Origin of the sequence: Frigoribacterium sp. PhB24, assembly GCF_003755185.1 — a bacterium.
In the GTDB taxonomy this organism is placed as follows: Bacteria; Actinomycetota; Actinomycetes; order Actinomycetales; family Microbacteriaceae; genus Frigoribacterium.
This window is the reverse complement of the sequence record NZ_RKIC01000011.1, coordinates 1-56475: the sequence shown is the minus strand read 5'-3', so window position 1 is coordinate 56475 and position 56475 is coordinate 1. Positions and strand designations below refer to the sequence as shown.

55 protein-coding genes, 1 tRNA gene and 1 riboswitch (1 of these 57 only partly in view) are annotated in these 56475 nt (G+C 71.1%); of the genes, 28 read left to right on the top strand and 28 right to left on the bottom strand.

Annotation, left to right across the window (positions count from 1 at the left end; genetic code table 11):
• Positions 1-630: the 3' portion of an NAD(P)-dependent alcohol dehydrogenase gene (locus tag EDF50_RS07985; protein WP_123519051.1), read on the top strand. 414 nt of this gene lie to the left of the window's left edge; only the last 630 of its 1044 coding nucleotides appear in the window; its start codon lies off the left edge, out of view; the stop codon is at positions 628-630.
• 69 nt (positions 631-699) lie between these two features.
• Here EDF50_RS07985 and EDF50_RS07980 read toward each other — a convergent pair whose 3' ends face one another.
• From EDF50_RS07980 to EDF50_RS07965, 4 genes are all read right to left on the bottom strand, one after another.
• Complete coding sequence (locus tag EDF50_RS07980; protein ID WP_123519050.1) at positions 700-1059, bottom strand: hypothetical protein; 360 nt, start codon at positions 1057-1059, stop codon at positions 700-702.
• A 199-nt stretch (positions 1060-1258) separates the two neighbouring features.
• Positions 1259-1807 carry a MarR family winged helix-turn-helix transcriptional regulator gene (locus EDF50_RS07975; RefSeq protein ID WP_123519049.1) on the bottom strand — a complete coding sequence of 183 codons (549 nt, stop codon included), beginning with the start codon at positions 1805-1807 and terminating at the stop codon, positions 1259-1261.
• Complete coding sequence (locus tag EDF50_RS07970) at positions 1788-3719, bottom strand: MDR family MFS transporter (RefSeq protein WP_123519356.1); 1932 nt, start codon at positions 3717-3719, stop codon at positions 1788-1790. The genes EDF50_RS07975 and EDF50_RS07970 overlap by 20 nt, the downstream gene beginning before the upstream one ends.
• Positions 3720-4027: 308 nt before the next feature.
• Positions 4028-5161: an AI-2E family transporter gene (locus EDF50_RS07965; RefSeq protein WP_123519048.1), complete on the bottom strand. Its 1134-nt coding sequence runs from the start codon at positions 5159-5161 to the stop codon at positions 4028-4030.
• A 194-nt stretch (positions 5162-5355) separates the two neighbouring features.
• On the opposite strand from EDF50_RS07965, the gene EDF50_RS07960 reads away from it, so the two are divergent.
• A complete protein-coding gene (locus EDF50_RS07960) occupies positions 5356-5907 on the top strand; it encodes a metallophosphoesterase (protein ID WP_123519047.1) in 552 nt (183 codons plus the stop codon).
• Here EDF50_RS07960 and EDF50_RS07955 read toward each other — a convergent pair.
• Positions 5904-6851 (bottom strand): thioredoxin domain-containing protein, encoded by a 948-nt coding sequence (locus EDF50_RS07955; RefSeq protein WP_123519046.1) that lies wholly within the window; start codon positions 6849-6851, stop codon positions 5904-5906. The two genes, EDF50_RS07960 and EDF50_RS07955, sit on opposite strands and share 4 nt — an antisense overlap.
• A gap of 273 nt (positions 6852-7124) precedes the next feature.
• Between EDF50_RS07955 and EDF50_RS07950 the strand changes: the two genes are divergently transcribed.
• Both EDF50_RS07950 and EDF50_RS07945 read left to right on the top strand, forming a co-directional pair.
• A complete protein-coding gene (locus EDF50_RS07950; RefSeq protein ID WP_043597318.1) occupies positions 7125-8225 on the top strand; it encodes an ABC transporter ATP-binding protein in 1101 nt (366 codons plus the stop codon).
• Positions 8226-8367: 142 nt separating this feature from the next.
• Positions 8368-9669 (top strand): DUF4032 domain-containing protein, encoded by a 1302-nt coding sequence (locus tag EDF50_RS07945; RefSeq protein WP_123519045.1) that lies wholly within the window; start codon positions 8368-8370, stop codon positions 9667-9669.
• Positions 9670-10023: 354 nt separating this feature from the next.
• Here the strand turns inward: EDF50_RS07945 and rlmB are convergent, their stop codons facing one another.
• Genes rlmB through EDF50_RS07925 form a run of 4 tightly spaced genes read right to left on the bottom strand, consistent with a single transcriptional unit; the run spans position 10024 to position 14264 of the window.
• Entirely contained in the window at positions 10024-11070 is a 1047-nt protein-coding gene (gene rlmB, locus EDF50_RS07940; protein WP_123519044.1) for a 23S rRNA (guanosine(2251)-2'-O)-methyltransferase RlmB, read from the bottom strand.
• Positions 11067-12485: a cysteine--tRNA ligase gene (gene cysS, locus EDF50_RS07935; RefSeq protein ID WP_123519043.1), complete on the bottom strand. Its 1419-nt coding sequence runs from the start codon at positions 12483-12485 to the stop codon at positions 11067-11069. Before cysS ends, rlmB begins: the two co-directional genes overlap by 4 nt.
• Positions 12482-13792, bottom strand: coding sequence for a 2-C-methyl-D-erythritol 4-phosphate cytidylyltransferase (ispD, locus tag EDF50_RS07930; RefSeq protein ID WP_123519042.1), 1311 nt, complete (start codon positions 13790-13792; stop codon positions 12482-12484). The genes cysS and ispD overlap by 4 nt, the downstream gene beginning before the upstream one ends.
• Complete coding sequence (locus EDF50_RS07925) at positions 13782-14264, bottom strand: CarD family transcriptional regulator (protein ID WP_043597211.1); 483 nt, start codon at positions 14262-14264, stop codon at positions 13782-13784. Before EDF50_RS07925 ends, ispD begins: the two co-directional genes overlap by 11 nt.
• Positions 14265-14400: 136 nt before the next feature.
• On the opposite strand from EDF50_RS07925, the gene EDF50_RS07920 reads away from it, so the two are divergent.
• Positions 14401-14997, top strand: a complete 597-nt coding sequence (locus tag EDF50_RS07920; protein WP_158612664.1) for a DNA modification methylase — start codon at positions 14401-14403, stop codon at positions 14995-14997.
• 123 nt (positions 14998-15120) lie between these two features.
• Here EDF50_RS07920 and EDF50_RS07915 read toward each other — a convergent pair whose 3' ends face one another.
• Positions 15121-15801 carry a response regulator transcription factor gene (locus EDF50_RS07915; RefSeq protein WP_123519040.1) on the bottom strand — a complete coding sequence of 227 codons (681 nt, stop codon included), beginning with the start codon at positions 15799-15801 and terminating at the stop codon, positions 15121-15123.
• A gap of 30 nt (positions 15802-15831) precedes the next feature.
• Positions 15832-17025, bottom strand: a complete 1194-nt coding sequence (locus EDF50_RS07910) for a cell wall metabolism sensor histidine kinase WalK (RefSeq protein ID WP_123519039.1) — start codon at positions 17023-17025, stop codon at positions 15832-15834.
• A 239-nt stretch (positions 17026-17264) separates the two neighbouring features.
• Between EDF50_RS07910 and phoU the strand changes: the two genes are divergently transcribed.
• Both phoU and EDF50_RS07900 read left to right on the top strand, forming a co-directional pair.
• Positions 17265-17918, top strand: a complete 654-nt coding sequence (gene phoU / locus EDF50_RS07905; protein ID WP_123519038.1) for a phosphate signaling complex protein PhoU — start codon at positions 17265-17267, stop codon at positions 17916-17918.
• A gap of 95 nt (positions 17919-18013) precedes the next feature.
• Positions 18014-18547: an AAA family ATPase gene (locus EDF50_RS07900; protein ID WP_123519037.1), complete on the top strand. Its 534-nt coding sequence runs from the start codon at positions 18014-18016 to the stop codon at positions 18545-18547.
• Positions 18548-18583: 36 nt separating this feature from the next.
• Here EDF50_RS07900 and EDF50_RS07895 read toward each other — a convergent pair whose 3' ends face one another.
• Positions 18584-19327, bottom strand: coding sequence for a phosphoglyceromutase (locus tag EDF50_RS07895; protein ID WP_123519036.1), 744 nt, complete (start codon positions 19325-19327; stop codon positions 18584-18586).
• 41 nt (positions 19328-19368) lie between these two features.
• Here EDF50_RS07895 and EDF50_RS07890 point away from each other — a divergent pair, with 41 nt between their 5' ends.
• Positions 19369-20145, top strand: coding sequence for a class I SAM-dependent methyltransferase (locus EDF50_RS07890; protein ID WP_123519035.1), 777 nt, complete (start codon positions 19369-19371; stop codon positions 20143-20145).
• A gap of 41 nt (positions 20146-20186) precedes the next feature.
• Here the strand turns inward: EDF50_RS07890 and EDF50_RS07885 are convergent, their stop codons facing one another.
• The 4 genes from EDF50_RS07885 to EDF50_RS07870 form a co-directional block, all read right to left on the bottom strand.
• Positions 20187-21302, bottom strand: coding sequence for an aromatic acid exporter family protein (locus tag EDF50_RS07885; protein ID WP_123519034.1), 1116 nt, complete (start codon positions 21300-21302; stop codon positions 20187-20189).
• A gap of 33 nt (positions 21303-21335) precedes the next feature.
• Positions 21336-22583 carry a folate-binding protein YgfZ gene (locus EDF50_RS07880; protein WP_123519033.1) on the bottom strand — a complete coding sequence of 416 codons (1248 nt, stop codon included), beginning with the start codon at positions 22581-22583 and terminating at the stop codon, positions 21336-21338.
• Positions 22576-23199, bottom strand: a complete 624-nt coding sequence (locus EDF50_RS07875; protein ID WP_123519032.1) for an FABP family protein — start codon at positions 23197-23199, stop codon at positions 22576-22578. Before EDF50_RS07875 ends, EDF50_RS07880 begins: the two co-directional genes overlap by 8 nt.
• 178 nt (positions 23200-23377) lie before the next feature.
• Positions 23378-23668: a hypothetical protein gene (locus EDF50_RS07870; protein WP_123519031.1), complete on the bottom strand. Its 291-nt coding sequence runs from the start codon at positions 23666-23668 to the stop codon at positions 23378-23380.
• 113 nt (positions 23669-23781) lie between these two features.
• Between EDF50_RS07870 and EDF50_RS07865 the strand changes: the two genes are divergently transcribed.
• The 9 genes from EDF50_RS07865 to pstB all read left to right on the top strand — a co-directional run bounded on the left by EDF50_RS07865 (position 23782) and on the right by pstB (position 33273).
• On the top strand, positions 23782-24462 hold the full coding sequence (locus EDF50_RS07865) for a winged helix-turn-helix domain-containing protein (protein ID WP_043597237.1): 681 nt from the start codon (positions 23782-23784) through the stop codon (positions 24460-24462).
• Between the two features lie 13 nt (positions 24463-24475).
• On the top strand, positions 24476-25297 hold the full coding sequence (gene mshD, locus EDF50_RS07860; protein ID WP_123519030.1) for a mycothiol synthase: 822 nt from the start codon (positions 24476-24478) through the stop codon (positions 25295-25297).
• Positions 25298-25439: 142 nt separating this feature from the next.
• Positions 25440-25658, top strand: coding sequence for a hypothetical protein (locus tag EDF50_RS07855; RefSeq protein ID WP_054146872.1), 219 nt, complete (start codon positions 25440-25442; stop codon positions 25656-25658).
• A 155-nt stretch (positions 25659-25813) separates the two neighbouring features.
• Complete coding sequence (locus tag EDF50_RS07850) at positions 25814-27985, top strand: RNA degradosome polyphosphate kinase (RefSeq protein WP_123519029.1); 2172 nt, start codon at positions 25814-25816, stop codon at positions 27983-27985.
• Positions 27982-28923 (top strand): NUDIX hydrolase, encoded by a 942-nt coding sequence (locus EDF50_RS07845; protein ID WP_123519028.1) that lies wholly within the window; start codon positions 27982-27984, stop codon positions 28921-28923. The genes EDF50_RS07850 and EDF50_RS07845 overlap by 4 nt, the downstream gene beginning before the upstream one ends.
• Before the next feature lie 227 nt (positions 28924-29150).
• Positions 29151-30251 carry a phosphate ABC transporter substrate-binding protein PstS gene (locus EDF50_RS07840; RefSeq protein WP_370453982.1) on the top strand — a complete coding sequence of 367 codons (1101 nt, stop codon included), beginning with the start codon at positions 29151-29153 and terminating at the stop codon, positions 30249-30251.
• A gap of 121 nt (positions 30252-30372) precedes the next feature.
• Entirely contained in the window at positions 30373-31335 is a 963-nt protein-coding gene (pstC, locus tag EDF50_RS07835) for a phosphate ABC transporter permease subunit PstC (protein WP_123519027.1), read from the top strand.
• On the top strand, positions 31335-32429 hold the full coding sequence (pstA, locus tag EDF50_RS07830) for a phosphate ABC transporter permease PstA (RefSeq protein WP_123519026.1): 1095 nt from the start codon (positions 31335-31337) through the stop codon (positions 32427-32429). Before pstC ends, pstA begins: the two co-directional genes overlap by 1 nt.
• A gap of 64 nt (positions 32430-32493) precedes the next feature.
• Positions 32494-33273, top strand: a complete 780-nt coding sequence (pstB, locus tag EDF50_RS07825) for a phosphate ABC transporter ATP-binding protein PstB (protein WP_054146880.1) — start codon at positions 32494-32496, stop codon at positions 33271-33273.
• Between the two features lie 140 nt (positions 33274-33413).
• Here the strand turns inward: pstB and EDF50_RS07820 are convergent, their stop codons facing one another.
• The 3 genes from EDF50_RS07820 to EDF50_RS07810 form a co-directional block, all read right to left on the bottom strand.
• Positions 33414-34337 (bottom strand): anti-sigma factor domain-containing protein, encoded by a 924-nt coding sequence (locus EDF50_RS07820; protein WP_158612663.1) that lies wholly within the window; start codon positions 34335-34337, stop codon positions 33414-33416.
• A complete protein-coding gene (locus EDF50_RS07815) occupies positions 34334-34930 on the bottom strand; it encodes a sigma-70 family RNA polymerase sigma factor (RefSeq protein ID WP_123519024.1) in 597 nt (198 codons plus the stop codon). Before EDF50_RS07815 ends, EDF50_RS07820 begins: the two co-directional genes overlap by 4 nt.
• Positions 34931-35703: 773 nt before the next feature.
• The gene (locus EDF50_RS07810; RefSeq protein WP_055977451.1) at positions 35704-36333 is read right to left on the bottom strand and encodes a hypothetical protein; all 630 of its coding nucleotides are present in this window, start codon (positions 36331-36333) and stop codon (positions 35704-35706) included.
• Positions 36334-36492: 159 nt separating this feature from the next.
• Here EDF50_RS07810 and EDF50_RS07805 point away from each other — a divergent pair.
• A tRNA-Lys gene (locus tag EDF50_RS07805) sits at positions 36493-36565 on the top strand.
• Between the two features lie 459 nt (positions 36566-37024).
• Here EDF50_RS07805 and EDF50_RS07800 read toward each other — a convergent pair.
• Together EDF50_RS07800 and EDF50_RS07795 are read right to left on the bottom strand one after the other, a co-directional pair.
• On the bottom strand, positions 37025-37966 hold the full coding sequence (locus EDF50_RS07800) for an aldose 1-epimerase family protein (RefSeq protein ID WP_123519023.1): 942 nt from the start codon (positions 37964-37966) through the stop codon (positions 37025-37027).
• A gap of 73 nt (positions 37967-38039) precedes the next feature.
• Complete coding sequence (locus EDF50_RS07795) at positions 38040-38906, bottom strand: DeoR/GlpR family DNA-binding transcription regulator (protein ID WP_233570449.1); 867 nt, start codon at positions 38904-38906, stop codon at positions 38040-38042.
• A 79-nt stretch (positions 38907-38985) separates the two neighbouring features.
• Here EDF50_RS07795 and galT point away from each other — a divergent pair, with 79 nt between their 5' ends.
• Positions 38986-40089, top strand: coding sequence for a galactose-1-phosphate uridylyltransferase (galT, locus tag EDF50_RS07790; RefSeq protein WP_123519022.1), 1104 nt, complete (start codon positions 38986-38988; stop codon positions 40087-40089).
• Positions 40086-41291, top strand: coding sequence for a galactokinase (gene galK / locus EDF50_RS07785; protein WP_123519021.1), 1206 nt, complete (start codon positions 40086-40088; stop codon positions 41289-41291). Before galT ends, galK begins: the two co-directional genes overlap by 4 nt.
• A 364-nt stretch (positions 41292-41655) precedes the next feature.
• Here the strand turns inward: galK and EDF50_RS07780 are convergent, their stop codons facing one another.
• Entirely contained in the window at positions 41656-42573 is a 918-nt protein-coding gene (locus tag EDF50_RS07780; RefSeq protein ID WP_123519353.1) for a bifunctional methylenetetrahydrofolate dehydrogenase/methenyltetrahydrofolate cyclohydrolase, read from the bottom strand.
• Positions 42574-42653: 80 nt separating this feature from the next.
• Positions 42654-43973, bottom strand: a complete 1320-nt coding sequence (gene glyA, locus EDF50_RS07775) for a serine hydroxymethyltransferase (RefSeq protein WP_123519352.1) — start codon at positions 43971-43973, stop codon at positions 42654-42656.
• A 44-nt stretch (positions 43974-44017) separates the two neighbouring features.
• Positions 44018-44101, bottom strand: a riboswitch (ZMP/ZTP riboswitch).
• Positions 44102-44150: 49 nt separating this feature from the next.
• On the opposite strand from glyA, the gene clpS reads away from it, so the two are divergent.
• Both clpS and EDF50_RS07765 read left to right on the top strand, forming a co-directional pair.
• A complete protein-coding gene (gene clpS, locus EDF50_RS07770) occupies positions 44151-44456 on the top strand; it encodes an ATP-dependent Clp protease adapter ClpS (RefSeq protein WP_123519020.1) in 306 nt (101 codons plus the stop codon).
• Positions 44453-44929, top strand: a complete 477-nt coding sequence (locus EDF50_RS07765) for a DUF2017 domain-containing protein (protein WP_158612662.1) — start codon at positions 44453-44455, stop codon at positions 44927-44929. The genes clpS and EDF50_RS07765 overlap by 4 nt, the downstream gene beginning before the upstream one ends.
• A 28-nt stretch (positions 44930-44957) precedes the next feature.
• Here the strand turns inward: EDF50_RS07765 and EDF50_RS07760 are convergent, their stop codons facing one another.
• Positions 44958-45143, bottom strand: coding sequence for a PspC domain-containing protein (locus tag EDF50_RS07760; RefSeq protein ID WP_054147120.1), 186 nt, complete (start codon positions 45141-45143; stop codon positions 44958-44960).
• Between the two features lie 130 nt (positions 45144-45273).
• Between EDF50_RS07760 and EDF50_RS07755 the strand changes: the two genes are divergently transcribed.
• Entirely contained in the window at positions 45274-46965 is a 1692-nt protein-coding gene (locus tag EDF50_RS07755) for an ABC-F family ATP-binding cassette domain-containing protein (protein ID WP_123519019.1), read from the top strand.
• Positions 46966-47023: 58 nt separating this feature from the next.
• Positions 47024-48193 carry an SGNH/GDSL hydrolase family protein gene (locus EDF50_RS07750; RefSeq protein ID WP_123519018.1) on the top strand — a complete coding sequence of 390 codons (1170 nt, stop codon included), beginning with the start codon at positions 47024-47026 and terminating at the stop codon, positions 48191-48193.
• A gap of 193 nt (positions 48194-48386) precedes the next feature.
• Here the strand turns inward: EDF50_RS07750 and EDF50_RS07745 are convergent, their stop codons facing one another.
• Together EDF50_RS07745 and EDF50_RS07740 are read right to left on the bottom strand one after the other, a co-directional pair.
• Complete coding sequence (locus EDF50_RS07745) at positions 48387-49007, bottom strand: hypothetical protein (RefSeq protein WP_123519017.1); 621 nt, start codon at positions 49005-49007, stop codon at positions 48387-48389.
• Between the two features lie 173 nt (positions 49008-49180).
• A complete protein-coding gene (locus EDF50_RS07740) occupies positions 49181-50749 on the bottom strand; it encodes a cryptochrome/photolyase family protein (RefSeq protein WP_123519016.1) in 1569 nt (522 codons plus the stop codon).
• A 262-nt stretch (positions 50750-51011) separates the two neighbouring features.
• On the opposite strand from EDF50_RS07740, the gene EDF50_RS07735 reads away from it, so the two are divergent.
• Positions 51012-51500 (top strand): Asp23/Gls24 family envelope stress response protein, encoded by a 489-nt coding sequence (locus EDF50_RS07735; protein WP_123519015.1) that lies wholly within the window; start codon positions 51012-51014, stop codon positions 51498-51500.
• Positions 51501-51647: 147 nt separating this feature from the next.
• On the top strand, positions 51648-51773 hold the full coding sequence (locus EDF50_RS17025; protein ID WP_255410057.1) for a hypothetical protein: 126 nt from the start codon (positions 51648-51650) through the stop codon (positions 51771-51773).
• A gap of 96 nt (positions 51774-51869) precedes the next feature.
• On the opposite strand, the gene EDF50_RS07725 is transcribed toward EDF50_RS17025, so the two are convergent.
• Positions 51870-53168: an MFS transporter gene (locus EDF50_RS07725; RefSeq protein WP_123519013.1), complete on the bottom strand. Its 1299-nt coding sequence runs from the start codon at positions 53166-53168 to the stop codon at positions 51870-51872.
• Between the two features lie 416 nt (positions 53169-53584).
• On the opposite strand from EDF50_RS07725, the gene EDF50_RS07720 reads away from it, so the two are divergent.
• Positions 53585-53974 carry a DUF2256 and DUF3253 domain-containing protein gene (locus tag EDF50_RS07720; protein ID WP_123519012.1) on the top strand — a complete coding sequence of 130 codons (390 nt, stop codon included), beginning with the start codon at positions 53585-53587 and terminating at the stop codon, positions 53972-53974.
• Entirely contained in the window at positions 53971-55410 is a 1440-nt protein-coding gene (locus tag EDF50_RS07715) for an MFS transporter (RefSeq protein WP_123519011.1), read from the top strand. Before EDF50_RS07720 ends, EDF50_RS07715 begins: the two co-directional genes overlap by 4 nt.
• A 174-nt stretch (positions 55411-55584) precedes the next feature.
• Here the strand turns inward: EDF50_RS07715 and EDF50_RS07710 are convergent, their stop codons facing one another.
• A complete protein-coding gene (locus EDF50_RS07710) occupies positions 55585-56088 on the bottom strand; it encodes a hypothetical protein (protein ID WP_123519010.1) in 504 nt (167 codons plus the stop codon).
• Between the last annotated feature and the right edge of the window lie 387 nt (positions 56089-56475).

Below are 56475 nucleotides of genomic sequence, written 5' to 3'. Positions count from 1 at the left end.
GAGAACTACGTGCTGTCGATCCCCGAAGGCATCTCGCTCGACGAGGCCGCGCCGCTGCTCTGCGCCGGCATCACCACCTACTCGCCGCTCAAGCACTGGGGTGCCGGCCCCGGCAAGAAGGTCGCCGTCGTCGGCATGGGCGGGCTCGGCCACATGGCCGTGAAGATCGCGCACGCCCTGGGTGCCGAGGTGACCGTCATCAGCCAGACGCTGTCCAAGCGAGAGGACGGCCTGAAGCTCGGTGCCGACCACTACTACGCCTCGAGCGACCCCGAGACGTTCAAGAAGCTCCGCAGCTCGTTCGACCTGATCATCAACACGATCTCGGCCGACATGGACATCGACGCCTACGCCCGCACGCTGCGCCTCAACGGCACCATGGTGTTCGTCGGTCTGCCCGAGAACCCGCAGTCGTTCGGCGCCGGGTCGCTGATCGGCGGCCGTCGCAGCCTCGCCGGCTCGAACATCGGCGGCATCCCCGAGACGCAAGAGATGCTCGACTTCTGCGCCGAGCACCACATCGGCGCCGAGATCGAGACGATCGGCGCGGACGAGGTCGACGAGGCCTACGAGCGCGTCGTCGCCAGCAAGGTCCGCTACCGCTTCGTGATCGACACCGCGACGATCTAGCACCTGCCCGAACGCACGAAGGCCCCCTCCCGTCACGGGAGGGGGCCTTCGCCGTCGGACGCGGGCCGCTCAGCCGACCCAGAACGTCTGGTTCGACGCCGTGGGCCTGATGGTCACCGGCAGATACCGGTACCCCACCTGACGATTGCCCACGTAGCACTCGAGGTTCAGGGTGAGCGTGTTCGCCGTCCCCAACCGGACCTGCGGGTACACGATGTCGTCGCCACGGTCCCAGTTCAACGACCATCCGATGGTGGCGTTCTGCACCTGGATGCCCTTGACGGTGGTGGCGGTCGAACCGCACGCGGTGCCGCGCACGACGACGTAGACGTATCCGTTCGAGGCGGCGTTGGCCGGCAGGGCGACACCGCCGACCGTGAGCGCGAGGCCGGCGGTCGCGATGGCGGCCAGGCGGGTGAGTTTCTTCATGATGCTCCTTCGTCTGTCGGGTAGAACAAAGGTCGCGACGCGAGGTCGCGGTCCGCCTCCGGCTTCGGGGGTCGAAGAGGGACGTCATCGTGGGGCGGATGCCCGAGTGATGGTCAGCGCGCTCACAGTAGCGCTCCGAGGTCGTCGCGCGGAAGACCCGCAGCATCGGCCACCACGACCCACCCGGGGCTGGCCGGGCCTACCCGGCGGGGGTGTTGAACCGGCGCAGCCAGCCGGCGAACTCGGCGAGCTCGTCGTCGGTCCAGCCCTCGACGTGCGTACGGAACACGGCGCGGTTCTCGTGCCTCACCTCGAGCATGCGGCTCTCGGCGCGCTCGGTGCTGTGGAGCGTCATGACGCGTCCGTCGGCGGTGTCGGGCACCATGTCGACGAAACCGGCCTCGCGCAGCAGGGTGACCTGCCGGCTGACCGCGCTCTTGTCCATGGCCATCGCCTTCACGATGTCGCCGGCGCTGCACGGCTGGTGCTTCATCACGTACCGCAGCACGTAGAACGCCGTCGGGGGCACGTCCGGGTCGAAGCGCGACGCCGCCGCGGCGATCGTGCGCTTGGCCTCGACCATCATCGACCCGATCTCGTCGACGACGCCGGCCATCAGCCCCTCGCGGCCTTCGTCGTCGGCCCCCGGGAGGCGCGGTGCGGCCCGGCCGGGAGCGGCGACTCCCGCAGGGCGCGGCGCGTCGAGCACCGCGCCCTCGGGCTGGCCGTCAACGGTCGGCTGCGACATCTTTCTCCTCGACCAGGGACGAGAACACCGGGCTCTCGGCCAGTTCGTCGGCGGGCACCGGGTGACCCGCCACCTCGGCAGCACCCGTCGCGATGATCGTGTCGATGGTACCGGTGGCGGTCGTCGTGTGGTTGTGGTGACGGCGCTGCACGTCGGCGGCGGCGTCGCCTTCGTCGATGGGCGAGACCGGGGCCGGCGAACCCGACAGGCCCGTCGCCGCGACCGGGGCGGGCGTGGACTCCGTCGCCGGAGCGCTCGACACCGCGGGGGCCAGCCCGGCCGTGGCCGCGACTCCCTTGGCGGCCGGGGACGCGGCATTGGCGTCGACCGGAGCCGCGCCTCCTTCGCTGTCGTCCGAGCCCGTCGCCGCCGACGAACCGGCCGCGGGGCCGTCCGTCGTCGCCGCGGCACGCTGGATGCCGGTCTTGGTACCGAGCTCGACGTTCGGCAGCAGGCAGACGAACACGATGGTGATGATCGCGAGCGGGGCCGCGATCAGGAAGACGTCGGCGACGCCCTGCCCGTAGGCCGACTCGATGATGGTGCGGATCGGGCCGGGCACGGCACTGAGGTCGGGGATGCTCGTCGAGCCACCGCTGCCGAGCGCGCTGGGGTCGACCCCGGCGTCGGTGAGGCCGTCGGTGATGTAGCCCGAGACCTTGGTGCCGAGGACGGCGCCCATGACCGAGACGCCGATGGTGCCACCCAGGCTGCGGAAGAACGCGACGCTCGACGAGGCGGCACCCACGACGCTGACGTCGACCGAGTTCTGCACGACGAGCACGAGGTTCTGCATCACCATGCCGATGCCGAGACCCATCATGGCCATGAAGACCGAGACGATGAAGAAGTTCGTGTCGTACTCGATGGTCGACATGAGGAAGAGGCCGGCGGCGAGCAGGATCGACCCGACGATCATGTAGGGCTTCCACTTGCCGTACTTCGAGATGAGCGCGCCGGCCACCATCGACGAGATGAGCAGGCCGAGCACCATCGGCAGGGTCAGGATGCCCGCCATGGTGGGCGACTGGCCGCGAGCCAGCTGCATGTACTGGCCGAGGAACACGCTGGTGCCGAACATCGCGACACCGACGCTGAGCGAGGCGATCACCGCGAAGGTGAAGGTGCGGTTCGTGAACAGCGTCAAGGGGATGATCGGCTCCTTCGAGCGGAACTCCACGACGACGGCCAGCGCGAGCAGCACGGCCGCGCCCACACCCATCAGCCAACTGGTGGTCGAGGCCCATTCGAACTGCTTGCCGCCGAGTGACACCCAGACGAGCAGCAGCGAGACGCCGCCGGCGATCAGCCCGGCGCCCCAGTAGTCGACGACGACGGCCTTCTTGGGCTTGGGGGGCAGGTGCAGCGTGCGCTGGATGACGATGAGCGCCGCGACGCCGACGGGCACGCCGACGAAGAAGTTCCAGCGCCAGCCGATCGAGTCGGTGAGGACGCCGCCGAGCAGCGGGCCGCCGATGGTGCCGACGCTCATCACGGCGCCGAGGTAGCCCATGTACCGGCCACGCTCACGCGGGCTGATGATGTCGCTCATGACGACCTGCACCAAGGCGGTGAGACCGCCGGCGCCGAGCCCCTGGAAGACGCGGAACGTGATCAGCGTCGCGGTGTTCTGCGAGAAACCGGCCGCGACCGACGCGAGGACGAACAGCACGAGCGCCACCTGCAGCAGCACCTTGCGGTTCGTCAGGTCGCTGAACTTGCCCCACAGAGGGGTGCTGACCGTGGTGGCCAGCAGCGTGGCGGTGATGACCCAGGTGTACGAGGTCTGGCTGCCGTTGAGGTCGCTGACGATGCGCGGCAGCGAGGTCGACACGACGGTCGACGACAGGATCGCCACGAGCATGCCCATCAGCAGACCCGACAGGGCCGTGAGGACCTCACGGTGGCTCATGCCGGGCGCCTCGCCCGGTTCGTGGGGTGCCGCGGGCTTCGTGCCCGCGGCGGTCGTGGTCTGCGACAAGGTGCGCTCCGGTGGTTCGAGATGGTGAGGGACCGAACGCCGTTGGCCGTGCCCGATGGTTGCAGAACGTCAACCATACGCTTTCGTTGACGAAATGCAACCATTTGCCTGCAGTCGCTGCATCTTTTTCTCACGACCGCGGCCACGGGCCCGGTCACGGACCCGGAGAACGCAGGAGGCGCGGTGCGAGAAGTCCCCGCACCGCGCCTCCTGAAGGCCCTCCGTCTGACTCCGGAAGGTCAGCGGACCTCTTCTGGTCGCTTCTGCCGGAACATCTCGGCCGGCTCGTGGTCGCCGTTCCAGACCTGGGTGATGCCCCACACGACGGCCATGAGCGGCACGGCGATGACCGCGCCGACGACTCCGCCGAGGATCGTGCCGGCGGTCAGGGCGACGAGGATCACGAGGCCGTGCAGCTGCAACGTGCGCCCCATGAGCACCGGCTGCAGGAGGTTGCCCTCGAGCTGGTTGACGAGCACCACGATGCCGACGACGATCAGCGCCTGCACCGGACCGAGCGCGACGAGTGCCACCAGGGCGGCCAGGATGCCCGCCGCCGTGGCGCCCACGAGGGGGATGAACGCCGTCAGGAAGACGATGACGGCGAGCGGGAGCGCGAGCGGGACTCCGACGATCCAGAGGCCGACGCCGATGCCGATGGCGTCGACGGCGGCGACCGTCGCGGTGCCGCGGACGTAGCCGCCGAGGGTGGTGACCGTCTTGTCGCCGATGCGGCGGGCCCGGGCGTAGTTCTCGCCCTTGAACGGACGCAGCAGGAACTCCCAGATGGCCGGGCCGTCCTTGAGGAAGAAGAACAGCACGACGATCATCAGGACGAGGCCGGTGGCGAAGCTGCCGACGGCCGAGGCCCCGGCGAGAGCACCCGAGCCGAACTGCGAGCTCGTCACGAAGTCGACGGCTGCGTTGCGGACGTCGTCGATCTGCTGGTCGCTGATCGAGAACGGCAGGGTCGTGATCCAGTCCTGCAGCTTGTTGAAGCCCGAGGTGGCCGAGTCGACCAGCGAGCTGGCCTGGTTCTCGACGGCCCAGACGATCAGCCAAGCGACCAGGCCCAGGATGATCAGCACGGCGAAGAGGCAGATCAGGGTCGCGAGCACCGAGGGCACCTTGTGGCGACGCAGGAACGCCACGACCGGCAGCATGGCCGACGCGAAGATCAGCGCGAGCAGCACCGGCAGGGTGACCAGGCTCAGGCTGAGGAAGACGTAGATGACGCCGATGGCGACGATCAGCACGGCGATGATCTGCACGGCACGCGTCGCGAGCGTGCCGAAGGCGTCGGCCCAGAGGGAGTGCCGGACGGCGGCGTCCTCGCGGGCCACCTCGGATTCTTGGCTGCGGAAGAGTCCCACGGTGTCGTCCTCGTTTCTGGTGGTGCGGGGGTCGAGAGGGGTGCCGGGCGAGGCGCGGTCGGATGCGGCCGGTTGCCGGTGGGCTGGCAGAAGTGTCGGGGGTGATCGGCCCGACTAGGACAGCCAACCCCGTCACGAGAATATCGGGCCGGATCGGTGCCCCGGTGGCTCGACGCGCGCCTAGCGTGGGAGCCATGCCGACCTCCGTCCTCGTCGTGTCCGACACCCACGTCCCACAGAAGGCCAAGGCCGTGCCGGGGGTCGTGTGGGCCGCGGTCGAGCGGGCCGACGTGGTCGTCCACGCGGGCGACTGGACCGGCGAACCCCTGCTGGACGAGTTCGAGGACCGTGCGCGCCTCCTGGTCGGGGTCTGGGGCAACAACGACGGCGACGGGCTGCGCGCCCGCCTGCCCGAAGTGGCCCGCACGACGATCGACGGCGTGCGTCTCGCCGTGGTGCACGAGACCGGGGGCAAGGAGGCGCGCGAGCGTCGCATGGACCGCCTCTTCCCCGAGACGGACCTGCTGCTCTTCGGGCACAGCCACATCCCGTGGGACACGACGACGCCCGCGGGCCTCCGGCTGCTGAACCCGGGGTCGCCCACGGACCGGCGGCGCCAGCCGCACGCCACCTACCTCACGCTGACGCTCGACGCGGGCGAGGTGCGCGACGTGGTGCTGCACGAACTGCCCGTCGCCGCCCGCGACCGCACGGGGGTGCTGCCACACCCCCGCAGGACGACCTAGCCGGCGGGCGTCTCGGCCGGGGCCGACTCGGTGGGCGTCGGCGACGGACTGGCCGTGCCCGACTCGGTGTAGGTGTTGCCGGCAGCCGTGACCACGAAGCTGCGGAACTCCTGCACGGTGAACGGTCGGCTGCCGTCGTACTGCTGGCCGTTCACGAGCACCGTCGGGGTGCCCGTGAGGGCGTCGAGGCCGCTGTTCGGCAGGGGACCGTCGATGGCCCGCTGCGTCGACGCCGTCACCCACGAGCCGAACTCGTCGTCGTCGATGCATCTGGTGATGTCGCTCGCCTTGGTCACCCCGTCGATGCCGGTGGCGATGTCGGAGAGCTGGGAATCGTCGAGACCGCGGGTACCCTCGTCGGGTTGTTGGTCGAAGAGGGCGGTGTTGAAGTCGAAGAACGAGTTCGGCGAGTAGTTCGCGACGCAGGCCGCCGCGTTGGCCGCGCGGTTGCTGTACTTCGTGCCGAGGGACTGGTTCGTCAGGATGGCCACCGGGTGGTACTCGACCGTCGCCGCCCCCGACTCGACGAGTCCGCTGATGTAGGCGTTGTTGGCCTGCTCGAACTCACCGCAGATCGGGCAGAGGTAGTCGAGGTAGATCACGATGTCGACCGTGTCGCTCGACGCCGTGGTGGCCGAGGCCGTCGGCTCGTCGTCGGGGCCGAGGGCCCCGGTCTGCACGGCTTCGAAGCCCTGACCGATCTTGATGCCGTCGCTCGCCATGTTGGCGGGGCCGGGGCCGGCCGGACGGATGCTGTTCGTGATGACCAGGACGACGCCGACGACGATGGCGATCACCACGAGGGCGAGGCCGCCCTGCAGCGCCCACTTGCCGGCGCGCTGGCGCCGCTTCTGCTTCTGGCGGGCGAGCTGCGCCTTCTGGCGGGCCGCCGCGCGCCGCTGGTTCTTGGTCAACGACGGGTCGTCGGGGTTCAGGTCAGTCATGGGGCTCCGGTGCGCGACGGCCTCGCATGGTCGCGTCGAGCGGGTGGTGGGGACGGTCGCCACGAGTCGTGGCCACGAAACATGGTACGAGGCGAGCCTGGCAGAAGTCCGCAGGCGCGGGCGGTGCGGGGGTGGAGAAGGGGGGTGCCCGTGGCGATCCGAGGGATTTTCATGGCATGCTGAGCGGTGGTGGTCACCGCGGACCTCTGAGGTTGATCACCGTCCATTCACAACGGATCGTCCGGCACGTACCTGCCGGTGAAGGAGAAGATCATGGCGTCAGTCACGTTCAGCAAGGCAACTCGTCTCTACCCCGGCTCCACGCGCGCCGCGGTCGACGGCATCGACCTCGAGGTCGCCGACGGCGAGTTCCTCGTGCTCGTCGGCCCCTCGGGTTGCGGCAAGTCGACCACCCTGCGCATGCTCGCGGGCCTCGAAGAGGTCAACTCGGGCGACATCTACATCGGCGACCGCAACGTCACCGACGTCCCGCCGAAGGACCGCGACATCGCGATGGTGTTCCAGAACTACGCGCTGTACCCGCACATGACGGTGGCCGAGAACATGGGCTTCGCCCTGAAGATCGCCGGTGTCGGCAAAGAGGAGCGCGCCACCCGCGTCCTCGAGGCCGCCAAGCTGCTCGACCTCGAGCCCTACCTCTCGCGCAAGCCCAAGGCCCTCTCCGGTGGCCAGCGTCAGCGCGTCGCCATGGGCCGCGCCATCGTGCGCCAGCCCCAGGTGTTCCTCATGGACGAGCCGCTGTCCAACCTCGACGCCAAGCTGCGCGTGCAGACGCGTACGCAGATCGCCTCGCTGCAGCGCCGCCTGGGCGTCACCACGGTCTACGTGACGCACGACCAGACCGAGGCCCTCACCATGGGTGACCGCATCGCCGTGCTGAAGGACGGCGTCCTGCAGCAGGTCGGCACGCCGCGCGACCTGTACGAGAAGCCGCAGAACGTCTTCGTCGCCGGCTTCATCGGCTCGCCCGCCATGAACCTGCTGCCCGCCGACGTGGTCGACGGCGGCATCCAGTTCGGCACCGCCGTGACCGCCGTCGACCGCGACACCGTCGGCCAGGCCAACGGCAAGAGCGTCACCGTGGGCGTGCGCCCCGAGGACGTCGTGGTCAACACGACCGGCGAGGGCCTCGCGGTCACCGTCGACGTCGTCGAAGAGCTCGGCGCCGACGGGTACCTCTACGGCCACACCGAGGTCGACGGCAACCGCGTCGACGTCGTCGTCCGCGTCGACGGCCGCAACCACCCCAAGCTGGGCGAGACGATCTACGTCACCCCGCAGGCGCACCACGTGCACGTCTTCGACACCGAGAGCGGCGAGCGCCTCGGTGACAAGGCCGTCGTCAGCGCGTAGCACCCCCTCGCGTCGGCCCGTCGAGTCCGCTCGGAGCACTCCTCCGATCGACCCGGCGGGCCGTCCCGCGTTCCGGCCCCGCGCCTCCTGACCTCCCCCGCCGCCTCGCCTCAGGCGTCGCATCACCGCACGAGAGGCCCCCATGCCCGACTCCCTCAACATCACCTCGGCCACCGCCGACCCCGCCCTGCTCGACCTGCCGTGGTCGCTGCCGCTCGACGAGTGGCCCGACGAGGCCATCGCGACGCTGCCGAAGGGCATCTCGCGGCACCTCGTGCGGTTCGCGCACCTCAGCGGTTTCGTCATCGCGATCAAGGAGACGTCGGGCGAGATGGCCCGGGGCGAGTACGAGATGCTCCGGACGCTGCAGCGCATGGACATCCCGTGCGTCGACCCGCTGGCCGTCATCACGAACCGCAACGATGCGGACGGGTCGCCGCTCAACCCGGTGCTCGTGACGCGGCACCTGAAGTTCTCGCTCCCCTACCGCGCGCTCTACTCGCAGACGCTGCGCCCCGACACGGCCCGTCGCCTGGTCGACGCCCTGGCCCTGCTACTGGTTCGGTTGCACATCATCGGGTTCTACTGGGGCGACGTCTCGCTCTCGAACACGCTCTTCCGTCGTGACGCCGGCGCCTTCGCCGCGTACCTGGTCGATGCCGAGACCGGCAAGCTCTACCCCGGCGGCCTCTCGAACGGGCAACGCGAGAACGACCTCGAGGTGGCCCGCGTCAACATCGCCGGAGAACTGCTCGACCTTGAGGCCGGCGGTCGCCTCGACGACAACCTCGACCCGGTCGACGTGAGCAACGGCATCGTCGCGAAGTACCGCAGCCTCTGGACCGAGCTGACCGGTGCCGAGACCTTCGACAGTTCGGAGCGCTGGCGCATCAACGATCGCGTCGAGCGTCTCAACGACCTCGGCTTCGACATCGAAGAGCTGGCGATCAAGACGGCCGAAGGCGGCAGCCAGGTCAAGATCCAGCCCAAGGTCGTCGACGCCGGCCACCACTCACGCCGTCTGCTGCGCCTGACCGGCCTCGACGTCGAGGAGAACCAGGCCCGGCGCCTGCTCAACGACCTCGACGCGTACCGCATGCGCACCGACCAGTCCGACGTCGACGAGGAGATGATCGCGCACGAGTGGGCCTCACGCGTCTTCGAACCCGTCGTGCGCTCGATCCCCCGCGACCTGCGCGGTCGACTCGAACCGGCCGAGGTGTTCCACCAGCTGCTCGAGCACCGCTGGTACCAGTCGCAGGCCGAGAACCGCGACGTGCCCATCGCCGAGGCGCTGACCTCGTACATCAACGACGTGCTGCGCCACCGCCGCGACGAGCAGATGGTGATCGAGCCCGCGACCGAGTCGATCACGCTGCCCGAGGCCGCCCTGCTCGAGGCCGACGAGGCCGACGCCGACGAGGACTGGCGCTCGAAGGTCTGACCGCAGGTCCGGCACCGCGCCGCCCCGCCGCCGATCGCCGCTCCACCCTCCGCGGGCCCTGTTCCGCTCCCTCGCCACCCGCGAACCCGGTTTCGAACCATGAACCCCGTTCTTTCTGGGTTCATGGTTCGAACCCGGGTTCATCGGTGATCCGGTACGTACCGGATCACGCCCGCGGCGCGGTCGGCCGGCCTCCTCACCGGTGATCCGGTACGTGCCGGATCAATCCCTTGGCGAGACCGCCCTGCCTCGCGCGCCGCGAACCGCGCACGACGCACGACGCACAGGAGGCGCGGGTCGGCAACCAGCCGACCCGCGCCTCCTCGACGCCCGCCCCTCGCGAGGGGCCGTGACCTACCTCTTCTTGCGCTCGGCTCGCAGCTTCGAGATCTCGTAGAGCGTGACCGACGCGGCGATCCCGGCGTTGAGCGATTCGACGGCACCGGTGATCGGCACCGACACGATGGCGTCGCAGGTCTCGGCGACGATGCGCGAGAGCCCCTTGCCCTCGCTGCCGACGACGACCACGATCGGGCGGTCGGCGAGCTCGAGACCGGGCAGCATGACGTCGCCGTCACCGTCGAGGCCCACGACGAACACGCCCTGCTCTTTGAACGACTTGAGGGTCTGCGTCAGGTTCGAGGCCATGGCGACCGGGATGCGCGCCGCGGCCCCGGCCGAGGTCTTCCAGGCCGATGCCGTCAGGCCGACCGATCGACGCTGCGGGACGATGACGCCCTGTCCGCCGAACGCGGCGACCGACCGGATGATCGCGCCGAGGTTGCGCGGGTCGGTGATGCCGTCGAGCGCGACGAAGAGCGGCTTCTGCTGACGCTTGACCGCGGCCTCGAGCATGTCGACGGGGTGCGCGTACTCGTACGGCGGCACCTTGAGGGCGACGCCCTGGTGCACGGAGTCGTGGCCGGTGATGCGATCGAGCTCGGGACGCATGACCTCGAGGATCGGCAGGCCCCGACGGGTGGCGAGCTGCAGGATCTCTTTGGTGCGCTCGTCCATCTCGATGCGTGCGGCGATGTAGAGGGTCGTCGCGGGGATGCGCGTCCGGAGGGCCTCGACGACCGAGTTGCGACCGGTGACCATCTCGTGGTCGTCGGCCGACTTCGGGCGGCGTCGGGGTGCGTCCGGCCCACCGCGGCCGGCGATCGGTGACCCGGCTCGAGGGCCGGCCCCGCCACGACCACGCGCGGCCTCGAGCCGCTCGCGTGCCGCCTTGGCCTTGCCCGCGGGGTGGTAAGGGCGGTCCTCGGCCGCGGGAGTGGGCTTCTTGCCCTCGAGCGCCTGGCGCCCCTGCCCGCCGCTGCCGACCTGCTTGCCCTTGCTGCCCTGACGCACGGCACTGCTGCCGGGACGGCCCTTGCGTGCTCCGCTGGTGTTCTTCACTGTTCGAGGCTCCAATGCGACCCGCTGGGGGTGTCTTCGATGGTGATGCCGGCGCCCGTCAGGACGCCTCTGATCTCGTCGGCCCGCGAGAAGTCGCGATCGGCCCGGGCTTGCTGGCGTTCGGCCAAGAGTACGTCGACCACCGTGCCGAGCGCGCGGTGCGCGTCACCTTCGTCGCCGGCCCGCCACTCGGGCGCCGACGGGTCGATGCCGAGGACGGCCACCATGGCGGCCACGTGCTGCCAGGCGTGCGCGGCGGTGTCGAGGTCGCCGTCGTCGAGGGCGACGTTGCCGGCTCGCACGGTGTCGTGCAGCACGGCCATCGCCTGGGGGACGTTGAGGTCGTCGTCCATCGCCTCGGCGAACTCGTCGGGCACGACCCGCGCACCCACCGCGGCGAAGCGGGTGTCGGCGAGGCGTCGCTGCGCCCGCCCGAGGAACGTCTCGATGCGGTCGAGGGCGGCTTCGGCCTCGAGCAACGCGCCCTCGTGGTAATCGATGGTCGAGCGGTAGTGGGCGGCGCTGAAGAAGTACCGCACGACGACGGGGCGGGCCTGAGCCAGGAAGTCGGCGGCGAAGATCGAGTTGCCGAGGGACTTCGACATCTTCTGGCCCTCGACGGCGACGAGGCCGTTGTGCATCCAGTACGAGGCGAACCCCATGCCGGCCGCGGTCGACTGGGCCAACTCGTTCTCGTGGTGGGGGAACCGCAGGTCGAGCCCGCCGCCGTGGATGTCGAACGCCTCGCCGAGGTACCGCGCCGACATCGCCGAGCACTCGATGTGCCAGCCGGGCCGACCCTCGCCCCAGGGCGAGGCCCACGAGGCGGACTCGGGCTCGTCGGCCTTGTGACCCTTCCACAGGGCGAAGTCGCGGGGGTCGCGTTTGCCCCGTGGGTCGGCGTCGGTGGCGGGTGCCATGTCGTCGGTCGACTGGTTGGTCAGGGCACCGTAGGTCGACCAGCTCGCGGTGTCGAAGTAGACGTCGCCCGATCCGTCGGGGGCGGCGTAGGCGTGCCCCTTCTCGATCAGCGTCGTGATGATCTGTTGCATCTCGCTGACACTGGCGGTCGCCCGGGGTTCGTAGGTCGGCGGCAGGATGCCCAGGGCCTGGTAGCCGGCGGTGAACTCGAGCTCGTAGCGATAGGCGCGCGCCCACCATTCTTCGGTCGTGTCGGCCGCCAGCGCGAGGATCTTGTCGTCGATGTCGGTGACGTTGCGCACGAGCGTGACGTCGAGTCCGCGATAGGTGAACCACCGGCGCCAGAGGTCGTAGACCAGGGCCGAGCGCAGGTGCCCGATGTGGGGCGACGACTGCACGGTGGGCCCGCAGAGGTAGAGCCCGACCTGGCCGGGAACGAGCGGGACGAAGTCGACGAGCGCCTGCTGACGGGAGTCGTAGAGCCTGATGGTCACGTGATCAGCCTATTTGACGCAGCTTCCGCGGCGTGGCCCGCGGAGGACTCGTCGCGCGTGACGAGTGCCGTCGCGATCACGGCGACGCCCTCGCCCCGGCCGGTGAACCCCAGCCCGTCGGTCGTCGTGGCCGAGACGCTGACCGGAGCGCCGACCACGCGGGTCAACCCGTCCTGCATCTCGACGCGGCGGGACGACAACCGGGGACGGTTGCCGATCACCTGGACGGCGACGTTGGCGGGCGCGGCCCCCGCCGCCGCGAGCAACTCGAGGGTCGCGGTGAGGAAGACGTCGCCGGACGCCCCGGCGAAGCGGGGGTCGTCGGTGCCGAAGCTCGACCCGATGTCGCCGAGGCCCGCCGCCGAGAGCAACGCGTCGACGATCGCGTGCGCGACCGCGTCGCCGTCGCTGTGGCCCGCGAGGCCCGCCTCGCCGGGGAAGTGCAGCAGCCCGAGGTGCATCGGCTGGGTCGCGTCCACCGCGTGGACGTCGGTGCCGACCCCGGTCAGGAGGCGCGGGCCCGGTCGACCGGCGCGGTCGCGCCCCGGCCCGGTCGCCTCGCTCTCGGCGACGATCGTCTCGGCTCGACGCAAGTCCCACGGGGTGGTGATCTTGAAGGCCACGGGGTCACCTGCCACGACGCGGACGCGGTGGCCGGCGGCGGCGAACAGCGCGGCGTCGTCGGTGTGCTCGACGGAGGCCTCGGCGTAGGCGAGGTCGAGGGCCGCGCGGGGGAAGCCCTGGGGCGTCTGCATGGCGACGAGCTCGCTGCGGTCGACAGTGTCGACGACGAAGACGGCGTCGGCGTCGACGCGCTTGATCGTGTCGGTCACCGGCAGCCCGGGCACGACGCCGTCGCCGGTCGCCTCGACCTGACCGGCGACCAGGTCGAACTGGGCGGTGGGGGTGAACGGCCGGGCGCAGTCATGGACGAGCACGGTCTCGACGTCCGGGCCGAGGGCCGTCAGACCGACCGCGACGGACTGTTGACGCGTGGCGCCGCCCGCGACGACGGACGCGTAGCCCCGGGCCGGTCCGGCGATTGCGGCGACGAGGGAGCGGGACTCGTCGACGAGGGGCCCGGGCACGACGACGACGACCTGCGTCGGCACGGCCGAGGCGAAGACGGCGTCGAGCGACCGCTCGAGGATGCTGCGCCCCGCGACCTCGACGAACGCCTTGGGCCGGCCGAGCGCGAGGCGCGTGCCGCTGCCGGCCGCAACGACGACGACCGCCCGACCGGCGCCGGACGGGGTGTGGACCCCACCGTCGTCGACCGAGCGGTCGTCGGGAGTGCTAGGACGCAAGGACCTCGTCGAGGACGCTCGACGCCTTCTCTTCGTCGGTCTTCTCGGCGAGCGCGAGCTCGCTGATCAGGATCTGACGAGCCTTGGCGAGCATTCGCTTCTCACCGGCCGAGAGGCCGCGGTCCTGGTCGCGACGCCAGAGGTCGCGGACGACCTCGGACACCTTGATGACGTCACCGCTGGCGAGCTTCTCGAGGTTCGCCTTGTAGCGGCGCGACCAGTTGGTCGGCTCTTCGGTGAAGGGAGCGCGGAGCACGTCGAAGACGCGGTCCAGCCCCTCTTTGCCGATGACGTCTCGCACGCCGACCAGGTCGACGTTGTCTGCGGGTACTTCGATGGTCAGATCACCCTGGGTGACGCGAAGCTTGAGGTACAGCTTCTCTTCGCCCTTGATGATCCGCTTCTTGACTTCTGAGATTGTCGCTGCCCCGTGATGCGGGTATACAACGGTCTCGCCGACCTCGAACTGCATGAATCAGGCTCCATTCTGCGACACCCAGGATACCATAAGCCGACGTTGGTAAGGCTGCCCTAAGGAACCGACCCCTGCGGGCGCGGATAAGCTGGCCGACGTACGTTTGTCGTGACGCTGATCCTGGAGGACACCTGTGCGAGCCCCAACCTTGAAGTCGCGTGGACTGACGACGCGACTCGTCTCGGCCGCAGCCGTCGGTGCCGCGGTCGTCCTGACCGCCGCCGGGTGCAACTTCATCAGCCCCCAGGCCACGACCAAGCAGTACGACGCGAGCGACGGCACGAGCGTGAACGTGGGCGACATCCAGGTCCGCAACGCCATCGCCCTGACCGCCACCGAGGGCGACGGCGGCACCGCCAGCCTCAGCATGGTCGTGCTCAACACGAGCGACGAGGCCGCCGAGGTCTCGTTCGAGTACCCCACCACCTCGGGCAAGAAGACCCAGACCGTCGAGGTCGACGGCTCGTCGCAGATCTCGCTGGGCACCGAGCCCGGGCAGGACCAGTTCATCATGGAGTCGCTCGACTCCGACCCGGGCTCCCTCGTGACGATCTTCGTCCAGTACGGCACCGAGACCGGCAAGTCCTTCGTCGTCCCCGTGCTCACCGGCGCTCTGGCCGAGTACGCCACCCTGCTGCCCTCCCCCACCGCGCCGTCCGAGGCCACGCCCTCGTCGACGCCGCTGCCCGAGGCGACCCAGCAGGCGCCGTCCTCGTCGCCGACGCCGTAGCGCGCCTCCTCCGTCAGCCGAGAGGCCCGGCCCGCCGTGTGCGGTGCCGGGCCTCTCGCGTGTGACGCGCGCCGCGCCTCCTCGGCTCTCGACACGGTCGGGCAGGGCCGGGCCCGCCCGCGGTCAGGCCTCGATGCGGTAGCCCAGGCCACGCACCGTGACGAGCGCCTTCGGCTCGGACGGGACGGCCTCGATCTTCGAGCGGATGCGCTTGATGTGGACGTCGAGGGTCTTGGTGTCGCCGAAGTAGTCCGAGCCCCAGACCCGGTCGATCAGCTGGCCTCGCGTGAGCACCCGGCCGGCGTTGCGCATCAGCAGCTCGAGCAGCTCGAACTCTTTCAGGGGCATGGCGATGTCGGCGCCGCGGACCGAGACGACGTGACGCTCGACGTCCATGCGGATGTCGCCGGCCTCGAGCATCGAGTCGGACAGGTCGTCGGGGTCGACCCGGCGGCGCAGCACGGCACGGATGCGGGCGAGCAGCTCGCGGGTCGAGTAGGGCTTGGTGACGTAGTCGTCGGCACCCAGCTCGAGACCGACCACGATGTCGACCTCGCTGTCCTTCGCGGTGAGCATGACGATGGGCACCTGAGACCTGGTCCGGATCACCCGGCAGACCTCGGTGCCCGGGATGCCCGGCAGCATGAGGTCGAGCAGCACGAGGTCGGCGCCGGTCTTGTCGAAGGCGGCGACGGCGCCGGGGCCGTCCTCGGCCACCGTCACCTGGTAGCCCTCGCGCTGCAGGATGAAGGCGAGCGGTTCACTGAGGGACTCTTCGTCCTCGACGATCAAGATGTGGGTCATCGGGTCTCCTTGGTCATCGTGTCTCTTTGGTCATCGTGTCTCCTGGTGCTCCGGCGCCGAGGCGGCCGTGGTCGGGATGGATCGGGTGACGGGTTCGACGTCCGCCGCCGGCAGACGCAGGGTGAAGGTCGAGCCCTTGCCGACCTGGGACCAGACACGCACGTCGCCACCGTGGTTCTGCACCACGTGCTTGACGATCGCGAGCCCGAGGCCGGTGCCCCCGGTGCGACGCGACCGCGCGGGGTCGACGCGGTAGAACCGCTCGAAGACGCGGTCGAGCTCGTCGTCGGGGATGCCGTAGCCCTGGTCGGTCACGGCGATCTCGACGATGCCGGCCTGGTCGACCGTGGCGCCGATGCCCACGCGCGACCCGTCGGGCGAGTAGTTGATCGCGTTCGCGACGAGGTTGTCGACGGCCGTGACCAGCATGGTCTGGTCGCCGATCACGTGCGCGTGCTTACCACCCCGGACGACGAGGTCGATGCCCCTCGCCTCGGCTCCCACGCGGTTGCGGTCGACGGCCGTGTCGACCACGTCGCGGACGTCGACCGAGTCGCTGGTCTCGAGCGCGTCGGTCGCCTGCAGACGCGACAGCTCGATGATGTCCTGGGTGAGGCGACCGAGCCGGCCGGCCTCGCGGGTCAGGCGGGCGGCGAAGTGCCGCACCTGCTCGGGATCGTCCGACGCGGACTCGATCGCCTCGGCGAGCAGGCCGACGGCACCGATCGGCGTCTTGAGCTCGTGGCTGATGTTGGCGACGAAGTCACGACGCATGTCGTCGAGCCGGCGCCCCTCGGTGCGGTCCTCGGCCAGCAGCAGCACGAATCGTCCGCCGAGCGCCGCGGCCCGGACGTGCACCGCGATGGTGGCCTCGCTACCGGGCAGTCGCGGCAACGTGAGCTCCTCGACGACGGGGTCGCCGTGCCGGCGCACGTCGCCGACGATCGCCTCGAGCTCGGGGTGCACGAGGTGCTGCTGGGCCGAGACCAGGCCGAGCTGGCGGGCGGCGGCCGAGGCCTTCAGCACGTTGCCCGACGGGTCGACCACGAGGCCGGCGGACTCGAGCGCGTCGAGCACGGCGTCGATGCCGTCGGGCAGGGCGATGTCGACGAGCGCCGCTGCACGCACGGCTCGTCGGTGGGCCGAGACGACGACCACCACGATCGCGGCGCCGACGACGACCCCGAAGGCCAGCGACAACGGCACCAGCCAGGCGGATTCCATGCTGTTCAGAGTAGTGACACCCCAGCAGGTCGATGAACGGGAGGCCGTCGCATCCGCTGTACTTTGGTCAGAGTTCAGGCGGCGATCACCGGTCGTTAACCTTCACCGGAGAGCATCGTCAGGACTGTGCGGGCGACTCTGCCCCCACGTCACGAGCCGAACGTGCGCCCCGCACGTCGCTCACAGCCACCGTGCTCCCAGGGCCACCGAGCCCCCACGACGAGAGGGTCGAACACGACATGCGCGAGGTATTCCAGCAGGAACTCCTGGAGGTGCAGGAGCGTCTCGTCGAGATCGCCGGCCTCGTCGCCGTCTCGATCGCGAACGCGACCACGGCCTTCAACGAGTCGAACGTCTCGTTGGCCGAACAGGTCATCGCCGACGACGACAAGATCGACGAGCGCGCCATCGCCCTCGACGAGCTGGCCATCGACATCCTGGCCCGCCAGAACCCGGTCGCCCGCGACCTGCGCATCGTGGTCAGCGCGCTGCGCATCAGCGCGTCGCTCGAGCGCATGGGCGACATGGCTGAGCACATCGCCCAGCTCGCCCGCTACCGGTTCCCCGAGAAGGTCGTGCCGAAGTCGCTGCGCCCCACCTTCAAAGAGCTCGGCGAACTCGACGTCGCCATCGCCAAGAAGCTGACCGAGCTGCTGACCACCGAGGACGTCCGCCTCGCCGAAGAGATCCGCAACGACGACGACCGCATCGACGAGCTGCACCTCAGCGTCTTCGACAAGGTGCTCGGCGAGACCTGGAAGGGCGCGGCCGTCGACACGGTCGACTCGACCCTCGCGTCGCGATACCACGAACGCTTCGCCGACCACGCGGTCTCGATCGCGAAGAAGGTCCAGTACCTCGCCACCGGCGACTGGGTCGCACCCGAGGTCTGATCGCCCGACGACCTCGAGGAGGCGCGGTGTCCGTTCGACGGGCACCGCGCCTCCTGCGTTCGGTCAGGACCGTCGCCGTCCGAGATGATGGGGGCATGGCTTCAGTCGCGATCCTCGTCAACGGTCTGCCCGGATCGGGCAAGACCACCCTCTCGGCCACGCTCGCGGGCGTGCTCGGGTGCCCGCTGCTCGCGAAGGACCCGATCACGGAGGCGCTGGTCGACCTGGCCGGGCCGATGATCGCCCCCGAGGCCCTCGGCGACATCGCGATGGACACCGTCTGGGCGATGGCGGGCGAGGTCGAGGCCGGCGTGGTCGTCGACGCGTCCTGGCACCACGGGCGCGACCTCGAGTCGGCGCGGGCCGGTGTCGAGCGTGCCGGATCGCCTCGCACCGTCGAGGTGTGGTGCGACGTCGACCCCGAGGTCGCCCTGCAGCGCGTGGTCGACCGGCTCGCGGCCGGCGGCCGCCACCCGGCGCACGGCACCGTCGAGACGGCCCGGGCCGCGTGGCCGACCTGGGTCGCCGGTGCCGAACCTCTGGGGCCGTGGCCCGTCATCCGCGTCGACACGAGCGCGCCCGTCGACATGGACGACCTGGTGATGCAGATCAGCGCGCAGTTCGTCTGACCGCAGCCCTCGAACCGTGTCGCACCGAAGGAGGCGCTACTTCTTGCCCTGGTTGGCGACGGCCGCGGCACCGGCGGCGGCGGCCTCGGGGTCGAGGTAACGCGCGGGGCCGGTCGGCACGAAGTCGTCGTCGAGCTCGTAGACGAGCGGGATGCCCGTCGGGATGTTCAGCTCGGCGATCTCGTCGTCGCTGATGCCGTCGAGGTGCTTGACCAGGGCGCGCAGAGAGTTGCCGTGCGCGACGACGAGGGTGACGTCACCGGCTGCCAGGCTCTCGGTGATGTCGCTGTGCCAGTACGGCAGCATGCGGTCGATGACCAGGGCGAGCGACTCGGTGCGCGGGGCGTCGATGCCGAGCTCGGCGTACCGCTTGTCGTGCGCCTGCGAGAACTCGCTGTCGTCGTCGAGCGGGGGCGGCGGCACGTCGAACGAGCGACGCCAGGTCTGGAACTGCTCGGGGCCGTACTGCTCGAGCGTCTGCGCCTTGTCTTTGCCCTGCAGGGCGCCGTAGTGACGTTCGTTGAGGCGCCACGAGCGCTTGACGTCGATCCAGAGGCGGTCGGCTTCTTCGAGGGCGATGTCGGCGGTCTGGATCGCCCGGGTCAGGCGCGACGTGTAGAGGATGTCGGGCAGCAGGTCGGCCTCGCGCAGCAGCTCGCCGGCACGCTTGGCCTCTCGGCGCCCCTGCTCGGTGAGCCGCACGTCGACCCATCCGGTGAAGAGGTTCTTCGCGTTCCATTCGCTGTTGCCGTGACGCAGGAGGATGAGGGTCGAAGTCATGCGGCCAGCGTATCGCGACGGCCCGATGGCAGACTTGGCGCATGCCCATCGGTTCCGTCACGCGCGGCACGACCGGCACCAACCGTCTGCGCCGCGTCGACCGCTGGATCGCCGCGCACCCGTCGTTCCGACGGGCCGACGACCCGCTCGTCGTCGACCTGGGGTACGGAGCGAGCGCGACGACTCCCCTCGAACTGCACCAGCGCCTCCTGAAGGTGCGCGACGACGTCGAGGTCGTGGGCATCGAGATCGAGCCCGAGCGCGTCCGGCTGGCGAGCCTGTCGGCGCGTCCCGGCGTGAGCTTCCGGCGGGGCGGTTTCGAGGTGCCGCTCGACGGCGACCGCCGACCGGCGGTGATCCGGGCGTTCAACGTGCTGCGACAGTACGACGAGTCGCAGGTCGCCGGCGCCTGGGCGCTCATGACGGCACGTCTGCAGCCCGGTGGCGTGCTCGTCGAGGGCACCTGCAACGAGGTGGGACGCGTCGCGAGCTGGGTCGACGTGACGCCCGCGGGGCCCGAGACGTTCACGATCTCGCTCCGGCTCGCCGCGCTCGAGCTGCCCTCGATCGTGGCCGAACGGTTGCCCAAGGCCCTCATCCACCGCAACGTTCCCGGCGAGCTCGTGCACGACCTGCTCGTCGACCTCGACCGGCAGTGGGCGGTGGCGGCACCGCTCTCGGTCTACGGCCCGGTCCAGCGATGGCTCGCGACGGTACAGGGGCTGCGCGACGCGGGATGGCCGGTGCGGGGCGGGCGGTCACGCTGGCGGCTCGGCGAGCTCTCGCTGCCCTGGGCCGCCGTCGCCCCGCGCGACTGACCCGGGCCGGGCGGGAGCCGGCCGGGCGGGAGCGGAGCGCCTCAGACGCGGGCGAGACGGGCGCGGGCGTCGTCGTGGTCCAGGCCGGTGGCCATCAGCAGGTCGACCAGCATCGGGCGCATCATCAGCACGACCATCGCCTCGGTCACGGGCGCACCGGGTAGCACGACCGTCGGGTCGAGCCGGCGTGCGACGGCCGACAGCGCCTCGCGGGCGACCGGCCTCTGCTCGACGTCGTGCACCGATCGGCCGAGCACGGCGACGGCCCGCGCGGTCGAGTCGAGCAGGTCGGCGAGCGCCGACCGGTCGACACCGTCCCCGAGCTGCGTGTCGAGCCGCCTCGCGACGACCCGCAGGTTGCGCACGGCGAGGTCGACGTACCGCCGCACCGTCGCCTGCTGCACCAGATCGGGCAGGCGCGACCGCAGGAACGGCGAGAGTCGCGCGATCGACTGGGCCGACTCGAGGGTGGACGACCAGTCGTCGAGCACCGGTTGGGTCGACCGCAGTCGCTCAAGCGCGTCGTCGGCCCGCGGAGCGTCGTCGGTTCTGAGGGCGCCGACGAGCGCCCCGAAGGCCCGGTCGACCTCGTCGAACAGGCGCCGGGCGTCGTACCGGGCCAACCCGACCGGGTCTCGGGGGACGACCGCGGTGACGAGCAACGCCACGGCTCCCCCGACGGCGCCGTCGATGCTGCGGACGAACGCCCCACCGTCCGGGTCCGGCAGCAGCATGACGAGCATCGACTGGGTCGCGGCCGCGGCGGCGAACGCGCTGCTCGGCGAGAAGAACCGGGCGACCAGCAGCGTGACGAAGAGCACGAGGGCGATCTGCCACAGCCCCTTGCCGACCACCATCAACAACACCTCGCTGAGCGCGATGCCGATCAACACGCCGACCGCGTTCTCGAGCACGCGTCGCGGGCGGGCGTCGCGCGCCAGGCCCAGCGACGAGATCGTGATGGTCACGGCCAACAGAGGGATCGCGTGGCCGAGGCCGTAGTGCGTGATCGCGTACGCCCCCGCCACGGCCAGCACGATCTGCACGACGGCCGGGCCGGACGCGATCGTGCGCGCCGTCGCGCCCCGCAGGTCGAACGACGAGGAGGCGCGGCGCCAGCCCCGCCGCAGACCGCCGCCGCGCGTCGGCCCGGTCACGACCGGGCCCGGGTGCTCTGCCTCACCGGGCCGTCAGCGGCGGACGGCGCCGAGGCGCGGCAGCCGGGGAACGCCCGCGGCCGCACCGGCCGAGGCGGGCACGACGATCTCTTGGGCGGCGGCGATCGTCAGGTCGCCGACGAGGACCGCGAGCGGGGCGGCCTCGTCGGTGCCCCGCTTGACCACCGCGAGGGCGACCGGACCGAGCTCGTGGTGCAGGGCGACGCTCGTGACGTGACCGACGGACTTGGGCGAGGCGGCCCCGGGGACGGGCGCCGCGCCTCCTGCGGGGTCGGTGTCGGTCTCGGTGTCGGTCTCGGCGGCGGGGCTGCCCGTGACCGGGGCCAGCACGACCTCGGCACCACGCTCGGGCAGCACGCCGTCGCTGCCGTCGAGGTGCAGCATGACCAGCCGGCGAGGGGGGTGACCGATGTTGTGGACCTTGGCGACCGTCTCTTGCCCGCGATAGCAGCCCTTGGTGAGGTGCACCGCGCTGCGCATCCAGTCGAGCTCGTGCGGGATCGTCCGTTCGTCGACCTCGGTCGAGAGGCGAGGGCGCCAGGCCTCGATGCGCAGGGCCTCGAGGGCGAGGGTGCCCGCCACGGCGAGCCGGTCGGCCGGGAAGGACGCGAGCGCGTCGAGGTCGGAGCGCCGGACGAGGCTCTCGCGGTAGGTCCAGTCGTGGCCCGGGTGACGATCGGAGTCGGCGTAGCTGTGGCCGCCGGCGGTCACCTCGTGCCAGGGGTCGACCCAGACCAGCACGGTGTCGTTCGACGTCATGACCGGGACGAGCGGTTCGGTGCCGTCGCCCCCGCCGAGCAGGTCGTGCATCGAGCCGATCGTCGCGACGTCGCCCGTGCGATCGGCGACCTCGACGCGCAGCATGAAGCGCATCCGGTCGAGCCAGGTGCCGAGCGGGCCGACCTCGTGGCGGTCGACGAGCAACCAGGCGGTCTCGCCGTCGTCGAGGACGCGGGCGGCGTGCTCGAGTCGGCCGTTGGCGTCGAGCAGCAAGGTCTCGGTCGAGACACCCGGCGCGAGCCCGACGAGCGCCTGGCTCGTCAGGGAGTTCAGCCAGCTGAGCCGGTCCGGTCCCGTGACGGTCAGCACCCCGCGGTCGGAGAGGTCGACGATCGCCCCGCCGCGGGCGAGGAGGCGCTGCTCGCCGAGCGGGTTGCCGTAGTGCGCCGCCACGCCCGAGCCGTCGTCGACGAAGCCGTCACGCGACGAGAAGGGCGAGACCCCGACGGCCTCGGAAGTGGGCCCGTCGCCGTCAGTCAACGCGCGCCAGCTGCCCCGACGCGTGCGAACGCAGCTCTTGGCCGAGCGCGGCGATGTCCCACGCCCAGAACAGCTTGCCCTCGACGAGGCCGTACATGCGGGTGGCCGCCGAATATTCTTTGGCGTTGCTCGACCGGACGACGGCATCGGTGGCGAGGTCGATGCGCGGCCCCTTGACCCGACCGAGGTAGAGCTCGTTCACACCGGTCGGGTGGGCGATCTGCACCTCGAGGCCGAAGCCGTCGTCGGGTGTGCGAAGGATCTCGACCGCACGGGCCGAGGTGAAGGGCTGGACGCCGACGCCCGGCAGCATGCCCGGGCCACGGTCGCCCGGCTCGGCCGGTCGCTCGAGTCGCCAATAGCCGGTCTCGCTCGTCAGCGGCGTGTGCTCGTCGTCGAGCAGCCAGGTGAACGAGCTGTAGTTCAAGAAGGGCAGACCGTCGTGGCTGAAGCTGATGCGCTGCCCGAACTCGTGGGTGCGCCGTTCGACGCCGGGCTCGAGGTCGGGATCGCCCTCGCCGATCTTGTAGTCGACGACGCCGGTGCCCTGCCAGACGCCGATCAGCCACGAGAGGGGGACGAGCTCGGACGGCAGGTCGGTGGGGATGTCGATCATGGAGCGGTCAGCGCTGACCCTTGAACAACTTGAGCAGGACGACGACCGAGACGAAGCCGATGGCGAGGGTGGCGAGGCCGAGGAGCCCGATGTAGAACACCTCGAGTGCGAGCAGGGAATCCATGACGTCGAGCCTACCCGGCGACCACCGACGTGCCCAGCACCTCTGGGCGTCCGTTCAGACGAGCGCGAGGACGCCGGTCACGACGGCGAGGATGACCAGGCTTCCGCACGTGCTGAGCATGGTGCGCGAGACGAGGCCGTCCTTCTGGCTGGTCGCCAGCTGCAACACGAAGGTCAGGACGATCGCACCGCCGAGCGCGAGGACGACGTGGTCCCAGTACTCGGAGGCGGGCGAGCGCAGGCCGATCAGCACGGCGACGACCAGCGTGGCCACCCAGACCGGGACGACCGTGATCGGCTTGAGTCGTGCCGTCGTCGCGTCGACGTCTCGTTCGCCTGTCTGCACCGTTCGTCCCTCGTTCGTGTCCGCCGTTCTACCGACCTGCCCTAGCATCGGATGGTCGGAGTGGCGGGGTCTCATGTTTTAGACTGCTCGACAGTACATTCACTGGAGGTCGTGTGGCGCAGCTCTTGGTACTGACCTCCGCGGGTGGCCCCGACGTCCTGCCGTCGCTCGCCCTGCTCAGCCACCGTACCCGGCAGATCCCGGCCGAACCCGCGCAGCTGGTGAACGCTCCCTCGAGCGACCTGATCTTCGTCGACGCCCGCGCCGACCTCGCCAGCGCCAAGTCGCTCTGCAAGATCTTGCGCACCACCGGCGTCACGGTGCCCCTCGTCCTGGTCCTCACCGAGGGCGGGCTGACGGCCGTCAACAGCGAGTGGGGCGTCGACGACGTCATCCTCGAGACGGCCGGTCCCGCCGAGATCGACGCTCGCATCCGACTGGTGACCGGGCGTCTCGCCCAGTCGCAGAACGGCTCGAAGATCCACGCGTCCGGTGTCGTCATCGACGAGGCCAGCTACTCGGCCAAGGTGCACGGCCGCCCCCTCGACCTCACCTTCAAAGAATTCGAGTTGCTGCGCTTCTTCGCCACGCACCCGTCCCGGGTCTTCACGCGCGAGCAACTGCTCAGCGAGGTCTGGGGCTACGACTACTTCGGCGGGACGCGCACGGTCGACGTGCACGTCCGCCGCCTCCGGGCCAAGCTCGGCGACCTCGAGTCGTTGATCGGAACGGTGCGCAACGTCGGTTACCGGTTCAACGTGTACGACGACGACGCCCAGGCCGTGGTCTCGTGAGCACGGTCTCGCGGTGACCGACTCGACCCGCGCCTCCTTCGTGCCGGCACTCGCCCGCGCGGCGACGGAGGCCGACGGCAGCCCGCCCTTCTCCGACCAGTCCCTGGTCGACGTCCGGTCGGGCGTCGCGACCGTCGTCGGCGACCCGCACGCCGCGGCGGTGCTGCGCGACGGCGAGGCCGAGCTGGTCGTGCACCCCGACGACCGCCGCCAGGGTCGCGGCGCCGAACTGCTGCAGCGCCTCGTCGACGAGACCCTGGGGCCGCTGCTGCTCTGGGCCCACGGCGACCACCCCGGCTCGCGGGTGCTCGCCGCGCGCTTCGGCCTGGCCGAGACGCGCCGTCTCCTGCAACAGCGCGCCCCCGTCGCCGCCGAGCCCCGTGAGCCCCGTCTCCGTGACGGCGACCGGGTCGCCTCGTTCCGACCGGGCGTCGACGACCGGGCCTGGCTCGACCTCAACTCGTCGGCGTTCGCCGACCACCCCGAGCAGGGCTCCCTCGTCCAGGCCGATCTCGACGCCCGACGAGCCGAGCCGTGGTTCGACGCCGACGACTTCGTCCTGCTCTGGCGAGGCGACGAGCTGCTCGCGTTCTGCTGGTTGAAGCTCGACGAGGGCCAGCCCGGCGAGTTCTACGCGGTCGGCGTCTCGCCCGACCACCAGGGCGAAGGCCTCGGAGGCGCGGTGGTCGACGCCGGGTTCGCACGCCTCGCCGAGCGCGGGGCCGGCACCGCCGCCCTCTACGTCGAAGGCGACAACACGGCCGCCCTGAGGCTCTACGCCGCCCGCGGTTTCACGGACCACGCGATCGACGTGCAGTACACCCTCACGCGCTGAGCCGAGGGGTACAACCGGGGTACAGAATCGGCTCGTCGGGGCCTACTCCTGGGGTCCCTGCCGACTTGCCATCGCGCTCACAGCGCCGGGGAGTGGATTGAGGCACCGCGTACGGCACGCACCCCATCGTCAGGAGAACACCATGAACCCCGTCAAGTTCCTTTCCGATCTCGGCCTCCAGAGCAAGCACGCCTACTGGGGCGGTTTCGCCTCGATCGTCATCGCCCTCGTGGCCTGGATCGCCTCACAGGGCAAGGACTCGTCCGACAAGGCCCAGTCCGACCGCTGGGGCATCTTCATCGGCCACTGGGCCCCGACGTTCTTCGCCCTCGGTCTCGCCCTGAAGAACGAAGAGAAGTAGGCACGACCCGCATCGTGCGACGACGCCCCCGCCGACCAGGCGGGGGCGTCGTCGCACGCAAGGGCCCTCCTCCCCCGCCCCGGGCGGATCCACACGTCATCTCGCGTTTACCCGGGACGACGCTGCGAGGTCGTCGGGGGTGGCACGATGGTGCGATGGACAGCAGCGAACCCCGCGTCGACGGTGCCGGCGTCACCCCCGACTTCCTCGACGACTTCGACGAGATCGTCAGCTTCGAAGACGGCACCCTGCCGGCCGAGCGCTACCTCGACCGAGAGCTGAGCTGGCTCGCCTTCAACCAGCGCGTGCTCGAGCTCGCCGAGGACCCCACCACCCCGCTGCTCGAACGCGCGAACTTCCTGGCGATCTTCGCCAGCAACCTCGACGAGTTCTTCATGGTGCGCGTCGCGGGTCTCAAGCGCCGGATCGCGACCGGTCTCGCCGTCCCGACCAACGTGGGGCGCGGGCCGAACGAGGTGCTGGCCGACATCAGCAAGAAGGCCCACGAGCTGCAAGAGCGACACGCGCGGGCGTTCCTCGATCTGGTCAAGCCCGACCTCGACGACGCGGGCATCCACATCGAGAACTGGTCCGACCTCGAAGAAGCCGACCGGGTCCGCATGCGCGAGATCTTCACCGAGCAGATCTTCCCGGTCCTCATGCCGCTGGCGGTCGACCCGGCCCACCCCTTCCCCTACATCTCGGGGCTGTCGCTGAACCTGTCCATCCGCGTGCGCAACCCCAAGACGATGCGGCAGGAGTTCGCGCGCCTCAAGGTGCCGCAGATGCTGCCGCGCTTCGTGCAGCTGCCCGACAACGACAGCGGCCGCGTGCGGTTCATCCCCCTCGAGGACCTCATCGCCAACCACCTGCAAGACCTCTTCCCCGGCATGGAGGTCGTCGAGCACCACGTGTTCCGCGTCACCCGGAACGAAGACGTCGAGGTCGACGAGGACGAGAGCGAGAACCTCATCCAGGCCCTCGAACGCGAACTGCTGCGTCGACGCTTCGGACCGCCGATCCGCCTCGAGATCACCGACGACATGGACCCGGTCACCCTCGAGCTGCTCGTGCGCGAACTCGACGTGACCGATCAAGAGGTCTACAAGCTGCCGGCCCCGCTCGACCTCGCCGGCCTCTTCGAGATCACCAAGATGCCGCGGGCCGACCTCAAGTACCCCAAGCACCTGCCCACCACGGCCGTGCAGCTGCAGCCGACCGAGCCCAACATGAAGCCCGACATGTTCGCCAGCATCGCCCGGCAGGACATCCTCGTGCACCACCCGTACGAGTCCTTCGCGACCAGCGTGCAGGCGTTCCTCGAACAGGCCGCGGCCGACCCCAACGTCCTGGCCATCAAACAGACCCTCTACCGCACGAGCGGCGACAGCCCCATCATCGAGGCGCTCATCGACGCCGCCGAGGCGGGCAAGCAGGTGCTCGCACTCGTCGAGGTCAAGGCACGGTTCGACGAGCAGAACAACATCACCTGGGCCCGCAAGCTCGAGAAGGCCGGCGTGCACGTCGTCTACGGCCTCGTCGGGCTCAAGACCCACTGCAAGCTCGCCCTGGTCATCCGTCAGGAGAAGGGCACGCTCAAGCACTACACGCACATCGGCACGGGCAACTACAACCCGAAGACGAGCCGCATCTACGAAGACATGGGGCTGTTCACGGCCGACGACCAGGTCGGCAAAGACCTGACGCGGCTGTTCAACGAGCTCTCGGGCTACGCCATCGAGAAGAAGTTCAAGCGTCTGCTCGTCGCCCCTCGCTACCTTCGCCGCGGCCTGCTCAAACAGATCCAGAACGAGATCGAGAACGCCCAGGCAGGCAGGCCCGCCGGCATCCGCATCAAGATCAACTCGATCGTCGACGAGCAGATCATCGACGCCCTCTACAAGGCGAGCCAGGCCGGGGTCCCCGTCGACGTCTGGGTGCGGGGCATCTGCACGATCAAGCCGGGTGAGCCGGGCCTGAGCGACAACATCCGCGTGCGGTCGATCCTCGGGCGCTACCTCGAGCACAGCCGTCTGTTCTGGTTCGCCAACGACGGCGATCCGCAGCTGTTCATCGGCAGCGCCGACATGATGCACCGCAACCTCGATCGCCGCGTCGAGGCCCTCGTGCGACTGACGCAGGCCGACCACCTCGCCGAGGTCGCCGACCTGTTCGAGCAGGCGATGTCCGACGACACCGCCTCGTGGTGGCTCGAGGCCGACGGCACCTGGACCCGTCACGCCCGCGACGCCGACGGCCGATCACTGACCGACCTGCAGAACTCCCAGATGAAGGCCATCACCCAGCGGAAGCGATCCAAGCGATGACGATCACCTCGACGACCGTCGTCGCCGCGGGTGCCGTCCTCTGGCGCATGGTCGACGGCAAGGTGCGGGTGCTGCTGATCCATCGTGACCACCACGGGGACGTCTCGTTGCCCAAGGGCAAGGTCGACCCGGGCGAGGCGACGCCGCAGACGGCCGTGCGCGAGATCCACGAAGAGACCGGGTACCGCGTCACGCTCGGCGCCCCCCTCGGCACGGCCGACTACCTGCTGCCCGGCGGCCGCGACAAGGTCGTGCACTACTGGTCCGCCGAGGTGACCGACGAGTCCTACGCCGAGGCGGGCACGTTCGCGCCCAACCACGAGGTGGCCGCCATCGAGTGGGTCGGCATCGAGAAGGCGAAGGCGATGTTGACCTACGCCCGCGACGCCGACGTGCTGCAGCGCTTCGCCGACCGCGTCACGACGGGCCGGGCACGCACCTTCCCGATCGTCGCGCTCCGTCACGCCAAGACGACCTCGCCGTCCGACTGGCACGGTTCGGACGCCACGCGCCCCCTGCTCCCCCAAGGGCGTCGACAGGCCAAGTCGATCGCTCCCGTCATCGCGGCCTGGGCACCGGCCCGCATCGTCAGCAGCACGGCGGCCCGCTGCCTGGCGACGCTCGAGCCCCTGTCCGAGCTGACCAGGGTGGGCGTCCGGCAGACCGACGCGATCAGCCAGGACGCCTTCGAGCAGGGCACGGACGACGTCGCCGGAATCGTCAAGAAGCGACTCAAGAAGAAGGTCGCCGCCGTCATCTGCAGTCACGGTCCCGTGCTGCCCGAGGTCATCCGACAGGTCTCGCTGGGCACCAAGGGCGGCGACCGCATCGACCTGCGCCGTGCCTCGTCGCTCGGTACGGCCGAGTTCACGGTGCTGCACGTCTCGGTCGACGACACGGCGCTCGTCGCGATCGAGACGCACGGCCCGGCCGCCTGACCCGCGCCTCCTCGGCTCCCCCGGCCGCGCGATCCTCGACCCGCCGCCCGCGACCGGCGGCGGGTCGACCGCTGTCGGGACGCGCTTGTCCCGGCCGATGTTCCCCCCTCGTTCACCTTCCGTTCACCGGGGCAGGCGACCGTGGTTAACCGATCGCCATAGCGTCTCGCACGGGTCGGCACCTGGCCCACAGCACCCAGCCAACACATCCCGAAAAGGACCCCCCTGTGAACTTCAAGCGCACCGGCAGCATCGTCGCGATCGCCGCGGTCGGAACCATGCTCCTCGCGTCCTGCGCCAGCAACGAAGGCGGCGCCACGCCTTCGGGCGGCGCCTCGGCCAGCGACATCTCGGGCACCATCAAGGGCGTCGGCGCCTCGTCGCAGCAGGCCGCCCAAGAGGCATGGGTCGCGGCCTTCCAGACCGCCAACCCCGACGCGAACATCGGCTACGAGCCCTCGGGCTCCGGCAGCGGCCGTGAGAGCTTCATCTCGGGTGCGGCGGACTTCGCCGGTTCCGACCGCGCGTTCAAGACCGACGAGATCTCGTCGAGCACCTTCGCCGGCTGCACGCCCGACACCGGCCTCGTCGAGCTGCCCGCCTACGTCTCGCCCATCGCGGTCGTCTTCAACCTCGACGGCGTGAAAGAACTGAACCTCACGCCCGCCACCCTCGCCGGCATCTTCAGCGGCAAGATCACGACCTGGGACGCCTCGGAGATCAAGGCGGACAACCCCGACGCGAAGCTGCCCAGCACGGGCATCACCGCCGTCCACCGTTCGGACGACTCGGGCACCACCGAGAACTTCACCGACTACCTCCACGCCACCGCCGGCGACACCTGGACGGAAGAGGCCGACGGCACCTGGCCCACCGCGTTCGGCGGCGAAGGAGCCTCGGGCACCACGGGCGTCATCGACGCCGTCACCAACGGCACCGGCACCATCGGCTACGCCGACGCCTCGCGCGCCGGCGAGCTCGGCACCGTCAAGGTCAAGGTCGGCGACGACTTCGTCGGCTACTCGGCCGAGGCCGCCGCGGCCATCGTCGACGAGTCGCCCGAAGAAGAGGGTCGTACCGACGGCGACATCGCCATCGCGCTCGACCGCACCTCGACCGCCTCGGGCGTCTACCCGATCGTCCTGGTCAGCTACCTGATCGCGTGCGAGTCCTACGAGGACGCCGCCAAGGGCGAGCTCGTGAAGGCGTACCTCTCGTACGTCACCAGCGAAGACGGCCAGAAGGTCGCGGCCGACGCCGCCGGCTCGGCCCCGATCTCGAGCACCCTCTCGGGTCAGGTCGCCGACGCCATCGCGCTGATCAAGTAACACGGCACCACCCCGGGGCCCGGGAACGCACCGCGTGCGTTCCCGGGCCATCGGCCTGACAGGCACCACGCACCGCCGCTCCACCCCGAACCCCACCCGAGCCTCCGGAGGACCCCGTCCGATGACCGCCCCCGCCACGACCTCGGCCCCCGCCGTCGTCCCGAAGCCCACGCGACGCCCCGCCGACCGCATCTTCTCGGGCAGCACGGTCGTCGCAGGTGGTCTCATCCTCGCGATCCTGGCCGCCGTCGCGCTCTTCCTCATCGTGCAGAGCATCCCGGCCCTCACCGCGGGCCCGGGCGAGGTCTCGCTCTCGGGCTACCCCGGGACCTTCGTGCAGTACGTCGGCCCGCTGGCCTTCGGCACGGTCTACGCGGCCGCCCTCGCCCTGTTGATGGCCCTGCCCGTCGCCATCGGCATCGCGCTCTTCATCTCGCACTACGCGCCCCGCAAGCTCGCGCAGGGCCTGGGGTACGTCATCGACCTGCTCGCCGCGGTGCCGTCGGTCGTCTTCGGCCTGTGGGGCAGCATCGTGCTCGCCCCGGCCATCCAGCCCTTCTACGACTGGCTCGTGAGCACCTTCGGCTGGTTCCCGCTCTTCGCCGGGCCCGTCTCGGGCACCGGGCGCACGCTGCTCACCGCGTCGATCGTGCTCGCGGTGATGATCCTGCCGATCATCACGGCCCTGAGCCGCGAGGTCTTCCTGCAGACTCCCGTGCTGCACGAAGAGGCCGCGCTGGCCCTCGGCGCCACCCGGTGGGAGATGATCCAGATCGCCGTGCTGCCGTTCGGCCGCCCCGGCGTCATCTCGGCCGCGATGCTCGGCCTCGGTCGCGCGCTCGGCGAGACGATGGCCGTGGCCCTGGTGCTCTCGCCGGCCCTCGTCATCAACCCGGCGATCCTGACCTCGACGAACTCGTCCACCATCGCGGCGAACATCGCCCTGAGGTTCCCCGAAGCACACGACATCGGGATCAACACCCTGATCGCGACCGGCCTCGTGCTGTTCGTGATCACGCTGATCGTCAACTCGATCGCCCGCTACGTCATCAACCGCCGCAAGGCCTTCTCGGGAGCGAACTGATGGCCACCACCACCGCCGGCGTGCGCCGGCCCAGCCGTTCGGTCAACGCCCTCACGACGGGCCGCCTGCCCAAGGCCGCGCCGCTGGTGATCCTGCTCGGCAGCTGGATCGTCATGGGCGTCGTCTTCGCCCTGCTGAACGCGGCCGGCGTCACCGAGTCGTTCAACTGGGTCGGGGCGATCGTCCTCGGCACGGTGCTCTACGCCGTGCTCGTCTTCGTCGTCGCGATGCAGGTCGAAGGCATCCGCCGCGCGAAGGACCGCGTCGTCACCACCCTCGTGAGCGCCGCGTTCATCATCGCGCTCCTCCCGCTGGTGTCGCTGCTCTTCACGGTCGTCACCTCGGGGGCGAACCGGTTCGACGGCGACTTCTTCTCGATGTCGATGCGCAACATCGTCGGCGCCGGCGGTGGCGGGCTGCACGCCATGACGGGCACCCTGCTGATCACCGCCCTCGCCGCCCTCATCTCGGTGCCGATCGGCCTGCTCACGGCGATCTACCTCGTCGAGTACGGCCAGGGCCGCCTCGCCCGAGCCATCACGTTCTTCGTCGACGTCATGACGGGCATCCCGTCGATCGTCGCCGGCCTCTTCGCCTACGCCCTCTTCGTGATCTTCTTCGGAGCCGGCGTCCGCATGGGCGCCGCGGGCTCGGTGGCGTTGGCCGTGCTGATGATCCCGGTCGTCGTACGCAGCACCGAGGAGATGCTCAAGCTGGTGCCCAACGAGCTGCGAGAGGCGTCCTACGCCCTCGGTGTGCCCAAGTGGCTGACGATCCTCAAGGTGGTCATCCCGACGTCGGTGGCCGGGATCACGACCGGCGTGATGCTCGCGATCGCCCGCGTCATCGGCGAGACGGCACCGCTCCTGATCACCGCCGGATTCACGGCGAACATGAACTACAACCTCTTCGGCGGCGCCATGCAGTCGCTCCCGGTCTTCGCCTACAGCTCGTACGTCAGCCAGGGCACCGACGCAGCGGCCTTCATCGACCGGGCCTGGACCTCGGCGCTCACCCTGATCCTCATGGTGATGGCACTCAACCTGCTCGCCCGTCTGATCGCCCGGCTGTTCGCCCCCAAGCTCGGCCGCTGACCCGGCCGCCCCGACCCACACCCCGTCCCGGCTCCCGCCCGGCTCCCACCCCGAAGGAATCACCGTGTCCAAGCGCATCGAGGTCAACGACCTCAACGTCTACTACGGCAAGTTCAAGGCCGTCGAAGACGTCAACATCACCATCGAGCCCCGCACGGTCACCGCCTTCATCGGCCCGTCCGGTTGTGGCAAATCGACCTTCCTGCGCACGCTCAACCGTATGCACGAGGTCATCCCCGGCGCCTACGTCGAGGGCGAGGTGCTGATCGACGGCAACGACCTGTACAGCCCCGGCGTCGACCCGGTGCTCGTCCGCCGGCAGGTCGGCATGGTGTTCCAGCGTCCCAACCCGTTCCCGACGATGAGCATCCGCGACAACGTGCTCGCCGGCGTCAAGCTCAACAACCGGCGCATGTCGAAGAGCGACCAGGACGGCCTCGTCGAGTCGTCGTTGCAGGGCGCGAACCTCTGGAACGAGGTCAAGGACCGTCTCGACAAGCCCGGTTCGGGCCTCTCGGGCGGCCAGCAGCAGCGCCTCTGCATCGCGCGTGCCATCGCGGTCTCACCCGACGTCGTGCTGATGGACGAGCCCTGCTCGGCCCTCGACCCCATCTCGACCCTGGCCATCGAGGACCTCATCGAAGAGCTCAAGCAGCAGTACACGATCGTCATCGTGACCCACAACATGCAGCAGGCCAGTCGTGTCAGCGACAAGACGGCGTTCTTCAACATCGCGGGTACCGGCAAGCCCGGCAAGCTGATCGAGTACGACGACACCGCGAAGATGTTCTCGAACCCGAGCGTGCAGGCGACGGAAGACTACGTGTCGGGTCGCTTCGGCTGATCGGGCACCGCGCCTCCTCGGGGTGAGGCGGGCCCACCCGCCGCACGACGGCGGGGCGGACACGAGAAGAGGCGGTCCACCGGATGGTGGACCGCCTCTCGCACGTGGTGCCGACCCAGGGCCGTACCGAGGGTGCCGGGTCAGGCGCTGGGGATGGCGACGACCGGATCGCTGGTCGGCGCCGACGACCCACCCGAGGGCTCGACCGTGATGCCGATCGTGTCGCCGGGGGCCATCTCGCCCTTGAGGAGGTGTGTCTCCGGTGCGCTCGACGAGGCGTCGAAGGTGCCCGCGGGCACGGCACCGTCGGCATTGATGTACCAGAGCTCGTAGGTCTGGTCGCCGGGCAGTGAGGTCATGCCGTCCACGACGACGGCCGAACGACCGAGCTCGTCGGACCAGATGAGCGTCGCCTTGCCGCCCGTGCTGACGTCGGCCACCGAACGCTGGAAGTCGCTCGCGGCGTAGATCTCGTCGATGCCGGACGCCTGCTGTTCTTGCTGCTGGCCGCTCTGGCCGAGTCCCTCGACGAGGGCACCGCCGCCGAAGAAGAGCGCAGCGGCCGCGGCGGCCGCACCGAGGATGGCGACCGGACGCGTGAACCAGCGCCGGTGCGCGGCACCGGAGGGGACGAGCACACGAGCACCCTCGGACTCGCTCGGCTCCATCTCGGGGGCCGGGGCGCGCTCGACGTGACGCTCGTGGTCGTCGTCACCCGCGCCTCCTGCGGTCGTCGCGATGTCGTGGTCTGCCGTCGCCGTGAGCGGCGCGAGCTGCGGCGTCGACGCGATGAGGTCGAGCACGCTGGCACGGAGCCCGGCCGAGGGGGTGACGGGCCGAGCCGCGTGGGCGAGCAATAGTGCGGTCTCTCTCAATTCGGCCACCTCCGTCCTGATGTCGTCGTGCTGGTCTGATGTGTCGTCGAGGAAGGCCTCGAACGCCTGTCGTTCGTCGTCGCTCACTGCGTTGAGCACGTAGGCACCGGACAGGTTGTCGGTGTCGACGCCCGTGGTGCCCGCGTCGTCCGCGTGGCGGCCGCGCGTGGGCTCGTCGTGATCGGTCACGATGCCACCCCCATCTCGTCGCGCAGGCGGATCATCCCGTCGCGCAGTCTGGTCTTGACCGTGCCGATCGGCACGTCCAACAGTTTCGCGACCTCGCTGTGGCTGAGGCCGCCGTAGTAGGCGAGCTTCACCGCCTGCCGCTGCAGTTCGGTGAGGCGCCCGAGGGCCCGCTCGACCCGCTCGTGCTCGATGCGGATCTCGACGGACTCGGTGACCGAGTCGTAGTCGGTCTCGAGGTCGCGCACGCCGATCTTGAGGTCGCGGTCACGACCTGCCTGGGAGGCGCGGATGCGGTCGACGGCGCGGCGGTGCGCCATCGTGAGCATCCAGCTGGCGGCGCTGCCCCGTGTGGAATCGAAGCGCGTGGCGTTCTGCCAGATCTCGAGGAAGACCTCTTGGGTCACCTCTTCGGACTGGGCGTGGTCCTTGAGGAGCCGCTTCACCAGGCCGAGCACGCGGGGCGCCGTCTGGTCGTACAGCTCGGCGAAGGCGGTCTGGTCGCCCTGTGCGACTCGCGGCAGCAGTTCGTCGGGAGTCGACAGGGTGAGCCCGGTGTCGGGCGTCTCTGTCTCTCGGGTCACGAGTTCGAGCATGTCAGGGTTCACCTCCGGTCGCACTGTTCGTCGGTTCGTGGCTCATGATCCGGAGCGGATCGTGATGTGGGGCGGTGTTCGTGGTGCCGTGTTCGTGGTGCGGACGGGACCCCCTGCGATGCAGCCGTCTGGGATGGCGTTCAGGCCCGGTGCATCGCAGGGAGACCAGCCCGCCGACGCCCGAAACATAGGGAGGACGGGTGTCGGCGGGGGATCGTGGATCCCTCACGTGAATGGTTCGGCACCGGCAGCCGGGTGGATTGGACGAACATTCGCGAGCGGTCGTGCCGGCCGATCGGGGCTCCGGGCCGAACCCGACCGCTTGCGGATCGAGATGCGTGCAGAACCCGACCGCCAGGGCCCGACGCGCCGCTCACTTTCGCCTCGCGGGCGACTGACGCGGCGTCGGTGTCGCGATGTGCACACGCAGCGGGCCGAGGAGGGGCGGGATTCGTCGCGGGGAGGGGCGGGATTCGTCGCGGGGGGGGCGGCGGCCGCTCGTCACGCCGGCTTCTCGACCGAGAGCATCTCGGGAGGCAGGAAGGCGGGGGGAAGAGGTGCCGGACCGCAGAAACGCCTCTCGGCGCGAGGCCGCTCGAAGCGGCTAAATTTGGAGCCCGGGGTTACTGCGGCCCGACCAGAGAGACTTTACCCGCCTCGCGCCGGGCGGTCCGACGAGTTCGCGTCGTGCGAACGTGACGGGGGTTCGCGCGTGTCGAGCCCCCGTGGTCGGAGGCGGCCAGGCTCGGGCCTCGGCCGCACGGGAGCGTCGCTCAGTCGAGGCTGTCGTCGCGCCACAGGTGCGCACAGGCGACCAGGTCGACCCCGAGTTCGCTGAAGCGCAGCGCGCGGCGGGTGAGTTCGCCGGCACGGTCGGACCCGACGGCGTCCTGGTCGTCGGCGACCGAGGTGGCGCCGGCGGCGGCCAGGCGGCAGAACGCGGCACCCCGCTCGAGGGCGATCGCGAAGTCACCGACGAAGACGCCACGGAGGATCAGGTCGGCGAGCTCGAGGATCTCTTCGGGGCTGGCCGGCGCCGGGGCACCCGCGACGACGGGGTCGATCGTGGTGGCGACCTCGACCCCGCGCTCGAAGAGCTGCGTGACCTCGACCGGGTTCTGCCGGATGACGGCCCGGACGAGGTAGATGCGCCAGAGGGCGCCGGGCAGGCTGTGGGGGCTCGCCCGCGCCCAGAGTTCGGCGACCGCGTCGATGCCGTGCTGGTCGGTGAAGGTGACGAGCCGGTCGAGGATCTCGGGGCTCGGGTCGTGCTTCACGCGGGCGACGAGGGCCGAGGCCGACTCGTGGGCGACGCGGTTCATCGTCGCGGGGTCGTCTCCGCCCTGGAAGGCTTCGAACTCGGACCCCGAGAACTGGGTCGGGCGGTGGAAAGGTCTCGGCACCGGCCCCACGATAGGCGCGCCCACCGACACCGAGCCGAACGTTCGCCCACGGCATCACCGCCGGCACCCGACGGTGCCCGCTGGCACCCGACGACACCGAGGAGGCGCGGGTCGGCCTGGCGACCAAGAGGCGCGGCATCCCGTAAAGTGGACGCGCACGGGCCTCTAGCTCAGTTGGTAGAGCATCGGACTTTTAATCCGCGGGTCGTGGGTTCGAGCCCCACGGGGCCCACCTGTATCCGTCGAAGATCTCGAGGTCGTCGACGCCGTCCGGCCTCCCAGCCAGCGATTTCGCGATTGCACGGCCCGCACGCCGCGGCCCGGGAAGGCGGGGCCGACATCGCACCCGAATGCGGCGGCCCCACCACGAGAGACGTGACCCGAATCCTGTCCCCCGATTCCAGACGGGACCAACCCGCCTGTTAAGGGCAGAACATACGCTCCCTCGGCGTCGGCCTGTCAGCCGATCTGTCGACGGCGAGAGAAAGCGCCCCTCCGGTTCGGGCCGGGAGGGGCGCTCGGCCTCCTCGCGACACGTGTCGGGCAAGCCGACCGGGTCGTTACGGGGTACGCCAGGGCTTCGGGACCATGGGGAGACAGCAGTGAACGGTACGCGCGTGGCGACGCGAGGCTCCCAGGGTCGCGCATTCTGGACAACGACCCCCGCGAGGCGCGTCGACGACGACGGTCGCTACGCGGTCACCGCCCGGTACCGCACGCCCCAGCGCCCCGTCCAGGACTCACCCGCGTCGAGCCAGCGCAGGCCCTCCCCCGAGGCCAACGCGTTGGCCGGTGCGGTCATCGGCTCCGCTGCCACCGCCAGCCCCGTCACCCCGTCGCGAGGGAAGTTGCGGGGTGTGAACACCTGCACGTACTCGAACGACGGATCTTGCCAGAGCTCGGTCGCCGAGCCGTCGGGCGCCGTGAGCGTCGTCGTGCGGATGCCGTCGGCGTCGGGCGCGACGTCGCGGTACCCCGTGTCGAGGTCGAGGTCGCCCAGGCGCAGTCCGTGCGAGAGGTCGAAGGCGGTACCGGCCACCGGCGACGTGCCGACCGGGATGCTGGCCTCGTCCGTCTCGTACCGGGTCGACGCCGCGAGCGTGACGGTCAGCGTCGCCGGATCGTGGTCGCCCACCCGGAGGAACGGGTGCGACCCGACGGCGAAGGGCGCGCGGTCGGGGCCGACGTTCGTGACCGTGTGCGTGACGACCATTCCGTCGGCGACGAGTTCGTGCCGCACGGTCGTGTCGAGCTGGAACGGGTACCCGTGCTGCGGGAACACCGTCGCCCCGAGCGTCACGGCGTGCGGCTCGCGGTCGACCACCCGGTAGGCCGTGTAGCGCAGCAGCCCATGGCTGGCGTTGCCCTTGGCCGGCTCGGTGAGGTCGAGCTGCTGCTCGCGCCCGTCGAGCGTCCACCGGCCCCCGGCGACGCGGTTCGGCCAGGGCACGAGCGTGATGCCGCACGCCGAGGGCGGGGCCTCGTCGGCGCCGAAGGTCTCGGTCAGGGCGACGCCGTCGACGGCCAGCGCCCGGATGCCTGCCGCCACCTGCGTGACGACACCCGTCACGCGGCGCCCCTCGTGCTCGAGGGTGAGGTCGTACTGTTCTCCGGTCGGGTTGCTCGTCGTCATCGTTCCAGTCTCGCTCTCGGGTGCCGGTTGCGTCCGGGATCTCGTGCGGCCCCGGTGGTCGGGAGCCGAGCGCTCAGGGACGCGAGGGGGCAGGGTCGCGAGGAGGCGCGTCGACCTCGCCCGCGCCTCCTGCGGTCACGACGGCGAGGCCGGCCCGACGCAGCTCGGCGACGCGTGCGTCGTCGGCGCCGGCCGTGACGAGGCCCTCGAAGGTGTCGAGCGGCCCGATGACGCCCAGGTGGGCCTCGCCGAGCTTGCTGCCGTCGGCCACGATGTACGACCGGCGTGCGGTCTGGGTCATGAGGCGCTTGAGGTCGGTCTCGGGCAGGTTGACGTTCGTGACGCCGTGCGTCGCGTGGACGCCCGTGCAGCCGATGAACGCCAGGTCGGCGGTGACGCTCGCGAACACGCTCGTCGCCAACGGGTTGACCAGCGAGTGCTGCAGGGGTCGGAGCGTGCCACCCGACACGATCACCGTGAACCGTGGCACCGCCTGCTCGAGCGCCAGCGCGATGGTGAGACCGTTCGTCACGACCACGACCCCCTCGAGGTCGTGGCGTTCGAGCAGGGCCAGAGCGATCTGCGTGGTCGTCGTCCCGACGTCGAGCACGACGCAGTCACCAGAACGCACGAGCGAGGCGGCCTCGACCCCGATGGCGCGCTTGGCCTCGGTCGAGACCGAGCTCTCTTCTTCGAACGGACGCTCGGCGGGCCGGTCGACCGACAGCGCACCGCCGTGCACGCGGGACAGTAGGCCGTCGGCCGCCAGGCTCTCGAGGTCGGTGCGGATCGTCACCTCGGACAACCGGAACTCACGCGCCAGCTCGGCCGTCCGCACGAACCCGCGGCGCCCGACGAGGTCGGCGATGCGGTCGCGACGCCGCTCGCCCGGCAGCGGCGCGGGCCGCGGCACCGGAGGCGGGGTCGAGTTGCCGTTCACCCGGCCAGTTTCGTATGCTTTCACGTACTTTCGCAACTGCAAGTCGTGGTCGCGAGTGCCCCGAACAGAAGGAGGCGCGATGTCGTCCATCACGAAGCGCACGACGGTCCTGGCCGACGGCCGCGAACTCATCTACTTCGACGACGCCGACACGACGCTCACGGCCGAACGCCGCGTCGACGCCCGCACGCTCGACCCACGGCCCGACACCGCGACCATGAGGCAGGACGTCCTCACCGGCGAGTGGGTTTCCATCGCCGCCTCCCGCCAGAACCGCGTGTTCCTGCCTCCGGCCGAGCTCGACCCGCTGGCACCGGCCAGCGAGACCAACCCGTCCGAGATCCCCGACGTCTACGACGTCGCCGTGTTCGAGAACCGCTCGCCGTCGTTCGGGCCGCTGCTCGAGAGCGACGACGCACCCGACGGGCTCGCCGACTTGACCCGCATCGGCCTCGAGCGCACCCTCCGCAGCGTCGGCCGCTGCGAGGTCGTCTGCTTCAGCCCCGAGACCCACGGGTCGTTCGCCGACCTGAGCGAGTCGCGCGCCCGCACGGTGGTCGAGGCGTGGGCGGACCGCACGGCCGCCCTGTCGGCCCTGCCCGGCATCCAGCAGGTGTTCCCGTTCGAGAACCGCGGGCAGGCGATCGGCGTCACCCTGCACCACCCGCACGGCCAGATCTACGCCTACCCCTACGTCACGCCGCGCACCACCCGTCTGCTCGACAGCATCGAGACCTACGGGCCGACCCTGTTCGCCGACCTGCTCGACCGCGAACGCTCCGGACCGCGCGTCGTCCTGGCCGGCGAGCACTTCACGGCCTTCGTCCCGTTCGCCGCACGCTGGCCGATCGAGATCCACCTCCTGCCGCACCGCCACGCCCCCGACTTCGCGGCGCTGACCGACGACGAACGCGACGAACTCGCGGTGATGTACCGGCGCCTCCTGCGCGGGGTGGACGGCCTCTACGACGACCCGACGCCCTACATCGCGGCCTGGCACCAGGCCCCGGTCGGGGTCGGCCGCGACACCGTCCGCCTGATGCTGCAGATCACCTCGCCGCGCCGGGCCGAGAGCAAGTTGAAGTTCCTGGCAGGCTCCGAGGCGGCGATGGGAGCCTGGGTGGGCGACCTCGTCCCCGAGGTCCAGGCCGACCGAATCCGAGAGGCGATCGAGCGATCATGACCGACACCACCACTCCCCAGGGCTTCAGCGAGGTCTTCGACACGGAGGTCGCCGGGCGCTGGTCCGCCCCGGGCCGCGTGAACCTCATCGGCGAGCACACCGACTACAACGACGGGTTCGTGTTGCCCTTCGCCATCGATCGTCGCACCACCGTCACGGTCGGCCGCCGCGACGACCGCCTGCTGCGCGTCGCGTCGTCGTTCGAGGCCGGCGTGCACGAGATCTCGCTCGACGACCTCGACCCGCACTCGATGTCGGGTTGGTCGGCGTACGTGTTCGGCATCGCCTGGGCGTTGTCCGTCGCGCACGACCGGGCCGACTCACCCTCGTTCGCCGCCGCCGGGGGCGACCTCTCGACCATCGACCTGTCGGGCGTGGGCGGCCTCGACCTCTTCGTCGAGTCCGAGGTGCCGGTCGGCGCCGGGCTCTCGTCGTCCGCCGCGCTCGAGTGCTCGGTGGCCGTGGCCCTCGCCGAACTCTGGTCGCTCGACGTCAACCGCTCGGCTCTCGCCGCCGTCGGCCAGCTGTCCGAGAACGAGGCCGTCGGCGCACCGACCGGCATCATGGACCAGTCGGCGTCACTGCTCGGTCGGGCCGACTCCGGGGTGTTCCTCGACTGTCGGAGTCTCGACGCCGACGTCATCGACCTCGGCTTCGCCGCCGCCGGCCTCGAAGTGCTCGTCGTCGACACCCACGTCGAACACGCCCACGCCACCGGGGGCTACGTCGAGCGCCGCGCCTCGTGCGAGAAGGGGGCTGCCGCCCTCGGCGTCGACTCCCTGCGCGACCTCGACGCCGACGACCTCGGCCGAGCAGAAGAGGTCCTCGACGACGAGACCCTCCGACGCGTCCGCCACGTCGTCACCGAGAACCAGCGCGTCCTCGACACCGTCCGCACGCTGCGCACCGACGGCCCGCGGGCGATCGGTCACCTGCTCGACGCCTCGCACGTCTCGATGCGTGACGACTTCGAGATCTCGGTGCCCGAACTCGACCTCGCCGTCGCCACCGCCCAAGCCTCCGGCGCCGTCGGCGCCCGCATGACCGGTGGCGGCTTCGGCGGATCGGCCATCGCGCTGGTCCCGACCGAGGCGCGCCACGACGTCGAAGCGGCGATCGTCGCCGCCTTCGCCGAGGCCGGCCACACGGCTCCGACGGTGTTCACCGTGCACGCCGCCGAGGGCGCCCGCCGCGACGCCTGACACCGGGCTGACCCGCGCCCGCCCCGGGCACGGCACGGCACAGCACCACGAGATGGGCACAGCACCAGGAGAAAACCTGGCGCTGTGCCCATCTTCTGGCGTGCTGGGTGCCGCGACAGCACAGCCCGCCACGAGGTGAACACGCCGCCACGTCATTGCGTGGCGGCGTGTTTAGTTCATGGCGGGACGAGGGTACGACCCCGGCGTAGGACCACGGGTATGGCCACCCCACCACGAGACGGGCACAGCACCACGAGACCGCCACAGCACCACGAGACCGCCACAGCACCACGAGATGGGCACAGCACCAGGAGAAAACATGGCGCTGTGCCCATCTTCTGGCGTGGTGGGTGACGCGGGGGCGTCAGGGACGCTCGGCGGCCTCGACCACGTTCTTCAGCAGCATGGCCCGGGTCATCGGCCCGACCCCGCCCGGCACGGGCGACTGGAAGCCTGCGACGGCGGCGACCGCGGGGTCGACGTCCCCGCGCAGCGTGTACTTGCCCGTCTCGCCGTTCAGCACGCGGGTGATGCCGACGTCGATCACGGCGGCTCCGGGCTTCACCCAGTCCGGCTTGACCAGCCCCGCGACGCCGGCGGCTGCCACGACGATGTCGGCCCGACGCACCTCGGCGGCCACGTCGACCGTGCGCGAATGCGTCAGCGTCGCCGTCGCCTCGAGCCGCGTCAGCAGCAACCCGAGGGGGCGTCCGACGGTCAGACCCTGCCCGATGATCGTGACGTGTGTGCCCGCGATCGGGATGTCGTAGGCGTGCAGCATCTCGACGATGCCACGGGGCGTGCACGGCAGGGGCGTGTCGATCGAGCCCTTGCCGCCGGGCACCGCGAGGACGAGCTCGCCGAGGTTGACCGGGTGCAGGCCGTCGGCGTCCTTGGCCGGGTCCATCAGCTCGAGCATCGCCGTGGGGTCGATCCCGGCGGGCAACGGCAGCTGGATGATGAACGCCGTGACCGCGGGGTCGGCGTTCATCGTCTCGATCGCCCGACGGATCTCGGCCTCGGACGCCGTGTCGGGCAGGTCGATGCGGATCGACTCGATGCCGACCTCGGCGCAGTCACGATGCTTGCCCGCGACGTACGACAACGAGCCGGGGTTCGCCCCGACCAGGATCGTGCCGAGCCCCGGGGCGATGCCGCGGGCCTTGAGGGCGTCCACCCGGAGGCGCAGGTCGTCCTTGACGGCGGCGGCCAGGGCCGTGCCGTCGATCTTCACCGCGGACGAGTCGTCGCCGGGGACGAAATGGGTGCGCTCGACGCGCACCGCGCCTCCGGACGACGCCCCGCCGGGGACGCCCGACGAACGCTCGACGCCCGCCGGAGTGCCGGCCGTGACGTCAGCGCTCACGCGTAGAGCGGGAACGCGTCGGTCAGCGCCTTGACGCGGGCCGCGAGGGCCTCGATGTCGGGCGACGGCATCAGCGTGAGCGCGATGATGTCGGCGACCTCGGCGAACTCGTCGTCCGAGAAACCACGGGTGGCGAGCGCCGACGTGCCGATGCGAACGCCCGAGGTGACCATGGGCGGACGAGGGTCCCACGGCACCGAGTTGCGGTTCACCGTGATGCCGACGTCGTGCAGCAGGTTCTCGGCCTGCTTGCCGTCGACCTCGCTGGCACGCAGGTCGACGAGCACCAGGTGCACGTCGGTGCCCCCGGTGAGCACGTCGACTCCGGCGGCCTTCGCGTCGTCGGCCGTGAGGCGGGCGGCGAGGGCCTGGGCGCCGCGGATGGTACGCTCTTGACGGTCCTTGAACTCGGGCTCCGCGGCGAGCTTGAACGCCGTCGCCTTGGCCGCGATGACGTGCATCAGCGGGCCGCCCTGCTGGCCGGGGAACACGGCCGAGTTCAGCTTCTTGAACAGCGGCTCGTGGTTCGAGAGGATCACGCCCGAGCGGGGGCCCGCGAGGGTCTTGTGCACGGTCGACGAGACGACGTGCGCGTGGGGCAGGGGCGACGGGTGCAGACCGGCGGCGACGAGGCCGGCGAAGTGCGCCATGTCGACCCAGAGATAGGCGCCCACCTCGTCGGCGATGGCGCGGAACGCCGCGAAGTCGAGCTGACGCGGGTAGGCCGACCAGCCGGCGATGATGACCTTGGGCTGGTGCTCGATCGCCTGGCGACGGACGACGTCCATGTCGATCAGGTAGGTCTCGGGGTCGACCTCGTAGGCCACGGCCTTGTACATCTTGCCCGAGAAGTTGAGCTTCATGCCGTGGGTCAGGTGACCGCCGTGCGACAACTCGAGACCGAGGATGGTGTCGCCGATGTCGGCGATCGCGGCGAGCACGGCGGCGTTCGCCTGGGCGCCCGAGTGCGGCTGCACGTTGGCGAACTCGGCGCCGAACAGCGACTTGGCACGGTCGATGGCGAGGTTCTCGGCGACGTCGACGAACTCGCAGCCGCCGTAGTACCGACGCCCGGGGTAGCCCTCGGCGTACTTGTTGGTGAGCACCGAGCCCTGCGACTCGAGCACGGCCCGCGGCACGAAGTTCTCGGACGCGATCATCTCGAGGTAGTCGCGCTGACGGCCGAGCTCTTGCTCGAGGACGGCCGCGATCTCGGGGTCGACGACCGAGAGCGGCTGGTTGAAGGTCGACGGCTGGCGGTCGGTCGAGCCGGCGGCGGTCGAGCCGGAGGTCTGGGCGCTGGTCTGGTCGGAGATGGTCACGGAGGACTCCTTGGCACACGGGACGGACGGAGGTCGGATGTCGTGGCCCAGGCGTACGGCCACGCACGTGTGTCAGTCGCTCCCCGATGGTGACCATCTGAACGCCAGTCGCGACCGGCCCAGCATAACAACCGGGGCTCACTGTCGGAAGCCGTGTGACACCCTGGACGGGTGAGCCTCACCCTCGACGACACCCGCACGGGAACGGAGGCCGACCCGCGCCTCCTGACCTCGCCCGACACCCCCTGGGTGACGCTGGTCTGGGACGACCCGGTCAACCTGATGACGTACGTCACCCACGTCTTCGAGAGCTACTTCGGCTTCGGGCGGGCCGAGGCGAAGCGCCTGATGATGCGCGTGCACACCGAGGGCCGCGCGGTCGTCGCGACGGGCAACCGCGAAGAGATGGAGCGCCACGTCGAGGCCATGCACGACTACGGCCTCTGGGCGACCCTCTCGAAAGAGGACGAGGCGTGACGCTCGTGCCGTTCGTCCGTCCGCGGGGCGGCGACGAGATCCGCGTGCGGCTCGACGCCGACGAGCGCGGGCTGCTGACCGACCTGGTCGGGCAACTGGTGTCGCTGCTCGAGAACGGGGACGAGGGCGATCCGGCCCTGGCGCGCCTCCTGCCTGCGGCGTACCGTGACGACGCCGAGGCGGCCGCCGAGTTCCGCCGGTTCACGGCCGACGACCTGACCCGGCGCAAGGTCGAGAACGGCCGAGCGGTGCTGGCGGTGCTGGGCGAACCGGGCACGACGCTCGACCGTGCGGCACAGCAGTCGTGGCTGCGCACCCTGAACGACCTGCGACTCACCCTCGGCGAGCGACTCGGGGTCACGGGTGACGGCGTCCCCACGAGCGACGACACGCAACTGCAGGCGATGGGGCACGTGTTCGACTGGCTGGGCTACCTGCAGGAGGCGCTGCTGCGGTCCCTGCCCAAGGGCTGACCCGGCGACCCGCGACCCGCGACCCGGCCTAGCGGTTCTCTTTCGGGAACACGACCCAGAGCACGAGGTACACGAGCACCTGCGGGCCGGGAAGGATGATCGACAGCACGAAGATCAGCCGTACCAGGAAGGCGCTGATGCCGAAGCGGTTCGCGAGGGCGGCGCAGACTCCGGCGATGATCTTGCCGCGGCGGGGACGAGTGAGGGAGGCCATGCCTCCGAGCATGCCAGCCTCGCCTGGAGGGTGCCCGCCGCCGCCGCCCGGTCCCCGTCCGGCGACCCCACCCGCGCCCGCCCGCCCACGCCACCCGCGCCGCGCCTCCTCGGTGCGCGAGAATGGCCGGATGAGCGCTTCACTCGTGGCCAAGGGCCTGGCCGGCGGCCACGGGCACCGCACCCTCTTCGACGACCTCGACCTGACCGTCGCCCCGGGCGACGTCGTGGGCGTGGTGGGCGTGAACGGGGCCGGCAAGTCGACGTTGCTGCGCCTCCTCGCGGGCGTCGACGAGCCGCAGGCCGGCACGATCACGCTCAACCCCGGCGACGCCTTCGTCGGCTGGCTGCCGCAGGAGCACGAGCGCGTGCCCGGCGAGACCGTCGCCGACTACATCGGTCGCCGCACCGGCAGCACGCAGGCCACCGCCGAGATGGACGCGGCCGCCGCGGCCCTCGGCGACCCCGACCCGGCCCCGCGCCCCGACGGCCTCGACCCGGCCGACGTCTACTCGACCGCCCTCGACCGGTGGCTCGCCAGCGGCGCCGCCGACCTCGACGACCGTCTGCCGCAGGTGCTCGCCGACCTCGGCCTCGACCGTGACGGCGACGGAGCCGTCGGCCCCGACAGCCCCATGACCGGCCTCAGCGGGGGCCAGGCCGCCCGCGTCGGCCTCGCCGCCCTGCTGCTCAGCCGCTTCGACATCGCCCTGCTCGACGAACCCACCAACGACCTCGACCTCGACGGCCTCGAACGACTCGAGCGTTTCGTGCTGGGCCAGCGGGGCGGCATCGTCCTCGTCAGCCACGACCGGGAGTTCCTGGCGCGGTGCGTCACCAAGGTGCTCGAACTCGACCTCGCGCAGTCGTCGAACCGCGTCTTCGGTGGTGGCTACGACGCCTACCTGGACGAGCGCGAGACGGCCCGCCGTCACGCCCGTGAGGCCTACGACGAGTTCGCCGATAAGAAGGCCGACCTCGTCGGCCGGGCCCGGACGCAGCGCGAGTGGTCGAGCCAGGGCGTCCGCAACGCCATGAAGAAGGCGCCCGACAACGACAAGATCCGCCGCAAGGCATCGGCCGAGTCGAGTGAGAAGCAGGCCCAGAAGGTCCGCCAGATGGAGAGCCGCATCGCCCGCCTCGACGAGGTCGACGAACCCCGCAAAGAATGGCAGCTCGAGTTCACCATCGGCTCGGCCGCCCGGTCGAGCGCGGTCGTCTCGACCCTCAGCGGCGCGGTGTTCCGCCAGGGCGACCCCGCCACGGGCGAGTTCGTGCTCGGCCCGGTCTCGCTGCAGGTGGACGGCGGCGACCGCATCGGCATCACCGGCCCGAACGGCGCCGGCAAGTCGACCCTGCTGCGCGGCCTGCTCGGCCGCCAGGCCCCGAGCGAAGGAGGCGCGAGTCGCGGAGCCAGCATCGCCGTCGGTGAGATCGACCAGGCCCGCGCGCTCCTCGCCGGCGACGTGCCGTTGGCCGACGCGTTCGAGGCGCTCGTGCCCGACTGGCCCCAGGCCGAGGTGCGCACGTTGCTCGCCAAGTTCGGGCTCAAGGCCGACCACGTCTCGCGGCCGGTCGACGAGCTCTCGCCCGGCGAGCGCACCCGTGCCGGCCTCGCCCTGTTGCAGGCCCGTGGTGTCAACGTGCTCGTGCTCGACGAACCCACGAACCACCTCGACCTCGCCGCCATCGAGCAGCTCGAGCAGGCCCTCGAGTCGTACGACGGGACGCTGCTGCTCGTCACCCACGATCGACGGATGCTCGAGACGGTCCGGCTCGACCGCCACTGGCGCGTCGAGAGCGGTACCGTCACCGAGTCGTGAGCGTGCCGACGCCGCGGCCGGTGAACGACTCCCCCGCGCCACGACTACCGTCGTCTCCATGACCCGTACCACCCGAATGGTCGCGGTCGCCGCTGCCCTCGCCCTGCTCACGGGCTGCACGGCGAACCCGACCGGACCGAGCGAGCCCACGGGCGGCGCCTCCGCGAGCGGGACCTCGTCGGCCCAGCCGGCCCGCGCCTCCTCGGAGCTCGCCGACTGGGCGCAAGCCCTCGACGACCGCGACGACTACCCGGCCCGCTGGGTCGCCGTCGGCGACTCGATCCCCGAGGGCATGGGCGCCTCGACCGTGGACTCCCGCTGGATCGACCTGACCCTCGACGGCCTGCGCGAGCGCTACCCGACCGACGACGTGCCGGGCGGGGTCGGCTACCGGCCGGCCGCCTTCGCCGTCGCTCCCCCCGCGTCGACCTGGGCGCGCTGGGCCACGGGCAACGAGGGGTCGGTGTCGGCCTCGTCCCGCACCGCCGACCTCGGCTACCGCTCGGTCACCCTCGGCGCGGGCGCGACCACGACGTACCCGTTCACCGGCACCGACCTCGACCTCTGGTGGTCGAGCGGCGGCGGCACCTTCAGCTACGTCGTCGACGACGGCGACGCGGTCGACGTCGACACCCGTGACTCGATGGCTACCAGCGGCATCACCTCGGTCTCCGGGCTCGAGGCCGGCGCCCACACCGTGACGATCCACGCCCACACGCCGGTCGACATCGAAGGCCTCACCGCCTTCGACGGTGATCGCGACCGCGGCATCTCGCTCTTCGACTCGTCCCGTTCGGGCGCCACGGCCCGCACCTTCACGGCCGACCTGCCCGGGTTCCTCGACTCGATCGCCGCGACGAAGCCCGATCTCGTCACGATCACGCTCGGTGCCAACGACGCCTTCACCCGGACGCCGGCCGAGTTCGAGGACGACTACCGCACCCTGATCGACGGGCTGCAGAGCCTCGACGACCCGCCATCGATCCTCCTCATGGGCGAGTTCGTGCCCGGCACCAACCTCACGCAGGGGCTCGCCGCGGACGCCGGCGACTACGACGCGGTCGTCCGGCGCCTCGCGGACGAGACCGGCAGTGCCTACGTCGACCTCGCCGACGCCCTGCCGGACGACGGGGTCGTCTCTCTGCTCTCCGCCGACGGCGTCCACCCGAACGACGCCGGGCAGCGCGTCATCGCGGACTTCGTGCTCGAGCAGCTCAGCGTCGGCTGAGCTGCGACCGCGTTCCCGGCGGCAGCCGCTGCCGAGTGGGCAGGAGATGTCGCTCGTAGCCGGACGGAGCGCATCTTCTGCCCACTCGAGCGAGGTGTCAGCAGACGAGTGGGCGGTCGGGGCGGAGTCGGGGCGGAGTCGGGACCAGCAGGCGCGGGGCGCGTCGTGAGGACGACGCCCGCCCCGGCGCGGCTCAGTCGAAGAGGCCGTAGGCGGCGTCGAGGGTCTCGTCGGTGCTGAGCGGGGCGGCGTCGCCCGCACCTGTCGCCGTGACGGCGATCAGACCGTGCGGCGAGAGGATGGTGCTGGCCGAGGCCGTGATGCCCTGCTGCGTCACCGTCTGCGAGAACGCCTGGCCGCCGAAGGCCCCGACGCGCGAGTCGTCGACGGTCTCGACGCCCTCGGTGCCCTCGATCTGCGAGGTCTGGGCACTGATGTCGTCGGCGCTGAAGTCCTGGCGCTGGGCGAGGACGACGATCGCCGTCACGTCCGCGGCGTCCGTCGCCTCGGTCGTGGGCGTCGCCCACTGGCAGTTGGCCTGATCGCCGGAGAACGTGCTGTCGTCGCGCAGCTCGAGACCCTCCACGACTCCGCCGAGGGCCGAGCCGACGTCGTCGCAGCTGGCGAGGTCGTCGAAGGTGCCCTCGCCGGAAGCCGTCGACCCCGAGCCGCCCGAGCCGCCGGACGACCCACCGGAACCGGCGCCGTCCCCGCCGCCCGCGCCTCCTGAGGTGCAGCCGGCGAGCAGCAGGCCGAGGGCGAGCACGCCCGTGGTGGTGGCCGTCGCGGCCGTTCTGCGCATGGTCGTGGTCATCGGGGACTCCCTCGTGATCTGCCCCGGGCTCCCTGCGCCCGGCGCTTCCGTCACCCTAACGAGGGGCACCTCCGAGGACGCACCACCGTCGTGTCGTCGCACCGCCCCGGACGAGGGTTCGACGACGCGGACGTGGTGCGACCTCCGGCGGCGGGGCCGGGCCGGGCACCGGCTCACCAGGTCGTGCGGGTGCGCTCCTGCTCGACGACGGCCTCGCGGTCGGACAACCCGCGCAGCCCGGCGAACTGTTGGCCCATGCGCGGGTTGCCCGAGAGCACCGGCTCGACGCGGTCGAGGAACGCCCAGTACCCGGCGGTCACCGGGCAGGCGTCCTCGCCGAGCCGCTTCTTCGGGTCGAAACGGCACGAGCCGCAGTGGTCCGTCATGCGGTTGACGTAGGCGCCGCCCGACGCGTACGGCTTGGTGGCGACGATGCCGCCGTCGGCGTGCTGCGACATGCCCACGACGTTGGCGGGCATCACCCACGGGGTGCCGTCCACGTACATGTCGACGAACCACTGGTTGAGCGCGGCCGGGTCGACGCCGCGCTGCAGGGCCCAGTTGCCGAGGATCATCAGGCGCTGGATGTGGTGGTTCCAGCCGTGCCGACGCAGCCCGTCGAGCGTGTCGCTGAGGCATTCGGCCTCGACGGCCTCGGCGTCGAGCCCGGCGAACACCTCGGGCAGGGGCTGCGTCGCGCCGAGGTGGTTGCTCGTCGTGGCGAAGTCCTCGCCGAGGTGCCAGTAGAGGTGCCAGACCCAGTCGCGCCAGCCGACGATCTGCCGGGTGAACCCCTCGACGCTGCGCAGGGGCGCGTCGCCGGCCTGGTACGACGAGATCGCGGCCTCGACGACCTCGCGCGGGTCGAGCAGCCCGAGGTTCATCGGGGCGCTGAGCAACGAGTGCGCCATCGTCCAGTCGCCCGACAACGTGGCGTCCTCGAACGGGCCGAAGTCGGGCAGCCGCACCTCGACGAAGTCCGCCAGCGCCGCCGTCGCCTCGGCCCGGGTGGCCGCGAACCGTCGGGGCGCGTCGTCGCCGACCAGCGTGACGACACCCTCGCGCTCCCAGCGGTCGAGGTCGGCCCGCACCTCGGCGTCGATGTCGTCCTCGACGGGCCACTCCTGCGGGGGGAGGCCGAGCGTCGCGGCACCCTTCGGCGGCTTCTCGCGGTTGTCGTGGTCGTAGTTCCACTGGCCGCCCACGGGCTGCGGGCCCTCCATCAACAGGCCGGTCCGCTGGCGCACGGCCCGGTACCAGTCCTCCATCAGGAGGCGCGGTGCCGGTCGACCGCCGGACGCGCCGGTCGGTCGACCCGCGCCTCCTCGTCGGGCGTCGTCGGCGTCGGTCGCCGCGCCTCCCGCCCGGCTCGAGCCGCGACCCCCCTGCCGGCCGGCAGCCCAGTCGGCGAACTCGGCCTCGCTCGAGACGAAGCCGCGGCTCGGCAGCACCTCGGCCCCGACCGACCGCACGAGGCGTCGGGCCCGGTACGAGGTGGGGTCGACGACCTGCAGGTCGTCGCGACCCTCGAGGGCCTCGGAGTAGTGCTCGACCTGACGGAAGTCGACGCGGTCGCCCAGCTCGGCGGCCCGGTGTCGGACGGCCGACAGGATCAGCTGCAGCTTGGCCCGGTGCAGGGTGCGGCCCCGCCACGACGAGCGACTCTCGACGAGCAGCATCGGGTCGCCGTCGTCGAAGTGCGGGCCGAGCTGGTCGAGGAAGATCCACCGGGTGCGCTGCATGCCCCGACAGTAGACGCGGGCACTCAGCGGGTTGCCAGCATGTTCACCGTGACGAACCCGGCGGGCACGGCGTCTCATTGACGTGCAGCCCGGGTCGCCCCGGCCCGACGGGCACGGCCCGGTCGGATCACGGCCCGGTCGGGTCACGGCCCGGTCGGGTCACGGCCCGGTCGGGTCACGGCCCGATCGGGTCACGGCCCGATCGCACGACGACCACGGCACGACCACCAGCACGACTCCCCCAGCCGAAAGAGGACCCGAGATGTCGAACACCGCCACCCCCACCCCCGCCACCACCGTCAGCACCGGCTCCCGCGTCGACGGCGCCTCGCGCGTCGACGGCGCCTCGACCGTGTCGTCCGACGCGGCCGGCACGACGCGGATCGCCGACGGCGTCGTCGCGAAGGTCGCGGGCATCGCCGCCCGCCAAGTGCCGGGCGTCCACTCGATCGGTGGCGGAGCCTCGCGTGCCGTGGGTGCGCTGCGCACCGCCGTCGGCCAGCAGGACCACGGCCAGGGCGTCAAGGTCGAGGTCGGCGAGACCCAGGCCGCGGCGGACATCAGCATCGTCGTCGACTACCCGTTGTCGGTGCAGCAGGTCGCGGACGACGTCCGCCAGGCCGTCAGCGACGCCATCACGCAACTCGTGGGGCTGCAGGTCGTCGAGATCAACATCGAGGTCAGCGACATCTTCATCGCCGGCCAGGACGACGACGACAAGGACAAGGCCGACTCGCAGCGGGTCCAGTAGGCGGCGAGTCCAGCAGACACCGAGTTCAGTAGGACCTGCGGCGGTCACCCCGACGTGACCGTCTCCCGCACCCCCCGCGGGCCGCACCTCACCGAGCCGACCGGCTCGACCGCACGACCCGTGCACCACCGCCCAGGAGGCACCACCATGGCATCACTGCTCCGACGCTTCGCTCCGCTCATCGTGGGCTTCGTCATCAAGAAGATCATGAACAAGCGCGGCGGCGGCACCGGCCAGGCCGGCGGCTACCAGCAGCCCGGGCGGCGCCGCTGACCCGGCCGCACGACACCCCGTAGCGCCTCGAACGCAGGAGGCGCGACTCACGCGAGTCGCGCCTCCTGCGTTCTTCGTCGTCCCCGACGCAGCGGCTCAGGCGGCGGGGCGGGCAGAGCGGCGAGCGAGCAGACGGTCGCTCGCGAGCACGGCGACCAGCACGATCGCCGCCACCGCGATGTAGAGCACCGGCAGCGAGTCGAGCCCCGACCCGTCGAGCACGAGGGCGCCGATCAGGGCGCCGCCACCGATGCCGGCGTTGAAGCCGGTCGTGTAGAACGCGCTCGCCAGGTCGCGCATGCGTTCGGGGGCGACCTGCAGCATGCGCGTCTGGAACAGCGGCGGCAGCGCCCCGAACGTCACGCCCCACAGGACGAACGCCACGAGCGACGGCACGAGCATCCCCTCGAACACCAGCATGCCCGTCACGGCGAGACCGACCACGGCCACCCCGATCGGGATGCTCACCCGCGGCCGTGCGCCGAGGAACCAGCCGACCATGCCGAGCCCCACGGCCCCGGCGATGCCGAACGCGAAGAGCCAGCCGGCCAGGCCCTGCTCGGGCACCCCCGTCGACCGCACGAGGTACGGCGTGATGTAGGTGAAGAACGAGTAGTGCCCGATCATGAAGACCGCCGTGATGACGCAGCTCAGCACGACGCCGAGCACGCTCGGCCTCGGCAGCGCGCGACGACGACGCACCGCGGCAGCCGCAGGAGGCGCGGTGCCGTCGACCAGCGTCGGGACCGCGTCGGTCACCGGCTCCGGAGTCGACTCGTGGGCCGTGCCACGACCGACCGGCGGCAGGAACTTGTAGACGAAGACCGCACCGAGCGCCATGAGCCCGGCGAGGATGCCGAACGCCTCACGCCACCCGAGGGCCTGGCCGAGCGCGGTGCCGAGCGGGACGCCCAGCACGAACGCGAGGGTACCGCCGCTCATCGCGACCGCGAGCGCACGGCCGACCTGGGCCCGCGGCACGAGGTGTCCGGCGTAGGCGCCGCCGATCGCCCAGAACATGCCGTGAGCGAGACCACCGAGCACGCGGCTCGCGAGCACGAGCTCGTAGGTCGGTGCGATCGCGGTGAGCCCGGCGCTGATCGCGAGGACGACGATCAGGCCGACGACGATCAGGTGCCGGGGCAGACGCCGGGTGAGGTGGGTCAGGCCCGTGCTGGTCAGGACGACCGTGAAGGCGAAGACGCTGACGAGCAGGCCGATGCTCGACTCGGTGACGCCGAGGTCGGCGCTCATCTCGGGCAGCAGGCCGGTCGGCAGCATCTCGCCCGAGATCGAGAGGAACGTGGCGACGGCGATGGCGATCAGGCCGGCCCACGGGAAGCGGGCGGACGGGGTGGACGAGGGCGCCGTGGGGCGCGGGGGTGCGAGTGTCATGGAACCTGGGGTGGTCGGCGGGCGCCGTTCTCTCGACCCGATGGCGGCCACGGGCCGGCTAGTCGTCTCGACCCGAGGGTCGAGCAGGCCTGTCGGCGGCACGGCCCCCGCGACTCGTGCCGCTGGTGACCGTGGGTGGCTCGGGGAGGATGGTGATCCCGACTGCGCGCTGTCGTGCACGCCCGGGGCCGGGAGTACCGCCCGACCGAGGTCGAGTCTAGCCGCTGCCGTCCGACCTGGCCAGGGGCCCGGTGTGCCGCACCGCACCGCGCTTCGTGCACCACACACGATCCAGACGGGGTGTGGTGCACGAACCGCGGTGTGGTGCGGTCAGGAGGCGCGGGTCCGGTCCGCAGCGGAGGGCGACCTGCGCCTCCCCGGGAACGCTCACCGCGCCTCCCGCGTTGACTGTCGGCATGAGCGCCGCGACCCCCGACCCCAAGACCTGCCGATCGTGCGGACGCACCATCGAGTGGCGCAAGAAGTGGGCGTCGAACTGGGACGAGGTCGCGTACTGCAGCGACGCGTGCCGCAAGCGCAAGGTGACGGCTCAGGACCGCGAGCTCGAACAGCGCATCCGCGACCTGCTGGCGGCCCGGGCGGCGACGTCGTCGATCTGCCCGTCGGACGTCGCGCGGTCGCTGCACCCCGACGACGAGGACGCCTGGCGCGGCCTCATGGAGCCCGTGCGGCGCGCGGCCCGGCGCCTCGTCGCCGCGGGCGAGGTCGACATCACGCAGGGCGGGTCGGTGGTCGATCCGTCGACGGCGAAGGGTCCGATCCGCATCCGCCGGCACCGGTCGTGAGCCGGGCGCCGGAGGCCCGACGAGACCAGGGCCGCGCCTCCCGCGTCGCCCGCACCTCGCACGACGCCCGACCGTTCGGGCCGCGCTTCGTCGTGCCCCTGCTCTTCGGGCCGCTGCTCAACCCGATCAACACGACGATGATCGCGGTGGCCCTCGCCCCGATCTCGACCGACCTCGGCATCGGGGCCGACCAGGCGATCTGGCTCGTCGCCGCGCTCTACCTGGCCAGCGCCATCGGCCAGCCCACGATGGGCAAGCTCGCCGACCGCATCGGACCGAAGAAGGTCTTCGTCAGCGGCATGGTGGTCGTGATGCTCGCCGGCGTGCTGCCCGAGCTGCTGCCGTCGTTCGGCGGGGCCGTCACGGCACGGGTGCTGATCGGCATCGGCACCTCGGCTGCCTACCCCGCGGCGATGACGGCGATCCGCAACCAGTCGGACCGCTTCGGCGTCGCGACTCCCCCGCTCGTGCTCGGTGGCCTGTCGATCTCGTCGCTCGCGTCGGCGGCGGCCGGGCCCGCCCTCGCCGGCGCGCTCATCGGCCTGTTCGGCTGGCATTCGATCTTCCTCGTCAACGTGCCGCTCGCCGGCGTCGGACTCGTGCTCTCGCTGCTCTGGATGCCGAGCGACTCGCTGCGCCCGCCCCGCGACACCCCCGCCGCCCGGCTCTCGTTCGCCCGCGCCGTCGACCTGCCCGGGCTCGCCCTCTTCGCCGTGACGATCGCCGCCCTGCTGGTCTTCCTGCTCGACCTGCGGCAGGGCTGGTGGTGGCTGCTCGGCATCGCCGTCGCCGCCCTGGCCGGCCTGGTCGCGTGGGAGCTGCGCGCCGTCGCCCCGTTCATCGACGTGCGCGTGCTCGCGAGCAACGGACCGCTCACCCGCACCTACCTGCGGCTCTTCCTCGTCTATGGCATCGCCTACACGGTGACCTACGGCTTCTCGCAGTGGGTGCAGCAGGTCGGGGGCATCGGCAGCGCGCAGGCCGGGCTCATCCAGCTGCCCGGTGCGATCGTGGCGGGGGTCGTGTCGTTCGTCTTCGCCCGGCGGTCGGGCGTGCGGCTGCCGTTGATCGTGGCGGCGACCGTCCCGATCGCAGGAGGCGCGCTGCTGCTGACCACCGCCTCCGGGTCGCCCGTCTGGTCGCTGGTGCTCGTGCCGGCCCTGTTCGGCCTCCCGCAGGGTCTCGCCTCGGTCTCGAACCAGGCCGCGCTCTACCGCCAGGTGCCGTCGTCGATGATCGGCACGGCCGCCGGGCTCTCGCGCACCGCGATCTACGTCGGCGCGATCGGTGCGTCCAGCCTGATCGGCGGTGTCTACGGGGACGCCCCGACCACGATCGGGCTGCACACGCTCGCCGGGGTCGTGATCGGGCTCGCGGTCGTGGCGACGGCGCTGACCGTGTTCGACCGGTCGTTGCGGGCACCTGCCCGGGGCTGACGTCGTCGCGGTGCCGGGGTCGGGGACGGGGACGGGGTCGGGGTCGGGGTCGGGAGTCGGGGTCGGGAGTCGGGGTCGCACCGGCGGATGTACATCGCACCGTCGAGATGGGCGGTGCGGTGTTCATTCGGCGGTGCGACAGCGGGGGATCGGGGTGGGGGTGCGGGGGAGACCTCAGCGCGGCGGGCGGTCGGTGCCGGGGGCGGGCCGCTCGCGCCGCGACGGCGTGAAGCGCCGGCCCGAGAGCGGAGCGTAGGCGTACCAGCCACCGCCCGGGTGGCTCGCGGCGATCTCACGTGCCTCGGCCTCGACCTGCTCGGCGCGGGCGTTCAGCACTCGGGCGGCCCGTGGGTTCGTCGGGGGTTCCGACGACCGGCGGACCTCGCGGCCCGCGAAGACGAGGTGCACCTCGAACCCGACGCCGAGCTCGTCCGCCAGACGCTCGGCGAGGGCGGCGCCGGTCCGCGCGAAGGTGCGCTCGTCGGCCTCGGCGTGCGCACCGAGGTCGGGGTCGAGTCGTGTCCGGTGGTAGGCGTCCCACGCGTCCAGGTCGGCCACGAGCCCCGACGACAGATGGGCACGGGCGTGGTCGAGCGCATCGCCGAGCCACAGGACGCTGCCCGAGAGACCAGCGAACATGCGGACGATGACGCGACCTTCTTCGGACCGGACGGGCATGGCGGGAGCCTAACCGCGCCTCCTCGGGTCGTCGACCCCGGCGGCCTGCCGGTCGTCCGGCACCGTGGCCGCGGCCGCCGGCGCCGCCACCGCCGCCGGCGCCGGGAGGTCGCACCACCGTCGTGGGGGGGGGCCCCCCCCCCCGGGGGGGGGGGGGCCCCCCGCGGGGGGGGCCCCCCCCCCCCCGCGGCCGGGGGGGGGGGGGGGCGCCCCCCCCCCCGGCCCCGCCCCCCCCCCCCGGGGTTCCTCTCGGCTATTATGCCCCACCCCCCCCCCCCGGGGTTGGGGGCCCCCCCGGGGTGGGGCCCCCCCCCCCCCGGGGGGGGGGGGGGGGGCCGCCGCCCCCCCCCCCGCGCCTCCTGCGGGGGGTCAGGACCGTCGCCGTCC

Coding starts and splice junctions, on each gene's coding strand:
- EDF50_RS07760 (WP_054147120.1), bottom strand. CDS start 45,143: ATGGCCTCCCTCACTCGTCCCCGCCGCGGCAAGATCATCGCCGGAGTC.
- EDF50_RS07910 (WP_123519039.1), bottom strand. CDS start 17,025: ATGGAATCCGCCTGGCTGGTGCCGTTGTCGCTGGCCTTCGGGGTCGTC.
- pstA (WP_123519026.1), top strand. CDS start 31,335: ATGGCCACCACCACCGCCGGCGTGCGCCGGCCCAGCCGTTCGGTCAAC.
- pstC (WP_123519027.1), top strand. CDS start 30,373: ATGACCGCCCCCGCCACGACCTCGGCCCCCGCCGTCGTCCCGAAGCCC.
- EDF50_RS07710 (WP_123519010.1), bottom strand. CDS start 56,088: ATGCCCGTCCGGTCCGAAGAAGGTCGCGTCATCGTCCGCATGTTCGCT.
- EDF50_RS07900 (WP_123519037.1), top strand. CDS start 18,014: ATGGCTTCAGTCGCGATCCTCGTCAACGGTCTGCCCGGATCGGGCAAG.
- EDF50_RS07755 (WP_123519019.1), top strand. CDS start 45,274: ATGAGCGCTTCACTCGTGGCCAAGGGCCTGGCCGGCGGCCACGGGCAC.
- EDF50_RS07960 (WP_123519047.1), top strand. CDS start 5,356: ATGCCGACCTCCGTCCTCGTCGTGTCCGACACCCACGTCCCACAGAAG.
- EDF50_RS07950 (WP_043597318.1), top strand. CDS start 7,125: ATGGCGTCAGTCACGTTCAGCAAGGCAACTCGTCTCTACCCCGGCTCC.
- EDF50_RS07850 (WP_123519029.1), top strand. CDS start 25,814: ATGGACAGCAGCGAACCCCGCGTCGACGGTGCCGGCGTCACCCCCGAC.
- EDF50_RS07750 (WP_123519018.1), top strand. CDS start 47,024: ATGACCCGTACCACCCGAATGGTCGCGGTCGCCGCTGCCCTCGCCCTG.
- EDF50_RS07945 (WP_123519045.1), top strand. CDS start 8,368: ATGCCCGACTCCCTCAACATCACCTCGGCCACCGCCGACCCCGCCCTG.
- EDF50_RS07735 (WP_123519015.1), top strand. CDS start 51,012: ATGTCGAACACCGCCACCCCCACCCCCGCCACCACCGTCAGCACCGGC.
- EDF50_RS07815 (WP_123519024.1), bottom strand. CDS start 34,930: ATGCTCGAACTCGTGACCCGAGAGACAGAGACGCCCGACACCGGGCTC.
- phoU (WP_123519038.1), top strand. CDS start 17,265: ATGCGCGAGGTATTCCAGCAGGAACTCCTGGAGGTGCAGGAGCGTCTC.
- EDF50_RS07975 (WP_123519049.1), bottom strand. CDS start 1,807: ATGTCGCAGCCGACCGTTGACGGCCAGCCCGAGGGCGCGGTGCTCGAC.
- EDF50_RS07970 (WP_123519356.1), bottom strand. CDS start 3,719: ATGAGCCACCGTGAGGTCCTCACGGCCCTGTCGGGTCTGCTGATGGGC.
- galT (WP_123519022.1), top strand. CDS start 38,986: ATGTCGTCCATCACGAAGCGCACGACGGTCCTGGCCGACGGCCGCGAA.
- EDF50_RS07800 (WP_123519023.1), bottom strand. CDS start 37,966: ATGACGACGAGCAACCCGACCGGAGAACAGTACGACCTCACCCTCGAG.
- EDF50_RS17025 (WP_255410057.1), top strand. CDS start 51,648: ATGGCATCACTGCTCCGACGCTTCGCTCCGCTCATCGTGGGCTTCGTC.
- EDF50_RS07875 (WP_123519032.1), bottom strand. CDS start 23,199: ATGATCGACATCCCCACCGACCTGCCGTCCGAGCTCGTCCCCCTCTCG.
- EDF50_RS07925 (WP_043597211.1), bottom strand. CDS start 14,264: ATGCAGTTCGAGGTCGGCGAGACCGTTGTATACCCGCATCACGGGGCA.
- EDF50_RS07720 (WP_123519012.1), top strand. CDS start 53,585: ATGAGCGCCGCGACCCCCGACCCCAAGACCTGCCGATCGTGCGGACGC.
- EDF50_RS07855 (WP_054146872.1), top strand. CDS start 25,440: ATGAACCCCGTCAAGTTCCTTTCCGATCTCGGCCTCCAGAGCAAGCAC.
- EDF50_RS07890 (WP_123519035.1), top strand. CDS start 19,369: ATGCCCATCGGTTCCGTCACGCGCGGCACGACCGGCACCAACCGTCTG.
- EDF50_RS07740 (WP_123519016.1), bottom strand. CDS start 50,749: ATGCAGCGCACCCGGTGGATCTTCCTCGACCAGCTCGGCCCGCACTTC.
- galK (WP_123519021.1), top strand. CDS start 40,086: ATGACCGACACCACCACTCCCCAGGGCTTCAGCGAGGTCTTCGACACG.
- EDF50_RS07845 (WP_123519028.1), top strand. CDS start 27,982: ATGACGATCACCTCGACGACCGTCGTCGCCGCGGGTGCCGTCCTCTGG.
- EDF50_RS07745 (WP_123519017.1), bottom strand. CDS start 49,007: ATGACCACGACCATGCGCAGAACGGCCGCGACGGCCACCACCACGGGC.
- EDF50_RS07725 (WP_123519013.1), bottom strand. CDS start 53,168: ATGACACTCGCACCCCCGCGCCCCACGGCGCCCTCGTCCACCCCGTCC.
- EDF50_RS07955 (WP_123519046.1), bottom strand. CDS start 6,851: ATGACTGACCTGAACCCCGACGACCCGTCGTTGACCAAGAACCAGCGG.
- EDF50_RS07915 (WP_123519040.1), bottom strand. CDS start 15,801: ATGACCCACATCTTGATCGTCGAGGACGAAGAGTCCCTCAGTGAACCG.
- EDF50_RS07980 (WP_123519050.1), bottom strand. CDS start 1,059: ATGAAGAAACTCACCCGCCTGGCCGCCATCGCGACCGCCGGCCTCGCG.
- EDF50_RS07895 (WP_123519036.1), bottom strand. CDS start 19,327: ATGACTTCGACCCTCATCCTCCTGCGTCACGGCAACAGCGAATGGAAC.